The sequence below is a fragment of the Pseudomonas bharatica CSV86 genome (assembly GCF_000319305.2).
GTDB lineage: Bacteria > Pseudomonadota > Gammaproteobacteria > Pseudomonadales > Pseudomonadaceae > Aquipseudomonas > Aquipseudomonas bharatica.
Genome location: NZ_AMWJ02000004.1, coordinates 459204 through 512500, shown reverse-complemented (window position 1 = coordinate 512500; position 53297 = coordinate 459204). Strand labels below are relative to the sequence as shown.

Genomic DNA, 53297 nt, shown 5'->3' with positions numbered 1-53297 from the left:
CATCTTCTTCACACCATCGAGACCTTCCAGTAGCGGCATGGTCACGATGTTCTGAGCTTCCTGGCCATAGCTGCGCTGCAGCTCGCGCCCCATCAGCAGGTTGAACTTCTGGTCAGTACCACCCAGCTCGACGTCCGCCTTCAACGCCACGGAGTCGTAACCCTGCACCAGCGGATAAAGGAATTCATGGATAGCGATCGGCTGGTTGCTGCTATAGCGCTTGTCGAAGTCGTCGCGCTCGAGCATGCGCGCAACGGTGTACTGCGAAGCCAGTCGAATAAAGTCGGCTGGAGTCAGCTTGTCCATCCAGGTGGAGTTGAACGCCACTTCGGTCTTGGCCGGGTCGAGAATCTTGAAGACCTGCTGCTTGTAGGTCTCGGCGTTGTCCAGTACCTGCTCGCGGGTCAGCGGCGGACGGGTCGCGCTCTTGCCGCTGGGATCGCCGATCATGCCGGTGAAGTCCCCGATCAGGAAGATGACCTGGTGCCCCAGATCCTGGAACTGGCGCAGCTTGTTGATCAGGACCGTGTGTCCCAGGTGCAGGTCAGGTGCGGTCGGATCGAAACCCGCCTTGATGCGCAGCGGCTGACCGCGCTTGAGTTTCTCGACAAGTTCGGCCTCTACCAGGACCTCTTCCGCACCACGCTTGATCAGCGCTAGCTGCTCTTCAACCGACTTCATACACAGACCCGCAGGCTCAGATTCAAAGGGCCCCAACCATACAAGATCAGCCATCAAATACAAGATCCGCCGACTGATGTGACCCGCTGGCGGGTTGATGACGTCTGCGCGCTTGCTTTGAAGGGGATTTGGTTATATTTTATACAGTTATTTCATCTTCATCATGTCATTCATCTTTTCCTTTTCATCTTTTTCAAAGTTATTCATCACATGACCAACGAACCGACTAAAGCGCCTCCGCTTTATCCGAAGAGCCACCTGTTGGCCGCCAGCGGCATCGCCGCCCTGCTCAGCCTGGCCTTGCTGGTATTTCCTTCCAGCGAAGTAGAAGCCAAGCGCACCACTCTCAACCTCGAGCTGGAAGCCCCGACCGAACAGCTCAAGGCCCAACCGGAACAGCCACTGGCCGGCGAAGAAACCAGTGCTTCGCCTTTCGCCCAGATCGACAACGCCGAAGCGCAATCCGAAGGCACCGCCACCACCGAACCTGCCGAGAAAGCAGCCGAAGTCGCTGAAGCCGAGCCTGCCAAGCAGCCCGGTCATCGCGAAGTGGTGGTTGCCAAGGGTGACACCCTCTCCACGCTCTTCGCCAAGCTCGGCCTGCCTGCCAGCGCGGTGCATGAAGTACTGGCCAGTAACAAGCAGGCCAAACAGTTCAGCCAGTTGAAGAACGGCCAGGTACTGCAGATCGAACTGGACAAGGACGGCCAGCTGGCCAGCCTGCACAGCAAGGTGAGCGACCTGGAAACCATCCGCCTGGCCAAAAGCGCCAGCGGCTACGTCTTCAACCGTGAAGTCACCAAGCCAGTCACCCGCTCCGCCTATGTCCACGGCGTGATCAAGAGCTCGCTCTCGGCCTCGGCCCAGCGCGCCGGCCTGTCGCATAACCTGACCATGGATATGGCCAACATCTTCGGTTACGACATCGACTTCGCCCAGGACATCCGCCAAGGCGACGAATTCGACGTGATCTACGAGCAGAAGATGATCGACGGCAAGGTCGTCGGCACCGGGAACATCCTTTCCGCACGCTTCACCAACCGCGGCAAGACATACAGTGCGGTGCGCTACACCAACAAGGCCGGCAGCACCAGCTACTACACCGCTGACGGCAATAGCATGCGCAAGGCCTTTATCCGTACACCGGTGGACTTCGCCCGTATCAGTTCGCGCTTCTCCGCAGGCCGCAAGCACCCGATCCTGAACAAGATCCGCGCCCACAAGGGCGTTGACTACGCTGCTCCACGCGGTACGCCGATCAAGGCCGCCGGTGACGGCAAGGTGCTCCTCGCCGGTCGTCGCGGTGGCTACGGCAACACCGTGATCATCCAGCACGGCAGCACCTACCAGACGCTCTACGGCCACATGCAGGGCTTCGCCAAAGGCGTGAAGACCGGCAGCACCGTCAAGCAGGGCCAGGTCATTGGTTATATCGGCACCACCGGGCTGTCCACCGGCCCGCACCTGCACTACGAGTTCCAGGTCAACGGGGTTCACGTCGATCCGCTGGGCCAGAAGCTGCCGATGGCCGATCCGATTGCGAAATCCGAACGCCAACGCTTCATGCAGGTCAGCCAGCCTTTGGTGGCCCGCATGGACCAGGAAAAGGCCAGCATGCTCGCCTTGAACAAGCGCTGATCCATGGCCCTTTATCTGGGAGTGATGTCCGGTACCAGTCTCGACGGACTGGACATCGCCTTGATCGAAAACGAGCCGCGGGTCTCTCTACTCGCTTCCCACTACATTCCGATGCCCGAAACGCTACGCTTGGCCATGCTCGGCCTGTGCGCCAGCGGTCCGGACGAGATTGCCCGCGCCGCCCTGGCAGAAGCCGAATGGGTTCGGCTGGCAGCACAGGGTATCCGGCACTTGCTCGATGCCGAAGGCCTTAGCCCCGAAGATATCCGCGCCATTGGCAGCCACGGCCAGACCATCCGCCACGAACCCGCCCGAGGCTTTACCGTGCAGATCGGCAATCCTGCCCTGCTTGTGGAGTTGACCGGTATCTGCGTGGTCGGCGACTTCCGGCGCCGCGATGTCGCTGCCGGCGGCCAGGGTGCACCGCTGGTCCCGCCTTTCATGATGCGTTGTTCAACGCCCAGGGCGAGCGTATTGCAGTGCTCAATGTCGGCGGCTTCAGCAATCTCAGCCTGATCGAGCAGGACAAGCCGGTTACCGGCTTCGATTGTGGCCCTGGCAATGTTCTGCTGGATGCATGGATCAACGAAAAGCGCGGCCTAGCCTACGACGCCAACGGCGCCTGGGCAGCCAGTGGCAAGATTCTTCCTGGGCTGCTCGCAAGCCTGCTGGGAGATCCTTTCTTCGCCGGCACCGGCCCCAAGAGTACCGGCCGCGAATTGTTCAACCTTCCATGGCTGCACCATCACCTGAGCACCCAGCCAGCCTGCGCCGATGAAGATGTCCAGGCGACCTTGCTGGAGCTCACCGCGCTGAGCATCGTTGACTCGCTGAGGAAGGCCCAGCAAGACACCCAGGCCCTGCTGGTCTGTGGTGGCGGTGCGCACAACGGCGCGCTGATGGCACGGCTGGCCGGCCTGCTTCCTGCTGCCCGGGTCGGCAGCACCGCCGAATTCGGTGTCGATCCGGACTGGGTCGAAGCCATGGCCTTCGCCTGGCTGGCTCATTGCTGCCTGGAAGGCATTGCCGCGAACCGCCCCAGCGTCACCGGCGCTCGCGGCTCGCGAGTACTTGGGGCCATCTACCCGGCATGACGCTCAATAAAGCAAAACGCCGCGCATAAGCGCGGCGTTTTGCTTGAAGACCAGGCGACTCAGATCGAGAACGAAGAACCGCAACCGCAAGTGGTCGTGGCATTCGGGTTCTTGATGACGAAACGCGAGCCTTCCAGGCCTTCCTGGTAGTCCACTTCGGCGCCCGCCAGGTACTGGAAGCTCATTGGATCGACCACCAGGGCAACGCCCTCGCGCTCGACAATGGTGTCGTCTTCCGCGATGTCTTCATCGAAGGTAAAGCCGTACTGGAAGCCGGAGCAGCCACCGCCTGTCACGAAAACCCGCAACTTCAGACGATCATTGCCCTCTTCGTCAACCAGGGTCTTCACCTTGTGCGCGGCGTTGTGCGTGAACTGCAGGGCCGAAGGGGTGAAGGATTCGACGCTCATGCTGAATATCTCCCGGCGCTATACCGCCATCGTGCGTGATGGCGCGCATTATCCGCTTCCCCGAGAAAATCGGTCAACTATATAAGCGGTATCAGGCTACAAGCGGAAAGCATAAGTCCCGCCGGTAGCCTGACAAGCCGTTGCTTACGGCAGCAAGCCTGCGTGGGACAGGCCAAGGCGCTCATCGAGGCCAAAGAGGATGTTGAGGTTCTGCACCGCCTGGCCGGAAGCGCCTTTCACCAGGTTGTCGATAACGGAGAGCACGACCACCAGGTCGCCACCCTGTGGACGATGAACAGCGATACGGCAGACGTTGGCGCCACGTACGCTACGGGTTTCCGGATGGCTGCCAGCCGGCATCACGTCCACGAACGGTTCGTTGGCGTAACGCTTCTCGAACAGCGCCTGCAGGTCAACCGAGGTATCGGCGACCGTTGCGTAAAGTGTCGAGTGAATGCCACGGATCATTGGGGTCAGGTGTGGCACGAAGGTCAGGCCGACCTCACCACCTGCGGCACGACGCAGGCCCTGGCGAATTTCCGGCAGGTGGCGGTGACCTTTCACCGCATAGGCCTTCATGCTCTCGCCCGCCTCACAGAACAGCGAACCGACGCTGGCACCACGCCCGGCGCCGCTGACACCGGACTTGCAGTCGGCGATAAGGCGCGAGGCGTCGGCGATTCCAGCTTCGAGCAGCGGCAGGAAGCCCAGCTGGGTGGCGGTCGGGTAGCAACCCGGCACGGCAATCAGGCGCGCCTGGCGGATCTGCTCGCGGTTGACTTCGGGCAAGCCGTAGACAGCATCCTTCAGCAGCTCGGGAGCGCCGTGCGGCTGGCCGTACCATTTGGCCCACTCATCGGCGTCCTGCAGACGGAAGTCGGCGGACAGGTCGATCACCTTGGTGCCAGCCGCCAGCAACTCACCGGCCAGGGCATGGGCGACGCCGTGCGGAGTGGCGAAGAACACCACGTCGCAGGCGGCCAGGGCCTTGGTGTCCGGAACGCTGAACGCGAGGTTATCGTAGTGGCCTCGCAGGTTCGGGTACATGTCGGCCACCGCCAGGCCCGCTTCCGAGCGCGAGGTGATGACTGCGACTTCAGCCTGAGGATGCTGTGCCAGCAGACGCAGCAACTCGACACCGGTGTAACCCGTGCCGCCGACGATACCGACCTTGACCATTAACTGCCCCCTATCAACGAACCGACTGGAAAACCAGTGATGATAGGTGCCCGTGGTGGCCGCCACAACCGTTGAGATGACGGGCGCAGCGCCTAGCTACTACTATCTGACGACCGTGAACCGCCAAGGACTGAAAAACATGCTGTACCTCTGGATCAAAGCCCTGCATATCGTTGCCATCGTCTGCTGGTTTGCCGGCCTCTTCTACCTGCCACGCCTGTTCGTCTACCACGCCGCAAGCGAGGACCAGGTCAGCCGCGACCGCTTCGTGGTGATGGAGCGCAAGCTTTATCGCTTCATCATGGGCCCGGCGATGATCGCCGCCTTCGTCTTCGGCATCTGGATGCTCTACCTGACCCCGGGCTGGCTGAGCCAGGGCTGGCTGCACGCCAAGCTGACGCTGGTGATCCTGCTCACCGGCTACCATCACATGTGCGGCGCCAACGTGAAGCGCTTCGCCCGCGGCGAAAACCACCGCAGTCACGTCTACTTCCGCTGGTTTAACGAAATACCGGTACTGTTCCTGCTGTTGATCGTAATTCTGGTGGTGGTCAAACCGTTCTGATTCCGACATTCAAACGCGAGAATCCTCATGTCATTGCCCGAACTGCTCGAACGACGCCTGCGCCTGCCGGTAGTGGCAGCACCGATGTTCCTGATATCGAACCCACAACTGGTCCTGGCCTGTTGCGGCAATGGCGTGATGGGCAGTTTCCCCGCGCTGAATCAGCGCGACACCGCGGGCTTCCGGGGCTGGCTGGAGGAGATCGAAACAGGGCTGGCCGACCTGGCCAACCCCGCCCCCTATGCGGTGAACCTGATCGTCCACCAGAGCAATCCGCGCTTGCAGGCCGACCTGGCCGCCTGCATCGAACACAAGGTGCCGGTGGTGATCACCAGCCTGGGCGCTGTGAAGGAAGTGGTGGACGCCGTGCATGGCTACGGCGGCCTGGTGTTCCACGATGTGACGACCCGGCGGCATGCCGAAAAGGCCGCCGAGGCCGGCGTCGACGGCCTGATCGCAGTAGCTGCGGGCGCTGGCGGGCATGCCGGCACCTGGAGTCCGTTCGCCCTGGTCAGCGAAATCCGCCAGTTCTTCCACAAGACCCTCCTCCTCGCTGGCTGCCTCAATAGCGGCCACGAGATCCTCGCCGCCCAATTGCTCGGCGCTGACCTCGCCTATCTGGGCACCCATTTCATCGCCAGCCTGGAAAGCCAGGCCTCGCCGGAGTACAAAGCGATGCTGCTGGAGGCCAGGGCCGCCGATATCGTGCATACCCCGGTAGTGTCCGGCGTTCCCGCCAGCTTCATGCGCCAGAGCCTGGAAAAGGCCGGCTATGACCTGACCAAGCTGGCCAAAGGCGGCGACATCCAGCTCAAGCCCATCCATGAAGAAGCCAAGGCCTGGAAAACCGTATGGTCCGCCGGCCAGGGCGTGGGGGCCATCGACCGGGAATTGCCGGTGAATCAGTTGATCGCCCGCCTCGACGAGGAATATCGCCAGGCGCTGAAAAAAGCCGGTCAACTGGGCAGCCACTGGCCACGCTAACAAGTAGACTAGGCGCCCTTTTCGAACGCCCCCGCCATTGGAGAGCCGCATGACCCGTTACGCCATGATCACCGGTGCCTCCAGCGGTCTGGGCCTGGCACTGGCCGAAGCATTGGCGCGGCGGGGGCGCAACCTGATCCTGGTAGCACGCCAGCGCGAGCGGCTAGAGCCGGTCGCCATCGAACTCACCCAGCGCTTTGGTGTGGAAGTATTGTTCCGCGCCTGTGACCTTGGCGAACCGCTGCGGTTGTCGGGTTTCCTGCTGGAGCTGGAGGAAGGCGAGCGGCAGATCGATTTGCTGGTGAACTGTGCCGGCATCCGCTCCTACGGGCACTTCCTCGCCCAGGAGTGGGGCGACGAGCAGGACCTGATCGAGGTCAACATCCTCGCTCTCACACGCCTTTGCCATGCCTTGGGCAACGCCATGGCCGTACAGGGGGTGGACAGATCCTCAATGTAGCTTCACTCGCCGCTTTCGCACCGGGCCCGTGGATGAGCAGCTATGCCGCGAGCAAGGCCTATGTCCTGCATTTCTCCGAAGGCCTGCGCGAAGAACTCAAGCAGACCGGGATCAAGGTCTCGGTGCTGTGCCCCGGCCCGGTGCGTTCGGCCAACCGGCGTATCCCGCGCCTGGAAAAAGGTAACCGCTGCCTGAGTCCGGAAGAAGTCGCGCTCTATACCGTGCGCGCACTGGACCGCAACAAGGCGATCATCATCCCCGGCCGCCGCAACCGCTGGCTGGCGCGGGCGCCACGCCTGCTGACCCGCTGGATCAGTCGCAAGCTGGCGGGTGTCATCAACCGCGCCTACTGCCCACGCTGAATCGAATCGCCACTGGGCGGCGGCGTGCCGGCTGAGTACACTCAGGCCCGACCACCACCATGGAGCAAGCGTTGTGGAGACAATTTTCACCAAGATCATCAACCGGGAAATCCCGGCGAAGATCATCTACGAAGACGACCAGGTCCTGGCGTTCCACGATATCGCCCCGCAGGCGCCGGTACACTTCCTGGTCATCCCGAAAAAGCCGATCCGCACCCTCAACGACCTCACCGAGGAAGATAAGGGCCTGGCCGGACATATCCTCTTCACCGCCCAGCGCTTGGCCAAGGAGCTGGGTTGCGAGGACGGCTTCCGCGTCGTGATGAACTGCAACGAACTGGGCGGCCAGACGGTCTACCACATTCACATGCACGTGCTCGGCCAGCGTCAGATGCACTGGCCTCCGGGCTGATCCAGCGCAAGCCCTGTCACGGGGTTTGAGTTAGACTGTCGGGCACATTCTTGCGGAGGTGCCCGATGGCTACCGAACGTCAATACTCGCCGCTCGACCGCTTGTTGCTGCAGGCCGATACGGCCATGCGTACCTTGCTGCCCTTCAGCGGCCAACCTTCCCGTCCATCTCCTGCCATTATCCAGCCCGAAGCCGAGCTGGACGACAAGCAGGCCCGCCATGTCGCCGGCCTGATGCGCATCAACCACACCGGCGAGGTCTGCGCCCAGGCGCTCTATCAAGGTCAGGCCCTGACCGCCAAGCTGCCGGAAGTGCGCAAAGCGATGGAGCAGGCTGCCGACGAAGAAATCGACCACCTGGTCTGGTGCGAGCAACGCATCCGCCAACTGGGCAGCTCGCCAAGCATTCTCAATCCGCTGTTCTACGGGATGTCGTTCGGCATCGGCGCGGTTGCCGGCCTGATCAGTGACAAGGTCAGCCTGGGCTTCGTCGCCGCCACCGAGCATCAGGTCTGCAAGCATCTCGACGAACACCTGGAGCAGATTCCGCCGGAAGACGAGAAATCCCGGGCGATCCTCGAGCAGATGCGCATCGACGAAGAACACCACGCCGACGCGGCCCTGGATGCCGGAGGGTTCCGTTTCCCGGCGCCGGTCAAGTTCGGCATGAGCCTGATGGCCAAGGTCATGACCAAAAGCACCTACCGAATCTGACCCGCCATGACCGGGCGCTTCGATGCCAGGGACCTGGCCCGCGCAGTTGAAGCGGGCCTGTTGAGCGCCGAGCAGGAACAGGCGCTCCTGCGCTTCCTGCGCGAACAACCGGCGCAGCACCCCAGTTTCCAGCTCGCCCACGTCGCCTTCTATCTGGGCGCCCTGCTGATCATGGGCGCCATGGGCTGGCTGCTGAGCGAAGCCTGGATGCGCATCGGCGACACCGCGCTGCTGGTGGTTGCCCTCGCCTACATCACCCTGCTGACCTTCGCCGGCCTGGCCATGCAGCGCCGCGGCCAACTGATTCCCGGCGGTGTACTTGCCGCAGTGGCGGTGAGCATCGTGCCACTGGCGGTGTTCGCCCTCGAACGCCTGACCGGGCTCTGGCCGCTGGACGACAGCCAGGGCGACTATCACAACTATTACCGCTACGTGCAGGGCGGCTGGTTGTTGATGGAAGTAGCGACGGTCTGCGCCGGCCTGCTGATGCTGCGCCTGATCCCCTTCCCGTTCATCGTCATGCCGATCGCCGTGGCGCTGTGGTTCATGTCGATGGACCTGAGCGAGTGGTTCCACGGCGACACCTTCACTTGGGAGCAACGCCAGGAGGTTTCGTTGTGGTTCGGGCTGGGCCTGCTGCTGGTGGTCCTGCTGATCGACGGCCGCACCCGCGAGGACTACGCGTTTTGGGGTTATCTGGCCGGATTGCTGGCGTTCTGGGGCGGGCTGACCTCGATGAACAGTGACAGCGAACTGGGCAAGGCCCTGTACTGCCTGATCAACGTCGGCCTGATGCTGGTGGCGGTGTTGCTGCGCCGACCGATGTTCATGGTCTTCGGCGCGCTGGGTGTGGCGGCCTATCTCGGCTATCTGTCATACGAGGTGTTCGCCGAGTCGTTGCTGTTCCCGGTGGTCCTGAGCCTGATCGGCCTGGCGGTGATCGGCCTCGGCCTGCTCTACCAGAAACACCGTGAGCGCCTCAGCGACCGACTGTGCGCCGCACTGCCGGCCAGCCTGATGGACTGGCTGCCGGCACTGCGGCGCTGAGGGATCAGCCGAGTTCGACGATCTCGTAGTCGTGGCTGATCTCTACACCGGCACGGCCCAGCATGATCGATGCCGAGCAGTACTTCTCTGCCGACAGCTCGACGGCCCGCTTGACCTGGGCTTCCTTCAGGCCACGGCCCTTGACCACGAAATGCAGGTGGATCTTGGTGAACACCTTGGGATCCTCGCTGGCCCGCTCGGCTTCAAGGAAGGCTTCGCAGCTTTCGACAGCCTGGCGGGACTTGCGCAGGATACTGACCACATCGAAATTGCTGCAGCCGCCCAGGCCCAGCAAGAGCATTTCCATCGGACGAACACCCAGGTTGCGCCCACCCGCCTCGGGTGGGCCGTCCATCACGACAACATGGCCACTGCCCGACTCACCCAGGAACATTGCCTCGCCGGCCCACTGGATACGCGCCTTCATAACCGGTTTCCTCTCGCTTGGAAAAATGGCTGCCAGCTTAGTCCCTACAGGCGAAAGCGAAAAGGCTTAAGCACTTGAGTAAATATGCCGATAACATCTTGTCGTCTGATAAACTGACGCCAATTTGATGGCGTTTTGCACCCATCCCAGAACAACAAATACTCACGGACCGCGTATTTCGGGGCTTAACCATGGTTGCCGCAACACTTCCAGCCAAGATCAAGAATGTCGACAAGTTGCTTGCGCACTGCCAGCGCCGCCGCTTCCCGGCCAAAAGCAATATTCTCAGCGCCGGCGATACCGCTGAAACCTTGTCGTTCATCGTCAAGGGTTCGGTCACCATCCTGATCGAAGGCGATGATGGTCGGGAAATGATCATCGCCTACCTAAACAGCGGCGATTTCTTCGGCGAACTCGGGCTTTTCGAACCCACGGGCAAGGAACAGCAGCGCAGCGCCTGGGTAAGGGCGAAAAGCGAATGCGAAGTTGCAGAAATCAGCTACGAGAAATTCCGCGAGCTGGCTCGCCAGGACCAGGACATTCTCTACGCCCTCGGCAGCCAAATGGCTCAGCGCCTGCGCAATACCACGCGCAAGGTCGGTGACCTGGCCTTCTTCGACGTCACCGGCCGCGTGGCCCGTTGCCTGCTGGAGCTGTGCAAGCAGCCGGATGCGATGACCCACCCGGACGGCATGCAGATCAAGATCACCCGTCAGGAGATCGGTCGTATTGTCGGCTGCTCGCGTGAGATGGTCGGTCGCGTTCTGAAGGACCTCGAAGAACGCAACCTGGTGCATGTGAAAGGCAAGACCATGGTCGTCTTCGGCACCCGTTAATCCTTGGCAATGGCTTCGAGGGTCCGGGCATAGGCCTGGGCCAGGCACTCCAGCAACGGTGCCTCGGGCATGACTTCATGCAAGGCGATATGGCTGTCGGCTAGGCAACGCTGCTCCAGCTCGCAACACTCATTGAAGCGGTTGACCGCCGCGACCATCGATTCGCGCTCGTTATCCAGCAAAAGCGCGCCATGCACCAGCACCACCGGGCGTTTACCTCCCAGGCCCTGGCGCCAGCGCTGGGCCGTGCCAACCAGCTTGCGACCATTCAGATTGACGTTATAGCGCCCATCGCAGAAGGCGCCTTCGATCTCCCCGACGGAAGCCACGCCTCCCCACTCCCGCAGGACCTCGCACAACGGCAGGCACAAGCGCTCGTAGGCGGTCTCGATCCGGTTTAGGTCGCCTTCACTGCGTGGTGCGACGTACACCAAGGCGATATTGATCACGGCCGAGGACTGGGGAACCGGCTCGCCACCGGTTTCGCGCAGCAGCACCGGCCAGCCTCCGATCGCCAGTTCGCCACAGGCGGCCTCGAAGCCGTCCAGCCGACTCATCCGGCGCGGCATCACCAGTGCCCGGTCGGTAGGGCGCCAGAACAGCAGGCCATGGTCCTGATCGCCCTTGCAGACAGCCGCCAGCAGATCCTGCTCGGCCTGCAGGCCGGCTGCGACGGTTACGGCTACGGGTTGTTCACTCATGTGGTTCTTTCCTTTAACCCTTGGCTGTTGCTGATGACCTCATCGCTGGCAAGCCAGCCCCATATGCCCTGTGGGAGCTGGCTTGCCAGCGATGAGGCCAGGCCAGACGACATCATTGTCCGACCTGAAATAAAAAAGCCGGCAAACGCCGGCTTCGAGTCGATCAGTCGGGCACGCCCCCGGGGAAGAACAGGCGCTGCAGCTCTACTCCCGGCTCCTCGGCACGCATGAAGGCCTCGCCTACCAGGAACGAGTAGACCTCGTTGATTTCCATCAGCTCGACATCGGCCCGATTGAGGATGCCGCTCTCGGTAACCGCCAGGCGATCGCGCGGAATGCGTGGCAGCAGGTCCAGGGTGGCTTCCAGGCTGACCTCGAAGGTGTGCAGGTTGCGATTGTTGACCCCGATCAGCGGAGTGTCGAGGGTCTTCAGCGCGCGCTCCAGCTCGTCGCTGTCATGCACTTCCACCAGTACGTCGAGGCCGACGCCTTTTGCAGTGGCGGCCAGTTCGGCCATCTTCACGTCGTCCAGGGCAGAGACGATCAGCAGCACACAGTCGGCGCCCAAGGCACGGGCCTCGACGATCTGGTACGGATCGACCATGAAGTCCTTGCGGATAACCGGCAGCGACACCGCAGCACGGGCCTGCTGCAGGTAGGCGTCAGCCCCGAGGAAGTAGTCCACATCGGTCAGCACCGACAGACAGGTCGCCCCACCTTTCTCATAGCTGACGGCGATTTCCGCCGGAACGAAGTTCTCGCGGATCACACCCTTGCTCGGCGACGCCTTCTTGATCTCGGCGATGACAGCCGGCTGCTTGCGCCGGGCCTGCTCGATCAGCGCATTGGCAAAGCCGCGCGGCGCATCGGCGGCCGCGGCCAGGCGCTCCAGCTCGGCGAGACTGACCCGGGCGCTGCGCTCAGCGACCTCCTCGACCTTGCGGGCGAGGATCTTTTCCAGAACCGTCGGCACACTCATCCTTCATTCTCCTGCTTGAATACCGCGGTAAAGGCACCCAGCTCTTCCATCTTTTCCCGAGCGAGGCCGGTGTGCAGTGCATCGTGGGCCAGTTCGACGCCTTGTTTGAGGCTTATTGCCAGATCCGCAGCATAGAGCGCCGCGCCAGCATTGAGGACGATCATCTCGGCGGCCTTCTGGCCGTTCTCGGTCTTGCGTCGGCCAATGGCATCGCGAATCAGCGCCAGGGACTCTTCCGGACCGCTGACCGCCAGGCCGTGCAGGCTCTGGCTCTTCATGCCAAGGTCTTCCGGCTCGACCCAATACTCGGTGATTTCGCCGTTCTTCAGTTCAGCGACGAAGGTCGGCGCGGCGAGGCTGAACTCGTCCAGGCCGTCCTTCGAGTGCACCACCAGCACATGCTTGCTGCCCAGGCGCTGCAGCACTTCGGCCAGCGGGCGGCAGAGTGCCTGGGTAAACACACCGACAACCTGGTGCTTCACACCAGCCGGATTCGTAAGCGGGCCGAGCATGTTGAACAGGGTCCGCAGACCCAGGTCGCGGCGCGGGCCGGCGGCGTGCTTCATGGCGCTGTGGTGGGTCTGGGCGAACATGAAGCCGATACCGACGCTGTCGATGCAGCGGGCAACCTGGACTGGGGTCAGGTTCAGGTAGATACCTGCGGCCTCCAGCAGATCGGCGCTACCGCTTTTGCCGGAGACCGCGCGGTTACCGTGCTTGGCCACCGTGCAACCGGCCGCGGCAACGACGAACGCCGAGCCGGTAGATACGTTGAAGATATTGGCGCCGTCACCGCCGGTACCGACGATATCGACCACACCGTCGAGGGTATCCAGTTCGACCTTGTCCGCCAGCTCACGCATGACCGAAACCGCGCCGACGATCTCGTCGATGCTCTCGCTCTTCATGCGCATACCCATCAGGAAAGCGCCGATCTGCGCCTCCGTGCACTGGCCGGTCATGATCTGGCGCATCACATCGCGCATTTCCTCGGTGGACAGGTCGAGTTGGCTGACGATACGGCCCAGGGCTGTCTTGATATCCATGCGCAATCCTTAACGGCGGCCGCCGGTCTGCTTGAGGAAATTGGCGAACAGCGCGTGGCCCTGCTCGGTGAGGATCGACTCGGGGTGGAACTGTACGCCTTCGATGTTCAGGGTCTTGTGACGCAGGCCCATGATTTCATCGATGGAGCCGTCTTCGAAGGCAGTCCAGGCGGTCATTTCCAGGCAGTCCGGCAAGGTTTCGCGCTTGACCACCAGCGAGTGGTAGCGCGTTACGGTCAACGGATTGTTGAGACCGGCGAACACGCCCTTGTTTTCGTGGACCACCGGGCTGGTCTTGCCGTGCATCACCTGGCGCGCGCGCACCACGTCCCCGCCGAAGGCCTGGCCGATGGACTGGTGCCCCAGGCACACACCCAGGATCGGCAGCTTGCCGGCGAAGTGATGAATGGCGGCGATGGACACACCGGCCTCGGTCGGTGTGCACGGACCGGGAGAAACGACGATGCGCTCGGGCTGCAGGGCCTCGATCTGTTCGATGGTCAGGTCGTCGTTGCGAATGACCTTGACCTCTGCACCCAGCTCGCCGAAGTACTGGACGACGTTGTAGGTGAAGGAGTCGTAGTTGTCGATCATCAGCAGCATTTTAAGCTTAACCTCTTGTTTTTACTGCCTTTCTATAAATTCACTCCGCCTTGATACCCGCATATGTACCCGCTTTTTCTGTTACTGGACAGGGTCGGGGTCAGGCCATCAGCCAAGGGAAACAGGAGCGAACAAGGACGAACCGGCTATGCCGGCAGGAGAAAGTCAGCCGCGCCAGCGCCAACGAGCGAGGGCTTTGATGACGCGCATCAGGAGGGCACTACTGGTGTTCACGGAGATATCTCGCGTTGCTATCCGGGCACAGTAGCCGACCGCGCAGTTCGATGCAATAACACTGTACCGATCACCACTTGTGGAGGCCACTCTGCTTCACAGTAAAGTTCAGCTTGCCCTCACCCCACCTTCTTACCCAGCCACCAAGAACCAATCTCGACAAATAAGTCACAAATCGTCCAATTGGTCACAAAAAGAACAGACACCCAAACGCTTCGGACTATTGCTCATCCCATATCTCCTTTAAGGCGTCAGCCAGCCTTCCGGATATTCCTCAGAAATCGATTCAAAAAAAATTCAGACCTTTATTACTCATGTGAGCACGGGCAGATAGTGCCCGCACTCCCTTGACGTCAAGTTACCCAGGAGTCTGAACAAATGACTATTTGCTGTCCTTCTTGCGGTTCTCTGCGCATTGTCGCGCGTAATCATGCTCGCAAACTCGGCGGAGTAGTTGGTGCTGTTGGTGGAACAGCCAGCGGCGCCGCTGGCGCTTTGTCGGGCGCTCAAAGCGGCGCAGCCCTGGGAGCAATCGCAGGGCCGATTGGAATTACCTTGGGCGGCCTTGCTGGAGCGATCCTGGGAGGCCTGGCGGGCGGCACCGCCGGCAGCCTGGCTGGGGCGCGAATGGGCGAAGAAATAGACTCTCGCGTGCTCGACAACTTCGAGTGCCAGCACTGTGGCCTGGCCTTCTCCCAAAACGATTACTGATCCAACACACCCCAGCTGCACCGCCTAACCCCTCCCCTATCGAATATTTGAACGGCATAAAGCCTGGCCCATAGCGGGCCAGGCTTTATGCCGTCTGTCGCTTGTACCGACAAGGAGTTTCCAATGGCACATCTCATCGAAACCATGGCTTACGCTGGCGCCACCCCGTGGCACGGCCTGGGCAACCAACTCACGCAGAAGCAGCCCATTGAAGTCTGGCAACACGAAGCCGGGATGGACTGGCAGATCCTGGAAAGCCCTGTGCACTTCAAGTCGGATGCCATCGGCCACCTGGGCGCGATCCACTCATTCCAGGAACAGAAAGTGCTCTATCGTTCGGACACCAAGGCACCGCTGTCAGTGGTCTCGCAGCGTTATCACACCGTCCAGCCTCGTGAGGTGCTGGAGTTCTACCGCGATCTGACCGAGGTTTCCGGTTACGAGCTGGAAACTGCTGGCGTGCTCAAGGGCGGGCGCAAGTTCTGGGCGCTGGCGCGTACCGGACAGGGCGCTGCACTCAAGGGCAATGATCAGGTAAATGGCTATTTGCTGCTGGCCACGTCCTGTGACGGAACTCTGGCCACCACGGCAACGCCCACCACCATCCGCGTAGTCTGCAACAACACGTTGACCATCGCCCTGGACGGCACCAGCCGTGCGATCAAGGTGCCGCACAGCACACGCTTCGATGGCGATCTGGTGAAGAAGCAGCTTGGTATCGCCGTCTCGCAATGGGACGACTTCATGTACCGCATGCGCCACCTGGCTGAACGCAAGGTGCAGTGGCATGAGGCACTGGGCTTCTTTATGAACGTGATGTGCGACACCAGCCCGACCGGAGCCTTGCCGGAACAGCTGCCCAACGAGCGCGCTCTGCGCAAAGTGCAGGAACTGTACGAAGGCCGTGGTCGCGGCAGCCAACTGGACTCGGCACGCGGCACCGCCTGGGGCCTGCTCAATGCCGTGACCGAGTACGTCGATCACGAACGCCGGGCGCGCAGCACTGAGTATCGATTGGACTCTGCCTGGTTCGGCCAGGGCGCGCAGATCAAGCAACGCGCCTTGGACGCAGCGCTGCAGCTCGCCGCTTAAGCTGATGCGGCATAAACACAACCCCTGATCGCCACAAGGGTGATCAGGGGTTGTTCAGCTGCTCTGCATTAAATGATCGCCCTTAATCAGGCGTTCACCCAATCCTCGACGCGCAAACCTGGGACTCGCTCGAACTCACGAAGATTATTCGTGACCAGAATCAGTCCCTGGGCACGTGCGTGTCCTGCAATCATCTGATCATACGGGCCAATAGGCTTGCCGATACGAGCCAACTCAGCTCGCAATTGCCCGGAATGAGCCGCTGCCTGAGCGTCGTAAGGCAGTACTTCCAGGCGCGCAGCAAAACCTTCAACGTCCGCCAGATTACGCTCGGGATTAGCGGACTTCTCGGCGCCGTAAATAAGCTCCATCAGGGTGACAGTGCTGATGCTCAGCTGCCCTGAATGGCGCTTGAAGGCTTCCCGCACCTGCTCAGGACGATTCTTGATCGTGAAAATGCAGATGTTGGTATCAAGCATGTACTTCAGCATCAGAACGCATCCCGCTCTTGATCTGCAGGCTGCTCGCGATCCGCCATGTAGTCAGCGGTCACACCTTCGCCATCGAACCAGACGTCCCAGGCCTCACCTGCCGGCGTGATGATTCGGGCTCGACCAACTACCACTACATCCACCCGCTTCACATCCTCAGGCAGCGCAACCGCCTTGGGCAAACGCACCGCCTGACTGCGGTTGCTCTGAAAAACTGCACCTTGCTCCATGGAAACCTCCTGGGGATATACCTTGCGTATAGCCCATTGTGCCAATCAAGCGGGATATGTCAACGGCATATCCCAAACTAGCCATCCACCTACCACCATAAACGCCCGGTCAGCCTTGTGCTGGCTGGGCGTTTTTATGCCTGCAGGAGAAACATGATGAAAGCCACTTCATTGAATCGCAGCCCCAGCAAACCCCGCCCTGCCCTACGTCTGATCAGCACCAAGGAATTGCCCCGCGAGGACTGGCTGCAGATCCGCAAGCAAGGCATTGGCAGCTCGGATGCTGCCGCAGCAGTAGGACTGAATCCCTATAAATCGCAGTTGGAGCTGTGGCTGGAGAAAACCGGACGGGATGCCAGCATGCCCAAGGCTGATCCGCACGATGAGGAAAGCCCGATGTACTGGGGTAACGTCCTGGAGCCCATCGTGGCCTGGCACTACAGCAAGCGCACTAAGAACAAAGTACGGCGCATCAATGCTGTACTGCAGCACCCGAATCCGGAGCAGCCTTGGATGCTGGCCAACATCGACCGCGAGGTGATCGGGGCTGACGACGTGCAGATCCTCGAATGCAAGACAGCCGGCATAAACGGGGCACGCCTCTGGAAAGAGGGCGTGCCTGAGTATGTGCAGTTGCAGGTGATGCACCAGCTCGCCGTCACCGGCAAGCAGGCGGCGGATGTAGCGGTACTGCTGGGTGGTCAGACACTGGAGATCCACCGCATCGAACGGGATGAGCAGATGATCGCTCGCTTGGTCGAGCTGGAGCGCAAGTTCTGGCACTACGTTGAAACCGACACACCGCCACCGGCTGATGGCACGGCTTCCGCTGAATCGGCCCTGCGCTGCCTCTATCCGGATGACAACGGTCAGGTCGTCGACTTTAGTGGCCATGCCGGGCTGGCCGCAGCCTTCATTGAACTGAAGGCCGTTCGCCAGTCGATTGCCGACAAGGAAAAGCGTGAGGCCGAGCTCAAGCAGATGCTGCAGCAGGCCATGGGCGATGCCAGTCGGGCAGAGTTTTCCAGCGGCTATGTCAGCTGGCGCAAGGCCAAGGACAGCATCGGCCTCGATGTCGCTCAACTGCTCAAAGACAAGCCCTACCTGCAGGCCAAGTACCCGCTGCTGAAACCGGGTGCACGGCGCTTCTTGGTCGGCTGAAACCCAACTTCTCCAACCCTTCCCTCCCCCTTGGCCAGTCCATGCAGGTCGCGCTGCGTGGCTGGCCTTTTTTTTCACTTCCAGGAGACTCACCATGCTCAAAGGTCTGGCTATCACTCCGCCGGTGCTCGGGCGGATTTCAATCGGCAAGGTCATCGAGAAGAACGGTAAACGGCTGCCGGAAAAGGATGACCAGTTCACCATCACTTCCCAGGTGCAAGGCAAGGACGGCTGGCTGCTGCACCCGCTCAACGACGAGCTGCGCCACGGTAAGGACGACAAGCTGCGCAGCATTCCGGTACGGCTGCTGTTCAACGAGCCCGAGCTGAATTTCCGGGCGGACTACACGCTGTTCGACCGACAGTCCGGACGCCCAATCTGCGTGGGCAATGGTGAAACCTGCAAGCGGGTCACTCAGGACGGCATGCAGTCGCTGCCCTGCCCTTCGCCGGATGCCTGTCCACTGGCCAAGGGCGGTGCCTGCAAGCCCTATGGGCGACTGAACGTGGTCATTGGCGATGAAGATCCGCTGGGCAGTTTTGTGTTCCGCACCACGGGTTTCAACAGCATCCGCACCCTGGCTGCTCGCCTGCATTACTTCCAGGCCATCTCGGGTAACCGCCTGGCCTGTCTGCCGCTGGAACTGCGCCTGCGTGGCAAGTCGACTCGGCAGAGCCACGGCACGCCGATCTTCTACGCCGATCTGACGGTGCGCGGAGGCATGGATATGGCCGAGGCGCTGGTGACGGCTACTGAACTCGATTCACGGCGACAGGCTACTGGCTTCAATCAGGCGGCTTTGGATGAGGCAGCACGGCGTGGCTTCGGCAACGGAGCCTTTGAGGACAGCGAGGAGGATGTCAGCGCCATCGTGGAAGAGTTCTACACCGAGGGTGAAGCACCGGCTGCAGCAACTACCTCTCCACCCAATCCCACCAAACCCAGCCTGGCTGAAAAGCTTGAGGCACAAGCTGCGCGTCAAAACTCGCCAACTGATCAAGACCAAGGAGGCCGTCATGCGCCTGCACAAGCTGAAAGCCAGTGACACGACCGGCACCTATCTGGTCGAGTCACCGGTTACGGAAACCGACATCATGCTGATGGCACGGCAGTTGGCGAATCTGCGGCTGCGCCGGGGGCGAGCACTGACCTCACCAAAGGAAGTGTTCAGCCACCTGCAGGCACTGCTGGCCGGATACGAGCATGAGGTGTTCGCCCTGCTCATGCTCGATAGCCAACACCGAGTGATTGCGTTTGAGGAAGTGTTTCGCGGCACCCTGGACGGAGCCAGTGTCTACCCCAGGGAGATCGTGAAAATCGCACTGGAGCACAACGCCGCCGCAATGATCCTGGTGCACAACCACCCCTCAGGTGATCCCGAGCCCAGCCAGGCCGACCGTATCTTGACCAGCAAGCTGAAGGACGCACTGAGCCTGGTCGGAGTCAGAACGCTCGACCACATCGTGGTAGGGCATGAAGGTTGTACATCATTGGCAGAACAGGGCTGTCTGTAAGGAGACACGATGAAGCTACTACTACGCACCTTCGCAGCTGTATTTGTCTTTGCCGGCATCCTAGCTGGCTGTCTGGCAATGTTGCTGCTGGTGATTATGATGGTGCGCTTTCCACCACTGCTGATAGCGGTGGTACTGGCGTGCTGGATCTTCTGTCGACTGCAGGCAGCACCATCAAGCAAGTGACTGACGTCAGTGGAAACGGATGTCCCGCTCCGCTGAGGGTGGGACATCCTTTATTTTTTGTGTCTGCTGATAAGGCCCGAAGCGCGCTTGCTAATCAGCCTAATCCCAGAGGGACTCAGCTATCCGCGTCCCTGATCCTAAACTCAGGGTTCACCTGGACGACTACATCCGACGGCGCACTGACAAGCGCAACGTCATCCACGCAGTCATCGGCGTCACCGGTACTGAAGAATACGTGCCAAGTGAATTCCCCGTAAGCGTCCGCTCTCTACCGTCTTGACCCTCAGACTTTAATCCGCTTCAGACGCTGATTGATGTCGTCGCGGTCAAATGCCGTGGGATCGAAGGTATCGCCGTACCAGTCGAGCATGTCCAAGTATTCGGGATGTTCGGGGTCGGCAAGCGCGTCCAGAAAATCCGCGTAACCCGGTGCACCGCCGACATCCTCCGGCGGGCTGGCATTGGCGCCGTCGATGCAATACAGCACATGCGGGCACGCAATGGCCGGCAACAGCCGCTCGATCTTGATCCGGTGCTCCCAGTTGTCGCCAAAGTCATAGACGTAACGAAACGCCTTCGACCCATACAGCACCTTTGTCAGCGTCTTGCGCTGTTCCGAAACGACCGGAGGGCCCCAGTCGGGATCGGGAATACCGTAGCTTTCGCCAGCGATTTCAAACTCATGAAGATGGGTGTCACTCCAGCCCATCACCGCCTGAATAACCTGGTGCAGTTTGCTCAGGGTGATGCGCTCGGGCACGGCGACCCGGCGCCAGATGGCGGGTTTTATCCACGTCAGTTCGATGTGCAGTTGCAGGAGACGGTCGTTCGCCGGCTTGGGCAAACGGGTGACGTTGGGCATGGGTCAAGCGGCCTCATGTTCTAGGGTAGGCAGAGCAATATTCCAGGGCAGCAAGTCGTCGAGCTGATTGATTGGGTAGTCGGCGATGCGCTCCAGCACGTGCGTCAAATAAGCCTGTGGGTTCAATGCGTTGAGCTTGGCTGAACCGACCAGGCTGTAGATCGCCGCCGCTCTTTCTCCGCCTGCGTCGGAACCGGCGAACAGAAAATTCTTGCGACCCAGGGCGACTGCACGCAGGGCCCGTTCGGCGGCATTGTTGTCGATTTCAATGCGGCCATCCGCGCAGTAGCGCGTCAGCGCCTGCCAACGTGCGAGGGCATAGTGGATCGCACCGCTCAATGCCGATTTGGGCGGCAATTGCGTCAGCGTGTGATTAAGCCAGATGTGCATGTGCGCCAGCAGCGGGCTGGCTCGCCGCTGCCACACTGCGCGTCGTTGATCGGGCGGCTGTCCGCGAATTTCCGCCTCGATGGCGTATAGCGCGCCAATCCGTTGCAGGGCCTCAGCCGCAATCGGCGAGGCCAGTGCCTTGTGCAGGTCGAAAAACTTGCGTCGAGCATGTGCCCAGCATGCCGCCTCGTGAATCGTGCCCGAGGCATAGAGTTGCGCGAAACCGGCATAGCCATCGGCTTGCAACGTCCCGGCGAAGCCCCGGAGATGGGCTCGGGGGTGCTCGCCTTTGCGATCCGGCGAGTAGGCAAACCAGACCGCCGGCGGCGTGCTACTACCTGCGGGGCGCTCGTCGCGCACATACGTCCACAAGCGTCCGGTCTTGGTTTTACCCTGGCCGGGGGCGAGCACGGCGATCGGCGTGTCGTCGGCGTGGACTTTGTTGGCGGCCATGATGTGCTGTCGCAACCGGCTGACCAATGGCTGCAAGAGCCGGCTCGCTTCGCCGATCCAGTCGGCCATGGTCGAGCGCTCTAGGGACACGCCCTCACGCGCATAGATTTCGGACTGCCGATACAGCGGCAGATGATCCACGTATTTGGACACCAGCACATGGGCCAACAATCCCGGCCCGGCAAGACCCGGGAAATCGGTCGGCTCGGGGCCGGCACCTGCACGATCCCGTCACAGCAGCGGCAGGCCAACTTGGGCCGCACGTGGCGAATCACCTTGAAGCGCGCCGGCACGTACTCCAGAACTTCGGCCACGTCATCGCCCAGATGACGAAGTTCGCCGCCACAGCCTGGGCACTGCGCATCGGGTCGATGGACGTGGATTTCACGGGGCAAATGCTCGGGCAATGGCTTGCGGCGTACGGGTGTACGTGGGCGCGATTGGGCTGGTGGTGGCGAGGCCAATGCGGCCTGGCTGACCTGCAACTCTTCGAGCGTCAGTTGCAGTTGGTCGAGCATGCCATCGAGTTGCTCGGAACGCCGACCGAACTGCATGCGCCGCAGCTTGGCGATCATCAGTTTCAGGTGCTCGATTTCCCCGCGCTGGGCGGTAACCAAGGCTTTCAAGGCCTGGATGTCGTCAGGAAGGAAGTCGGTCGCGCAAGTCATGGCGCGATGTTACTGGTGTTCTCAAGCGTTGAACATCAGACTGCTCGTACCGGTGCGGTGCGCAGCGGTCGGCGCCAATCGATGCCCTCCAACAGCATCGCGAGTTGTGCCGTCGTCAAGGAGACGCTGCCGCTGGTGGCTTGCGGCCAGACGAAGCGCCCCTGTTCAAGCCGCTTGCAGAACAGGCACAAGCCATCGCCATCCCACCACAGCAATTTGATCCGGTCACCGCGCCGTCCCCGAAACACGAAGATCTGGCCGGAGAACGGATCCGCCTCAAGTTGGGTTTGCACCAGGGCCGCCAGGCCATCGAACCCCCGCCGCATGTCGGTGGCTCCAGCCACGATCCAGATGCGAGTCCCGATGGGCGGGGCAATCATCGCAACACCTGCTGCAAGACCAGTTGCAAGGTTTGCGGGTCGGGCACGCCCTCAATGCGCAAGGTGACCCGACCGCACTCCACAACCAGTCCGCCCGGACTCGACGGCAGTGGCATTGCCTCTTCCGCTGAGGGCGTCGGCGCCTTGCTCAGGTTGACCGGCAACAAAGTAACCTGGTGGGCAACTGGCCCCAGCTGCCCCTCCCGATAGTGACGGCGCCATTTGAAGACGAGGTTGGCGTTGACCTCATGCTCTCGGGCGATCAACGCGACGGATGCGCCGGGCAATAGCGTGGCCTCGACGACACGACGCTTGAACTCCACCGAAAAGTTGGGGCGGCGACTGCCGCGAGGAATAGAGGGGGCGTATCCACAATGGTGTCCACTAAAAAATGGTGGGCACCATTGTGGCTATTCGAGGCTAGGGCAGGCAGTGGGTGCAGGGCGGACGCTTACAATTCCCCTTGGGCTGTAGTCGCAGCGAAAGTAGCTCGACGCACTTCGTCAGCACCTTTTTGCACAGGCGCTGACACCTGCGTCGTATCCTCAACGACCTGCTGAATCTCTCCGGGGCTGATCGTGCTGGTCTTCCCAGCATGCTCAATCTCAGCCCCACGGTAGCACTCGATATAGAATCCCATGTAAAGCACTCCTTCAGTTGAAGAAGTGACTCTACCAAATCTGCCCCAAGGACCGATCAATTAGCAGCCGATGAGATTGAGTCTCCCTGCGTTGCATCCAGCGGGCTTGCAGGGAACGAATGTTCACGAAAAATGCTCGGTTCAGCCGGCACTTCGCAACGATGCCGACTTTGGATCGTAAATCACTCCAGCGATCGAGCCGTCGCGAATACGCTCCACAGCCTCGTTGATAACGTGCAGCGGTACCAGAAACCACTCCCTGGGTTTGACCGGATTACCGAAGCGATCAGGGATCGTCAGCTCAATCTGGGCAGGGCTGAACAGGCGGTGGAACAGGTTTTCCATCCGCGTGCGATTGATGTTGTGCAGCTTGTAGGTGGCGACCACCTCAACATCTGCCAGCAGGTAGGTGGCGTCCTTGTCAGCCCCGGCGATACGTGTTTCCACCTTGCCGCCAGTGACGCCGATCTTGTGGATCAGCTCGCGATGTTCGGCTACGAAGGGATGCGTTGAGTGGCTGCGCAGCACGTAAATGGTGCCACTCTCGATGTCGTCGGGCTCCAGTGTTTCGCCAAACAACGGGCCGGCATCCGCATCGGTAATACGACGGCCGGCATCGTCCTTGTAGAGCGCACGCTGCAAGGATCTTCGCAGTAGATTGCTCTCGGTGCCGTTGGAGTAGATCACCCTCAGCCGGGCATCGCTTTCACCATTCGGTGCCTTAATGGTCTCACCGACCTCAGCTACATAAACCGTCTGCCCACCGAGAATGAAGAACTGGCCTTCCTCAATGCTCGCATCCCGGATGAAGGTGCGGGTAACTCGAACGCCCGACTGCAGCTCGCGCTGCACTTGCTCAAACAGCGGCTGGAACCGCTCAAAGTCCTCGCAACGCTCGCGTTGTGCAATCTCCTCGGCCTCACGTTTTTCGGCATTGCTGCGAACATGACGTAGGTTCTGAATATCCGCCCCCTCGTCGTCGCCGGCCAGTTCCGCCAACAGTTCGTCGTCCGTCATGGTGTAGTCGCCTTGTGGCTCCCGCACCTCAAACGCATTCAGTAGGCCCTGATGGTCGAGAGGCATGAGCAGGGTGCGGCATTCTTCCTGATCGCGCAGGCGATCCAGGCGCACGGCATACAGGCGCTCGAAGATGTCTTTATCATCGCCGTGGCGCGGCGCATGGCCGTGCTCCTCAACAAAACGCTGAATGTCTTCGAAGCCGGCAATGATGCGCTCCTCGCGAGGAGTGCGGCCGGTCTTCTTGCCTGAAGCGGCGAAATCGGAAAGCTCCGCTTCCAGCTCATCCAGATCAAATTCGTTAGCCATAACGGCCCTCTTTCTTGAAACGCATAAAGGCGGCAGCGCCTTCCGCCATGCTCCGCTCCCATGGGTCTTGAGCAGTCAGGGAAGGTACCCGGCCATGATCTTTCTTGAATTTTACAGCCCGCACAGCAAGGTCTTTGGCCTCTTCAGGCGTCAGGCGAGTGCGTTTGGCACCAATCACTGCCGCAACCTGCTTGAGACTTTCCTCGCTCATGGTCTTTGCGAGAATGGCGTAGGCCTCGCTGAACGGGTTGATCCGGTCGATCAGGTCGATATCCAGCTCACGCACATCCATCGCGAACTTGCGCACGCCATCAATCAGGGCAGTGCTCGGGGCGCTATTTGCTCCAGTGACGGTCCCTTGCAGATCATCACCCAGCACCAGTTGCTTGGCTTGCTGAGCCAAGTTCAGTGCAGCAATGGCGTGCTGGCGAACGGCCTCGTGATCCTCGGCATCCAGTTCGGGGTACTTGTCGCGGATGATCTTACCCAGGCGCAGCTGGGTCAGTTCTTCGGGAACCAGCTCCTCATCGAACAGGCCGCGCTCGATGTTGGTCTTGTCCTGAACGAAGCTGGCAATCACCTCGTTCAGGTCTTCCTGGCAAATACGGCTGGCCTCAGGGCTCTTGGGTTCGGCCAGACCTTTGATCTCGATCTGCAGCTGCCCGGTTTCATGGTTGAAACCCACGTTGCACTTGTCAGGCTGATAACCCGCATCACCGTAGTCAAAGCCCTCCTGCGGCCCAGAGGTGGGAGTCTTCGGCTTGAACTCGAAACGCGGGGCCAAAACCTGCTCCATCAGTAGGCTGGCGGCAATCGCCTTGAGCGTATCGTTCACCGCCTCGGTCACCACCTTCTCGCTGGCATCCGGCTCAGCGATCAGGTTGGTAAAACGTGCCCGCGCCTTGCCGGGTGCATCGCGTGTCGCCCTCCCGATAATCTGCACAATCTCGGTCAGGCTGGAACGGTAGCCGACTGTGAGGGCGTGCTCGCACCAGATCCAGTCGAAGCCCTCTTTGGCCATGCCCAGCGCGATGATGATATCGACATGATCGCGGTTGTTCTTCTGAGTCGGGTCTTTCAAGGCAGCCGAAACTTTATCGCGCTTGGCCGGGTCGTCATCCACCAGGTCAGCAATACGCAGTACACGCCCATCGGCGGTCTTCACCAGCTGGAAGCCCGTCACCGGGTCGGTGCCCTGCCACTCGCCCAACTCTTCGATGATGTGCTCCACCTCGCGAATCTTGTCCTTGGTGCTCTCGCGGGAGTTCACGTTGGGGATGTGGAGGATAGTCTTTTCGTTCGGGTCGAGGACTTTGAGGATGTCGTCGGAGTAAGCACCTGAGTAGAAGTAGTAACCAATATCCAACTTCTTCAGGTGCTCATAGCCGTTGAGCTGCTCGTAGTAGGTGTAGGTCACGGTGTCGAAGCGAGCTTCGTCAGCGGGTGACAGCACAGCCTCGGCATCGCCACGGAAGTAGGAGCCAGTCATCGCCACGATGTGCACCTTGTCGCGGGCGATCAGTTGGCCCAGGTACGTACCCAGCCTGTTCTCCGGGTTGGCGGAAACGTGGTGAAACTCGTCCACGGCGATCAAACGGTCATCGAACGCGACCACCCCGAATTTTTCCACCGCAAAACGGAAAGTGGCATGGGTACAAACCAGCACCTGGTCGCTGCTTTCCAGAAACGTTCCCACTGCATTGACCTTACCGCCCTCGTCGGTGCCGGGGGCATCGCACAGGTTCCAACGCGGCTCCACATGCCAGTCGGCCCAGAAACCGTGGCGGCTCAGCGGCTCATCGTGAAAGCTCGAACCAATGGATTTTTCCGGCACCACGATGATGGCCTGCTTGATGCGCTGGTGCGCCAGCTTGTCCAGAGCAATGAACATCAAGGCCCGGCTTTTACCGGACGCAGGTGGCGACTTGATCAGCAGGTACTGCTCACCACGTCGCTCGAAGACGCGCTCCTGCATAGGACGCATGCCAAGCTCGTTGGCTTTGGTAGAGCGTCCGTTCTGGGCATAGGAGACGGAAACGGAAGGAACGGTTTGGGTCATGGCTACGCTTCCATTCAGGGCTTCATGCCCGCGTGTTCAATAGGGATAAGGTCATACATCACTTGGCCTTCCGCGGCTTCTGGTTAGCCGTCATTTCGGTATACAGCTCGAACAGTTTTTCCAGACGCTCGGTATCATTCTTGAAGCGGCGACCGATATAGATGCGCTCCAACACTTCGTCGTTGCGCTCATGGGCTGCACGCAGATTGTCCGGCATGGTCTCTGGGTCGTAGAGATCAGCAATGGTGGCTGGAAAATGAGCTTCGCGGGCCAGAAGGATGTCTTCGGCGCTGCGAGTGAGGTCAGCCTTGTTTTTCTCGGTTAGAGTCGGAACAGGAAAAGTATTCCAAGCCAGCGTGTTCGTGAAACGATAATCCGTCCTCATTCTTGAGCAAACAGTTGCCACCCAGACTAACGCCATGCGCGAAGCAATAATAGACAACACCCAAATGCTATTTGAAACCATTCCAAAAGAAGAATTTGATATTGCAGTCCCCTCTTTAAGCAGCCCAACTGGCAGGTACTCTCTATTCTCCGAGCTGGTTACTGGCACACAAATTATCGGACTAGTTGGCAGTGGCTTTCTTTCATCAAATCTATGTGCCCAGGCCGCAGCCGCCACAGTGGATTTTTTGCTACTACTACGCCTAAACTCGGCGACCCTCTCAATACGTTCTGCAATTGAGCGAACAGCTTTTGCTTCAGATTCTTCGGCGTCATCAATCCAAAGGCAGAATCTAGACAGGCCACGAATTAACTCCATTGAGCCCACAAAAGGACGAACAAAGCGATCTCGCTGCTCTGGCGTGAGCTGCAATGCTTCTAGCTCCTGAGGCTCTAGTAGTAGATTGCCGCCATCTGTAGGAGAGTTTCCTCGGTCGAAATCCGGAAGGCCACATATTTGTGTTCTTCGAGCTTCAATTATGGTGACATCACCTGGCACCAGATATGGATTTATATTATCTACTCTACGGGCTACGGACGCCCCCTCACCTGTGTCGCTGTAGAGATATTTTGTTCTTTTTAGGCCTAAGCGACCTATCCCAACGATTACCACTGTCACGCCAGCATTATTATTCGCCAGATTATTCCACTTGAATGAAGTGTGCGCGAAATTTATCTCCGACCCCGAGCCAAATATGAGCGGCCACAGGATTGCAACTTGCTGCCCTTGGCATATTGAATTTGTTGCCACAAACGCTGAACAGCATTCGGTTGCCTTTGCATACTCTGCCGCTTTCATAAACCAGCCCGCAACATAGTCAAGCGGCTTCCAGTCCTTAGTCCTCATCTCAAAAACAAGTGCTAAATCTTTTTTATGCTCTATTTCTTGTCGCTTGCTGCCAAGATACGGAGGGTTCCCGCAAATGTAGGTCTCTCCCCCCTCGTTCTCGAAGTCGATCTCAGGTTGATCAAGAGGTGTTTGGAATAGGTCATCACCGACTAACTTCACACCAGTTCCAGTCGGCGGACAAACGCCAAGCCAGTCGAGACGGAGTGCATTTCCACAGGTAATCCAGTTCTGGTTGCTCAGTGGCAGAAACTCCAGAAGAGCCTCCTTCTGACCACGATAGAGCACATCGCACTGATACTCGGCAATGATCAGAGCCAAGCGTGCGATTTCGGCAGAAAAGTCCCTCAGCTCGATACCGCGAAAATTTGTCAGAGGAATATCGCTTTTGCGTCCAGGCTCCCCACGGCGCTCATTGAGGGTGTTTTCAATCTCACGCAGTTGCTTGTAGGCAATGACCAAGAAGTTGCCCGAGCCGCAGGCAGGATCGAAAACACGAATGCGTGCCAGGCGCTTGCGTAGATTGAGCAACATGCGAGGGTTATCGCCTGCCTCCTCCAGCTTGGCACGCAGTTCATCGAGAAACAGCGGGTTTAGCACCTTGAGGATATTGGGCACGCTGGTGTAGTGCATGCCCAAGGCGCCGCGCTCTTCGTCGTCGGCCACGGCCTGGATCATGGAGCCGAAGATATCTGGATTGATCTGCTTCCAATCCAGCGCGCCAATATGCAGCAGATAACTGCGGGCGATCTTGGAAAAGCGCGGCACGTCTGGCTCACCAGAGAACAGGCCACCGTTAACGTAGGGAAAAGCATCCGCCCAGCGCGGCAGATTGGCCGAAGCGCGCTGCGCAATCGGTGTGTTCATGGCGCGGAAGATCTCGCCCATAACCTCATGCAGATTGCTGGAATCGCGGTCACTCATCTGCGTGAGGGTATTCGTGAACAGGCCGGTGCCGTTGAAAATGTCGGTGTCTTCAGCGAAGAAGCAGAAGATCAGCCGCGCCATGAAATGGTTCATCTCATGGCGACGCTCAGCGGTGCCCCAAGCAGGGTTGTCCTTGAGCAGCTCCACATAAAGCCGGTTCAGCCGACTGGTCGCACGGATGTCAAAGGAGTTCTCGCGGATCTGCTTGACCGTGGAAATGCCTGCCAGCGGCAGGAAAAATCCGAAGTGGTCAGGGAACTGCGGGTAGTCGCAGGCTACCGTCTCGCCGCTTTCCAGCTCCGCGGCTTCCAGCGTCTCGCCATCGGTAGCGAGCACGTACTTAGCCTTGGCACGGGCCGTGGCAGGGCTGGCCTTGAGCGCCGCCAGGGTTTCGGTGACCTTGCCCGGCTCACACACCGCCAGATGGATATTGCTGGTTTGCAGCACACCGCCCAGATCAGACTTATTGGTTGCGCCCGAACGCAGGCGCTTGAGGGTGGTTTCCTTATTACCGAAAGCCTGCAGGAAGGCATAAGGGAACTCGACCCGGTCAAACGGCTGACTGGCCAGGTCGGTGATGGCTTGTTCGATTTCTACGGCGTTCATATAGGGCTGTTCCGATCACTGCTGCCAAGGCGGCAAAGGGGCCTCTAGGCCCACCATCCATGCAAAGTGCATGGATGATAAAGGAACGAGCATTGGCATGTGAAAAAGATCCAAGCCGGCGCCCCTAAGGAAACTCCGAACAAGTTGCTCATCAGTCGGAAATGGGCGGCTTAGGGATGCCGAAAAGCCCGCTTTTCAGTCGCTGATTATTGGATAACCAAGGCAAAGTTTCACGTGGCCCGCCAAGTCGGCCACCGTCATGCCATCGGCACCCGGCGCCCCCTTGTTGCTGACTACGCGTTGATACGCACGCCTGAGGTTGGCCGGTGCAAGCACCCGCTCCATCAGCGTGCCCGACTCCGCGCTCGTCCACGCCACTGACGCCATCGATACCTTTGCACTGTCAGGCATCATCCTCGGCTTCTGGCCGGGACTCAGGATGATAGTTTCCGCTGTGGGAAATTTCTGCATTACGGCTACCAACGAGACAGTGACGCCTACTGGCGGCATAACCTGTTCGGCCCTTGGTAGCGTGGTTAACCGCCACTTACTACGGCCTCGGCTGACTTCTGCACGCCCATCCCGTCGCCTCTCGACGCTCGGTAGCACAAAGGCAGGTGTGCAGATCTCCCAGGGTAATTCGCGTGACCTTCCTGCTTATGCCTGTCGGATTTACGTCACAGCGTTCCGTGCAAGTATTGGGCTTCGACGATTTGGGCCGCCTTACCCCGCTGTGCCGCCTCTATCCGCTTCCTGTTCGTCAGGCCAGCATTTTGCCTCGGGCTTCCTTCAGATTCGCAGTCACCCGCGACACCCTTGCCTCTGGCTAACACTTCCCTTGCCGGGTGTGTAGAGGACTTCCACCTCCAAGTCACCCGCCTGGTCACCACAACCAAGCGGGTTGCGCTGACGCGCAACGCGCCATGCCTGGCGCACCCAATGAAGCGCATTGAGGCCTGACTCAATGCGCCCAAACTAGACATGCAAGGCAGCGGCTATCAGAGCCTGCTTGCACCGAAACCATGCTGGCCATTCCCATAGACCTTAGTAGCGACCTTACAGAGGTAGCTGGCTCTGTAGAAAAAGTCAGCCTGGCTCTGTGGATCGTTACGAAGCAGGCAATAGGTTGGGTTGGCAGGTATCTCTACCAGCCCCCTAACGCCTTCCACTGGTAGCCCCAAAGCACTTGCCCAAGCCTGAGTAAGTCGGTTGAACATGTTGTCTCTCCCTGGCTCGAATTTGCCCAGAGAATTGAAGGCTTCGAAGTTCAGCAAAATAGCCATGTGATAGTGGGGCCTGCCATACAGCCCTACTTCCCGTGCCCATACAAATCGTACATTGCTGCCATGCGCATACCTGTTCTCTTGGCGTGCCATATACCGATTATGACGGATCTTCGCCTTGAGGGACTCGACAAAGCGCTCTACTACGTGATTCGAATAGACTTCCGGCAGATCTATTCCAGCAGGAAACCTCAAATCAACCCTAAAAGCAAAGACCCTCGAATATTGCTGAAGCGCATTTTCAATCGTGTTATGCAGCCTTTCCAGATACTGCTGAACAAACGGACCCTTATCACCCTGAATAGGCAGACCACAGTAGTCTGCCCCATGATGAATCTTCAGATTGTGATTTGCATGATGACGCTGCATTGCTAGATACCTCGCTGTTGATTACATAACCTTCTAACAGCGAGTAATTTTTAACAGACACCAATACACAAATTATCAACAAGCACTGTAAGTGCTTGCCATACACACAGTCACACCAGAACAAGACAAGTTAAAGCATACTACCAATACCGAGAACCGAAACACCAAAATACAGAACAAACAACACACACGTCATGGCATACACCGCAATAAGCCACAAAAATCTCACTCCGGGAAAATATCACCATGACCGGGCACGCCCGGTCATGGTGATAGCCAAATACCCTTAAACCAGCCTTGCCTTCACGCCATAGCGACTTCTTGCAAGTCTCGTTCTGACACTCTTTCCAGAATCCACTCAGCTACCTCACTCTCCAGCCAACCCACACTCCTCCCGCCCAAGGGAATTGGCTTCGGAAACCAGCTTTCAGAAACATACTTGTAAATAGTGGAGCGCCCGAGACCGGTCATCTCCATTACCTGCTGCAATCGAATTACTTTCATGATGAGCTCCTAATTTGACTCATCAGATCTGGCTTCCCCGTATTTATTTACATGCCGCCAGGTATCGACCCGGATAACAGACACCCCATTTCACAACCCCTGAACCGCCCCAACATTCCTCCGCCCTCGTCTTTCTCCGCCGCACCCAGAAACAAAAGCTCCAGCAGACTGCGCCCGTCTAACGACTGACTGGACAAGCTCGCTGCGCAGCCTGCCGTCACGCGCTGCCTGGAGTCAGTCTCTTAGCCCCCGACAATCTGATGCTTTTTTCGGTGCGAAAAGCCATTCAGGGCTAGATCCCCCCTGTAGATCCTGATGTACACTGAGATGAAGCTTTAAAAATACACTAGAGAACAAGTAGAAAACCTCATGAAGACGGCATGAATCCCTCACAAAAACCACTATTTTTCTACTAGAGATTATCCTTTCAGAAAGAACCATCCCATGACCAATGCAATCAATGACAGGCTTCAGAAGACGCTCAACGGACTCAATGTCGATAGCAGACTAGGCAACTGGCTATGGCACTTTCTAAAAGGACAAGCCCCACATGCCAACCTGGGTGAACTCGGCAGCCCCGGCATGCGAGACCGCATAGCAGACCTCATCCAAAACACCCCAACAGGCGCAGAATTTGTTGAGGCACAAAGCGCCATGTCCCTGCTGCCCGAGAAAGATCTAGAGTGGATAACAAATAACAAGAGACAGAACTTATTCGTAGCCAGAAAATTAATTGAGAAAAACGGGAACTATCCAATAATTGGAACAACCACCCTGTCAGGCAGACCACTAACCATTACAACAATTGACATATGGACAGTTGAAATAAGCAAAAAACTATGGCTGGTAAATCAGATAAAGTTTGAATGGGAGCAACATTCAAGCTCAGATCACATATTCAAATGGCTAGATGGCGCCGACGCCACACAAAAACTAGAAACAGCCTGGGAAATAACAAAAAGCAAGCACCCCATGCTGACATTCCAGCAAAGCATTCCAAAGGAAAAAGATGACTTTATAACTCTACTCGACTCTCAATTCATTTCCAAACACGAAAAAATATTGCTAATGGACTCCATCAAAAAACGGTGGAGCCAAAACAAATACAGAGCCAAATTAACAGGCAAGAAGCAGTACAACTTCATCCTATCCGACAAAGCAATTAATCGCCTTGATAAGTTAGCCGACAAACACGACTTAAAAAGAACCGAAGTGCTGGAGATACTGCTCCAGATGGAAGAAGAAAAAGGAACTTACATTCAAGAAAAGAAAAGCATCACAAAAGGAATAACTTAGCCCATCTCAACTCAATCGAACCAAGCAGGTGATCAGCCATAAGAAAATAAAGGGTATACGGATTTAATGGTTGATGGGGCACCTTCACCCCATCAATCTGATACCACCCTCAGATGGTTGATAGATCGACTCCGTAGTTGAGTTCCTCTGCGAAGTCCGGCAGTCCGTAACCGATGGTTTTCTTGTAGAAAGGAGAGACCTTCGCAGTCGGTGCCTTCTTCTTGTGCTTCGTGGTGTAGAGCATTCGTGCCCGCATCACCTCGAAGGAGTAACCGCGCCCTTCACGGTTCTTGTCCTTGGCCAGTCGGTTGATGGACTCCGTGTAAGCGTTGGTGACGGGCATGTCCGTCTCGAAGTAGGTCATGGTCTCTTCGCGCCAGTTTCCCACTGCCCTGACCAGATCGCTCCAGACTTCCTTTTGGCCCTTCGGGATGGTGGCTATCCACTCGTCCAGGGCGGCTTCTGCCTGGAGCCGTGTGGTGGCGTCCCAGATGCCGTAGAAGCGCTCCTTGTGCTCGTAGGCGGCCAGCAGTTGCGGGAACGCGCCTGTCCAGGTCTCCATGATGAGGCGCTCCCGGTCTGAGACTTCGTGAGCGCGTTTCAGCAGGATTTTCCGGTCTCCCTTGAGAGTCCGGCTCTGGGACGGTTTCAGCTCCTTTCTGAGGCCCTTGCGCACTCTCTCTAGGGCATCGTTGGCCATGCGCACCACATGGAACTTATCGACCACGATACGGGCCTGGGGCAGCACAGCCTTGACCGCTGCCCGGTAGGGGTTCCACATGTCCATGCTGACGATCTCGACCTTCTGCCGGTCTTTCAGCTTCATCAGGTAGTTGGTCACCACGTCCTGGCGGCGGGTGGCCAGCAGGTCGAGCAGGGTTCGCTCCTCAATGTTGGTCAGAATGCAGCGGTAGCGCTTGTTCAGGTATAGCTCGTCAATGCCCAGGATGCGGGGCGTCTCGAAGCGGTGCCAGCGCCCCAGGAACTCGGCGCGGGCGTTGAAGATGTCGCGCACCGTCTTCTCGTCCAGGCCGGTCTGTGCCGCCACAAAGGTGTAGGGGTGGTTGAAGGATTCCTTCTCCACGTACTCATGCAGCCGCAGTGTCATACGGAATCCGTCCACCATCTCCGGTAGCTGGGGCCTGAATGTTGTCTTGCAGGCCCGGCAGGTGTATCGGCGGCGGACCACCCAGAGAGTGACCCGCTTGCCGTGGATGGGCAGATCACGATAGGGAACGTCACGCTTGCCGAACCGTACGAACTCACCCTGCACGCCGCATTCCTCGCAGGCGATGGGATCGGGCACGTCCACCTGGAAGTGCATTTCGTCGTCGGTTGATTTGCAGCCCAGTACTTGGTATTGCGGCAGGTGAAGGATGTTGTCGGGAAGTTCGGTCATGGTGTTGTATAGGCGTAGGTGTCAGTCAGATCCATCCGACTCGGCATTGGTGTTTGCTTTTTTACCCAACAAGCTGCTGGAAACGAAAAGTAAGGCACCGAGGACAATTGCAATATCAGCCAGGTTGAAGGCCGGCCAATGCCAGTCTCGCCAATAGAAATCAAAGGAATCCACAACATAGCCGCGAAAGACCCGGTCAATCAGGTTGCCCATGGCGCCACCGAGGATAAGACTGTAAGCGATGGCTTCTCCTTTATGACGATTTTCAAGGATCAGCTTGATCAGAAAAATCGAGACCACTACCGCGATTCCGATAAAAAAGTAGCGCTGCCAGCCTCCACCATTCGCAAAAAGACTGAATGCGGCACCGGTGTTCCATAGGTGCACCCAGTTAAAGAACGGGGTCACCGAAACATACTCGCCATAGGCCATTGATTGCTGCACCAGCCACTTTACAGCCTGATCAGACGCTGCCAGCAGGCCCGATATGGACAATAGGGCATACGGCGAGAGCTTTTTGCCAATAATGAGCATTATTTAACCCTTCAACGCCAAAATGCGTCTGGCACCGTTAAGTACAATGCCCCCCGCGATGGTGCCGATAATCAGATCCGGATAATTGGAACCGGTCCACGCGACCAGGGCGCCGGCGGTGATGACCCCCAGGTTGATCACCACGTCGTTGGCCGAGAATATCCAGCTTGCCTTCATGTGCGCCCCGCCTTCCCGATGTTTGGATATGAGCAGCAGACAACTGGTATTGGCAATCAATGCGACGAATGCGATAGCCATCATCACCAGCGATTCAGGCTCACTACCGAATACAAAGCGTCTCACCACCTCTACGAGCACGCCCACAGCCAAGATCAGTTGCAGTACACCAGCAAGATGCGCGGCACGTACCTGCATTTTCACGCTATGTCCAACCGCATAAAGGGCAAGCCCGTACACCGCCGCATCGGCAAAATTGTCCAGGGATTCTCCAATCAGGCCGGTGGACCGGGCGATCAGACCGGCAGTCATTTCCACCACGAACAGAAGTGCATTGATGCCGAGCAACCAGCGCAGGGTCCCGGATTCTTGCTTAGCAGAAGCTGCCGAAAACTCGGCGGCCTTGATGGTCTCCGGATTTGCAGCGACGGTTTCCTGAAGCGAGGCGCCTAGCCCCAAGGTCTTCAGTTTCGAGGTGACGGGCTCGACCTCGCCGTCATGCACGACCTTCAGCCGGCGGTTCGACAAGTCGAAGGACAGCGCCCGAATCTCCTCAAAGCCGTTCAGGGCTAGGCGAATCATTCGTTCTTCTGATGGACAGTCCATCTTCGGCACGGCATAAACACTGACCCATCTCCCTGGCGCCTCGGAGGAGGCCTGTATATCGGTATCCGCTGCGGACGTTGCATCACCGCCACAGGCGCCACCACAGGATTTGCTCATGATACGACTCCACTTGAACAATGTTGTGGTACCATTTAAAACTATAAAGCTACTATAAGGTCAATAGAGTAAAGAATCCGTTGGGGAGGAGGCTGATGCGCATTGGTCAGTTGGCGCAGTTGGTAGGGGTCGAAACACAGACGATCCGCTTCTATGAACAGCAGGGCTTGTTGCCGCCGCCTGATCGGCAGGACAACGGTTACCGTGTCTATACCGAGAAGCATGGTGAGGGGCTGGCCTTCATCCGTCGCTGCAGAATCCTGGGCCTGTCACTGGCTGAGATTCACGAACTACAGAGCTATGAGGACGACCCTCATCAGCCTTGTACCGCCGTCAACGCCTTGCTCGATGATCACATCTCTCATGTGCGGTCGCAGATAACCGCTCTGCAAGCGCTTGAGAAACAACTCGTTTCACTGAGAGCGAGTTGCAACGATGACCGGGAAGTTGAGGCGTGTGGGGTTCTTGCTGGAATTAGCGAAGGAAACATGCACCAGCAGTAGGTGAAGCATCAACCAGATAATCCGATGAGATGCCGGTCTGTCTCACTCTCATGCAAAGGTAAGATCAACCATTTAATCCGCTTACCCAAAATAAAAACCCAATTAGATCGCATCCAGAAATCAGAAATCAAGGAAGAGTCTTGGCAATATTTGCGTCAATATCATCAGCCCAAGCCTGCATCATCTGGCGCCGCTCTTCCAGATATTCCGCTTGGTTGTAGCTTGCGCGCACTTTGTTTCTCTCGGCATGCGCCAACTGACGCTCGATAACATCTGAGCGGTAGCCCATTTCGTTCAGCATTGTCGAAGCTGTTGCGCGAAATCCATGAGCCGAAAAACCGATACTGTCTTTACCATTGAACCCCATGCGCTCAAGCGCTCGATTCAATGTCGTTGCTGTCATACATTCGTTCGGTTTTCGATAGTTTGGAAAAAGGGGTATCCGGAATTTCTGGTTGATAAAATGCCAAAGATGTAAAGAAGAAAATCTTTCTCAGCGGATTATCTGATTGATCCTCTTCAGCCTACTCTACTGCCAATTTTCTGTTTCCACCTTCGCCTGAGTCTTCATAGCGATGCTGACTAGGGAGGACAGCGAGAGCTGGGCAAGCGTCAAAGCGGTTCTGGTTCATGCGCAATCCGGACACCTGCACAACATTCCTCTTGTAAGAAACCGATCAAATTCTCTAGGTGCCCATACTCGGGTATACAGACAATCGTGCGGCTATGTTTCTCCTGCCGGATCAGCCCTACCTTGGCCATGCGCGCAAGGTGATGTGATAGCGTCGAAGCAGGAATACCCAGCCCCTTCTGGATATCTCCGACCGAAGCCCCATCATGGCCAGCTTTGACCAGAAAGCGGAACACGGACAGTCGGTGACTATTCCCTAGCTCAGCTAAGCTGGCTGCAACCTTTTCGTGATCCATAGCACGCCCCAATAATTCGATGTTTCTAGAATTATAGTTGACAGGTCGGATAAACGCAAGTAGGCTGCGTACATCATTTCGACAATACTAGAAATATAGGAGTAATATTGAATGTCATCTCAACTCCAAGACGCTCTAGGCATGTTCGCCTTTCTCGCTATCGAGCTATCGGTTTTATTCATTGGCATTAGCTTGCTGGTCGGAGTTCTTCAACGTCACATCCCACCATCCAAGGTGGAAGCGTTACTGACTTCCAGTGGGAAGCGAGGCTATTTTCTTGCTGCTGGTTTAGGAGCTATAACGCCCTTCTGTAGTTGCTCGACTATCCCCATGTTGAAAGGGTTGATTCGGGCACGGGCCGGTTTTGGGCCGATGATGGTGTTTCTTTTCTCATCTCCGTTGCTGAATCCTATCGTCGTCGGCCTGCTGGTTGCCACGTTTGGATGGACACTTACTGCTATCTATGTGCTCGCCGCTTTGGTGGTCGCGGTAGGTGCCGGATGGCTGCTTCACACGCTTGGCTTCGAGCGTTATGTGCGCCGGACGGCGACACAAGAGAGCAGTGGATGTAGTTCATCAGCAAGCCCGTGCAGTGCTACATCGACCGCATCGAGTTGCGGCACCAACAGCTGCGACACCACTCCGAAGACGGCTTCTTGCGGGGCTGATAGGAAGACAACAGTCTCTACGTCTAGCGAATGCTGTGACAGTCAACCCACTGTCACGGTTAAGAAAGAAGGGAAGTACAGTGGTGTGTGGCGGGAAGCTTGGTCGGACTTTATCGATGTGTTGCCTTACCTGCTCATCGGTATTGCGATTGGCAGCGTGATCTATGGTTTCATGCCCACTGACTTATTGGAGCAGTATGCAGGCCCAGATAATCCCTTTGCCATTCCAGTTGCCGCTGTCATCGGCGTGCCGTTGTATATTCGCGCTGAAGCCGTCATACCTCTGGCAGCGGCTCTGATGGCCAAAGGCGTGGGTGCCGGGACGGTGCTAGCGTTGATCATCGGCAGTGCCGGAGCCAGCCTGACTGAGCTCATTCTGTTGCGCTCTTTGTTCACGCTGAAGCTTTTAGCGGCGTTTTTAGCAGTCATTTTTGCTATGGCGATGATTGCCGGTTACGCCACCTACCTGTTTTTCTGATCAAGGCGGGAGATGATTAATTCGTTAAGCCTTCCTGGGTACCAGTTGGTGGATTCTGATGAGCAGAATGAAGACATACATTTTCGGCTTGAAGCACCTACACCAGTAGCCTGCGAGGGGTGCGGCGTGCAGGGTGAGTTCGTGCGGTTCGGCAAGCGTGACGTTCCCTATCGTGATCTGCCCATCCACGGCAAGCGGGTCACTCTCTGGGTGGTCCGCCGCCGATACACCTGCCGGGCCTGCAAGACAACATTCAGGCCCCAGCTACCGGAGATGGTGGACGGATTCCGTATGACACTGCGGCTGCATGAGTACGTGGAGAAGGAATCCTTCAACCACCCCTACACCTTTGTGGCGGCACAGACCGGCCTGGACGAGAAGACGGTGCGCGACATCTTCAACGCCCGCGCCGAGTTCCTGGGGCGCTGGCACCGCTTCGAGACGCCCCGCATCCTGGGCATTGACGAGCTATACCTGAACAAGCGCTACCGCTGCATTCTGACCAACATTGAGGAGCGAACCCTGCTCGACCTGCTGGCCACCCGCCGCCAGGACGTGGTGACCAACTACCTGATGAAGCTGAAAGACCGGCAGAAGGTCGAGATCGTCAGCATGGACATGTGGAACCCCTACCGGGCAGCGGTCAAGGCTGTGCTGCCCCAGGCCCGTATCGTGGTCGATAAGTTCCATGTGGTGCGCATGGCCAACGATGCCCTAGAGAGAGTGCGCAAGGGCCTCAGAAAGGAGCTGAAACCGTCCCAGAGCCGGACTCTCAAGGGAGACCGGAAAATCCTGCTGAAACGCGCTCACGAAGTCTCAGACCGGGAGCGCCTCATCATGGAGACCTGGACAGGCGCGTTCCCGCAACTGCTGGCCGCCTACGAGCACAAGGAGCGCTTCTACGGCATCTGGGACGCCACCACACGGCTCCAGGCAGAAGCCGCCCTGGACGAGTGGATAGCCACCATCCCGAAGGGCCAAAAGGAAGTCTGGAGCGATCTGGTCAGGGCAGTGGGAAACTGGCGCGAAGAGACCATGACCTACTTCGAGACGGACATGCCCGTCACCAACGCTTACACGGAGTCCATCAACCGACTGGCCAAGGACAAGAACCGTGAAGGGCGCGGTTACTCCTTCGAGGTGATGCGGGCACGAATGCTCTACACCACGAAGCACAAGAAGAAGGCACCGACTGCGAAGGTCTCTCCTTTCTACAAGAAAACCATCGGTTACGGACTGCCGGACTTCGCAGAGGAACTCAACTACGGAGTCGATCTATCAACCATCTGATAATGGTATCAGGTTGGTGGGGTAAAGGTGCCCCATCAACCATTAAATCCGTATACCCGGAAAAAGCAGCCGACGACCACCAGTATGGGCATGCAGTTCACGCAACAGATCCACGGCCTGCCTGGATAACGGAACGATGTGCGGCTCTCGCATCTTCATGCGCTCTGCAGGAATACGCCACTCTGCCCGATCCAGATCGAATTCACTCCACTCCGCCTTGCGGAGCTCTACGGTGCGAACAAATGTGAACAGCATCAGACGCAGTGCGATCACCGTAGTCCTGTAGCCGCCGTATTGTTCCAATGCTCTGAAGAACTCAACTACCTGCTCACGACTGAGCGGCTTGTGATGCTGCACCCTGGGCCGGTGGATAGCGCCTTTCAGGGCTGCCGCCGGATCGGCGTCGGCGCGCAATGTCGCGACGGCGTACCGAAAGATTGCCGACGACCACTGCCTTACGAGCAGAGCCACCGTTGCAGCGCCTCGGGCTTCAATCCGACCGAGAATGTCCAACAGATGCGCGGCAGATACATTGCGTATCGGCAGCCTCCCCACGAAGGGGAAGACGTCGGCCGCCATGGACCTCTCAACCTGCCGCAAGTAGTACGGAGTCCAACTGGGAGCTTTCTTCTTGATCCACTCGCGGGCAACTGCCTCGAATGTGTTCGCATTGGCAGCGCTGCTAGCCAGTCGCTCAGCCTGCCGGTTATGCGATGGATGGATGCCTTGACGAATCAGAGGCTTGGCCTTTTCCCGCGCATCACGCGCATCCGCCAAGCCGATCTGCGGATAAGCACCGATAGCAAAAACGTTTTCCTTACCGCCTATGCGATAGCGCAAACGCCATAGCTTGGTACCGGTCGGCCGAACCTCCAAGTACAGCCCACCACCATCGGTGAGCTTGAGGGGTTTATCGCCAGCCTTAGTGTTGCGGATTTTGGCATCGGTTAGAGGCATGGTGCGGGTATCCGTACATTGATACCCGCAACGATACCCGTATTATCCATAGATGCCAACGGACGCCATGGACACCAACGAACGTGAAAGCCTTTAAAATAGAGGGACTGGGAGGGAGGCGTAGACGCCAACGGACACCAAAAGAAGCCGATGCCGCTTATCGATCATCAGTAACATCTGGGCTCAACCTCTTGAATACTGACTTTGAAAGGTCGCCTTCCCGACTGCCGACATGCAGTGCCACCCGCCCCAGTCATTTCCAACTGTTGCGAAGCTGTGTGGAATCATTTCAGAAAGGCAAAACGTAACGGGCCGGAAAACCGGCAGGAGATAAAGTCAGGCGCGCCAACGCCAGCGGGCGTGGGCCTTGATAACGCGCATCAAGAGTTTGCTGACGATCAACACGGGGTAGGTCTCGTTCATACGTTGCCGCACAGTAGCTTACGGAAACAATGCGCGCAATATCGAGGGGGCACGAAGCCAGGGATTTGCTACCGTGTTCGGGCGCAATGCCCAAAAACAACGACAAAAGGACTCTTGCGATGAGAAAACGCCGTTATCTGCGTCAATCCGCCGCGTGCTTGCTCGCCTTGGCCTGTGCCAATGCCATGGCCACTCCCTCACCCTACTCGACGATGATCGTCTTCGGCGACAGCCTCGCCGACGCCGGCCAGTTCCCCGACCCCGATGGTGCGCCCGGCACCAGCCAGCGCTACACCAACCGCAACCCGGACGGCACTTTCGCCCCGGTGTCGTCGATGCTTCTCGGCGGCTACCTGGGCATCGCCCCGGGCGACCTGAATGCCTCCACTTCACCGGTCAACGCCGCCCTGGGCATCCCGGATGGCAACAACTGGGCGACCGGCGGCTATCGAACCGACCAGATCTTCGAATCCATCACCGGCGAATCCCTGGTGGTCATTCCCCCGGGCAACCCTGGCGAAGGCACGGTGCTGCGCCAGCGCCCGGGCTACCTGGCCGGCGGACGCCTGGCCGATCCCAATGCGCTGTATTACCTCACCGGCGGCGGCAACGACTTCCTCCAGGGGTTGGTGACTTCGCCTGCCGCCGCCGCAACATCGGCCACCCAACTGGCGGCAAGCGCGCAGGCGCTGCAACAGGCGGGGGCGCGCTACATCATGGTCTGGCTGCTGCCCGACCTCGGCTTGACGCCGGCGCTGAACGGCACACCGCTGCAAGGCGCCAGTTCGCAGCTCAGTGCCTTGTTCAACCAGGCCCTGGTCAGCCAGTTGGCACGGATCGATGCCCAGATCATTCCGCTGAACATCCCTCTGCTGTTCCAGGAAGCCATCGCCTCGCCAAGCCTGTTCGGCCTCGCCAGCGACCAGAACCTGCTGCAAACCTGCTACAGCGGCAACGGCTGCACGCAGAATCCGGTATATGGCGCCAACGGCAGCAACCAGGACGCCAGCAAGCTGCTGTTCAACGACTCGGTGCACCCGACCATCGCCGGCCAGCGGATGATCGCCGACTACGGCTATTCGATCCTGTCCGCCCCTTGGGAACTGACGCTGCTGCCGGAAATGGCCCACGGCACCTTGCGCGCGCATCAGGATGAGCTGCGCAACCAATGGCAAGCCGACTGGCAGGCGGTCGGACAATGGCAGGCGATCGTCGCTGCCGGCGGGCAAAAGCTGGATATCGACAGCCAGCGCAGCTCGGCCAGCGCCGACGGCCACGGCTACAACCTCACTGTCGGCGGCAGCTACCGTCTCGACCAGGACTGGCGCATCGGTATCGCCGGCGGCGTCTATAGGCAGAAGCTGGAAGCGGGAGCACGGGACTCCGACTATCGCCTGAACAGCTACCTCGCCACCGTCTTCGCCCAGTTCAACCACGACCGCTGGTGGGCCGATGCCGCGCTGACCGGCGGGCGCCTGGACTACGACGACCTGCAACGCACCTTCGCCCTCGGGCCCAATGACCGCAGCGAGAAAGGCGATACCGATGGCAATGTACTCGCCGTCTCCGCCCGCCTCGGCTTCGATCTGGCGGCGCCGGGCAGCGACTGGAGCCTGTCGCCATTCGTCAGCGCCGATTACGCGCGAATCGAGGTGGATGGCTATAGCGAGAAAGGCATGCGGGCCACGGCGCTGACCTTCGATGACCAGAAACGTGATTCACGGCGGCTGGGTGCCGGGCTGCAGGGCAAGTACCGGGTGGCGCCGGCGACCCTGCTGTTCGGCGAAGTTGCCCACGAGCATGAGTTCGAGGATGACACGCAGGACCTGACCACGCACCTGAACAGCCTGCCGGCGAATGACTTCACCCTGACCGGGTATACGCCGCAAAGCAATCTGAACCGGGTGAGCCTGGGCCTGAGCCAGACGGTGGCGCCGGGAGTGGCGCTGCGCGGAAGCTACAACTGGCGCAAGAGTGACGAGTTGACCCAGCAAGGGGTCAATCTGGCCTTGAGTCTGGAGTTCTAAGCGCAAGAGGCCATGTTGTTACTGATGGCCTCATCGCTGGCAAGCCAGCTCCCACAGGTACACTGTGGGAGCTGGCTTGCCAGCGATGAGGGCCAACACTTATGTCTGAGGAGGCTGCTCAGCCAGCGCCACCGCGCGGAACATCGCCCGGCGCTTGTTGATGGTTTCTTCCCACTCCAGCGCCGGCACCGAGTCGGCGACGATGCCGCCACCGGCCTGCACATGCAGCTCGCCGTCCTTGATCACTGCCGTGCGAATGGCAATGGCCGTATCCATGTTGCCGTTCCAGGCGAAGTAGCCGACCGCACCACCATAGACACCACGCTTGACCGGCTCCAGTTCGTCGATGATTTCCATCGCACGGATCTTCGGCGCACCCGACAAGGTACCCGCCGGCAGGATCGCGCGCAGGGCGTCCATGGCAGTCAGGCCGCTCTTCAACTGCCCGGTGACGTTGGAAACGATGTGCATCACGTTGGAGTAACGCTCGATCACCATTTTCTCGGTCAGCTTCACCGAGCCGACTTCCGACACGCGTCCGGTATCGTTACGTCCCAGGTCGATCAGCATCAAGTGCTCGGCGATCTCCTTATCGTCCGAGAGCAGGTCTTCTTCCAGCGCCCGGTCGGCCTCCTCGGTAGCGCCGCGCGGGCGGGTACCGGCGATCGGCCGCACGGTGACCAGGTTGTCCTCGACCCGCACCAGCACTTCCGGCGAACTGCCCACCACGTGGAAATCGCCGAAATTGAAGAAGTACATGTACGGCGTGGGGTTGAAACAGCGCAGCGCGCGGTACAGGTCGATCGGCGCCGCCTTGAAGTCGATGGACATGCGTTGCGACGGCACCACCTGCATGCAGTCACCGGCGAGGATGTACTCCTTGATGGTGTCTACCGCGCGTTCGTAGTCCGCCTGGGTGAAGCTGGAGCGGAACGCCGGCTCGGCGGCCTGCGGGCCGCTGAAGTCGAGGCCGCGGCGCGGAGTGATCGGCTGGCGCAGTTGCTCCAGCAAATCCTGCAGACGGGCCTGCCCCTGCTCGTAGGCGTTGTCCTGCGCCGGGTCAGCGAGGACGATGGCGTGCATCTTGCCGGCCAGGTTGTCGAAGACCACCACTGCATCGGACACCATCAGCAGGATATCCGGCACGCCCAGCGGGTCCGGGTTCGGGCATTTGCCCAGACGCTTCTCGACATAACGCACACAGTCGTAGCCGAAGTAGCCGACCAGGCCACCGTTGAAGCGCGGCAGACCGGCAATGGTCGGAACCTTGTAACGCTCCTTGAAGGTTTCGACGAAGGCCAGCGGGTCTTCCACATCGTGGCGCTCGGTCTCGACACCGTCGACGGTGATGCGCACCTGGTGATCATGCACCCGCAGTACGGTTCGGCTTGGCAGGCCGATGATCGAGTAGCGCCCCCACTTCTCACCGCCCTGAACCGACTCCAGCAGGTAGGAGTTGGGCTGGTCGGCCAGTTTCAGGTAGATCGACAGCGGCGTGTCGAAGTCGGCCAGCGTTTCACAGGCCAGGGGGATGCGGTTGTAGCCTTCAGCGGCCAGGCGCAGGAATTCTTCGCGGGTCATGATTGCCTCGTGGCAGTAGGGCAGAAAAAGACAAATGGCAAACGGGCCGGGTCGGAGCCGGCTGGAAAGAAGTCAGGCGCGCCAACGCCAACGGGCCAGGGCCTTGATGACTTTCATCCAGAGTTTGCCAGGTGCTACCACGATGGAATCTCTACCGGGGGGAAGGTTGAAGGGCTCAACGTTAGCTCAGTGGCTGCACCGAAGCAACCGGGAGCAAGGCGCGCAGATCGTCGATCACCAGCGCCGGCGATTCCTCGCTGATCGGCCGGCCGTGATTGTAGCCGTAGGTCAGGCCCACGCACTTGACCCCGGCCGCCTTCGCCGCCTGCACATCGCTGCGTGAATCGCCGATGAACAGCGCCTCGTCCGCCGTTACACCGGCCAGTTGCATGACATGCAGCAAGGCGGCAGGGTCCGGTTTCTTCTGTGGCAGGGTGTCGCCCCGATGATCCAGCGGAAATACGGGCCGATCTGCATCTGGTCCAGCAGCGGACCGACGAAGCGCTCGGGCTTGTTGGTGATCAGGGCCATTTCCACGCCCTGCGCCTGCAGCCAGCACAAGGTGTCGCGCACGCCCGGATAGATCACCGTACGGTCATGGCTCTCGCCATAGGCACGGAGGAAAATCTCCAGGCCGTGCTCGGCTTCCTGGTCGTTGACCGCCGAATGCTCGATGCCACCGGCCAGGGCCCGGCGCACCAGCACCGGCGCGCCGTTGCCGACCCATTGGCGCACGGCTGCGACACCGGCAGGCGCGCGGCCCATTTCGAGCAGCATGCGATCCACCGCCGCCGCCAGGTCCGGGACCGAGTCGATCAGGGTCCCGTCCAGGTCGAACATCACCAGGCGTGGCAGGCGTTGCGCAAACAGCTGCTCGAAGCCGCTCATGGGCGGGCCAGCGCCAGTTCGGCGCGCATCTGGTCGATGACCGCCTTGTAGTCGGGGGCATTGAAGATCGCCGAGCCGGCGACGAAGGTGTCGGCGCCAGCGGCAGCGATTTCGCGGATGTTCTTCACGTTCACGCCACCATCGATTTCCAGGCGGATATCCCGGCCGCTGGCATCGATCAGGGCGCGGGCCTCGCGCAGCTTGTCGAGGGTACCGGGGATGAATTTCTGCCCGCCGAAGCCCGGGTTTACGCTCATCAGCAGGACCATGTCGACCTTGTCCATCACGTACTTCAGCGCGTCCAGCCCGGTGGCCGGGTTGAACACCAGGCCGGCCTTGCAGCCACCGTCGCGGATCAGTTGCAGGGAGCGGTCGATGTGCTGCGAGGCTTCCGGGTGGAAGGTGATGTAGGTGGCGCCGGCCTCGATGAAGTCGCCAATGATGCGGTCGACCGGGCTGACCATCAGGTGCACGTCGATCGGCGCGGTCACACCGTACTTGCGCAGGGCCGAGCAGACCATCGGGCCGATGGTCAGGTTGGGCACGTAATGGTTGTCCATCACGTCGAAGTGGACGATATCGGCGCCGGCGGCAAGCACGGCATCCACGTCCGGGCCCAGGCGGGCGAAGTCGGCGGACAGGATCGAGGGGGCAATAGCGAAGGGCTGCATGGCGCACCTTTGGGCAAATTCACGGTGGCGCGCATTGTACATCAGGGAAAAGCAGATGATGGATGAATGGAGATCTCCTGAGCACTGCAAAACCCTGTGGGAGCTGGCTTGCCAGCGATTGGGCCGGCAATGACAAAGATGTTGTCAGGTCGGGCCAAATCGCTGGCAAGCCAGCTCCCACAGGGGCCAGTCAAGCTCAAGAAGGCTGCTGGGTCCGCAACTTCTCGCTGCGCCCGCGCAGCCATTCCAGGGTCAGCAACAGCACTACCGAGAAGGCGATCAGCAGGGTGGCCGCCGCCGCGATGGTCGGGCTCAGGTTCTCGCGAATCCCGCTGAACATCTGCCGGGGCAGGGTCGCTTGCTCTGGGCCGGCGAGGAACAGCGTTACCACTACCTCGTCGAACGAGGTCGCAAAGGCGAACAACGCCCCCGAGATCACCCCAGGCGCGATCAGCGGCAGGGTCACCCGACGGAAGGTGGTGATCGGCGAGGCGCCCAGGCTGGCTGCGGCGCGGACCAGGTTGTGGTTGAAGCCTTGCAGGGTCGCCGACACGGTAATGATGACGAACGGCACACCCAGCACCGCATGCACCAGGATCAGCGACAGGAAGCTATTGCCCAGGCCCAGCGGGGCGAAGAACAGGTAACTGGCCACGCCGATGATCACCACCGGCACCACCATCGGCGAGATCACCAGGGCCATGATCAGCGACTTGCCGGGGAAGTCCCCGCGGGTCAGGCCGATCGAAGCCAGGGTGCCGAAGACCATCGCCAGCACCGTGGCCGCCGGGGCGACGATGATGCTGTTCTTCAGGGCCCGCATCCATTCATCGGACGCGAAGAAGTTGTGGTACCACTGCAACGAGAAGCCTTGCAGCGGGTAGACCAGGAAGCTGCCGGAGTTGAACGACAACGGAATGATCACCAGCACCGGCAACACCAGGAACAGTAGGATCAGCCCGCAAAGAATGCGCAAGCTGTAGAACCAGACCCGCTCGACGGGCGACATGTACGGACTCAGCATGACGACGCTCCTCAGCTTAGACGCAGGCGGCTGGAGCCGACCAGCCAGCTATAGATCAGGTACAGCAGCACGGTGGCCAGCAGCAGCAGGCCGCCCAGCGCGGTCGCCATGCCCCAGTTGATGCTGGTGTTGGTGTAGAAGGCCACGAAGTAGCTGACCATCTGGTCGTTCGGGCTGCCGAGCAGCGCCGGGGTGATGTAGTAACCGATGGCCATGATGAACACCAGCAGGCACCCGGCGCCCACGCCGGCGTAGGTCTGCGGGAAGTACACGCGCCAGAAGCTGGTGAAGGGATGGCAACCCAGAGAGATGGCCGCGCGCATGTAGGTAGGCGAGATGCCCTTCATTACGCTGTAGATCGGCAGGATCATGAACGGCAGCAGGATGTGGACCATCGAGATATATACGCCGGTACGGTTGAATACCAGTTCCAGCGGCTTGTCGATGATGCCGATGGCCATCAAGGCGCTATTGATCAGGCCGCCGGATTGCAGGAGCACGATCCACGCCGCCACCCGCACCAGGATCGAGGTCCAGAACGGCAGGAGCACGAGGATCATCAGCAGGTTGCTCTGCCGGGTCGGCAGGTTGGCCAGCAGGTACGCCAACGGATAGGCCAGCACCAGGCAGATGGCGGTGATGACGAAGCCCATCCACAGGGTCCGGGTGAAGATATCCAGGTAGATGGATTGATCCGGGGTGGCCGGGGCCAGTTCACCGAGATCATCGATGCGGTGGTCGAGGGCCGCCAGCAGATAGAACGGCGTCACGCTGCTGGTATTGCGGCGGATCGCCTGCCAGTACGCGGGGTCGCCCCAGCGTTCGTCGAGTTCCTGCAACGCTTCCTTATAGGAAGCCGGCTCGGTCTTGAACGGCAGGGCCCGGGCAGTTTTTGCCAGCAGGCTGCGGTAGCCGGCCAGTTCCATGTTGAGACGCTTGGACAGGTCGCCCAGGGTCTGGTTCTTGCGCGACTCGGCGAGGTCTTCGCTCAGCGCTTTATAGACGGGCTCGCCCGGCAGGCTCTTGCCATCCCACTCGGCCACGGCGGCCACGGTGCGCGGCAGGCCGCCGACCACCTCGGGGTTGCCGACGCTCTTGTACAGCAGCGCGGCGATCGGCACGAGAAACACCAGCAGCAGGAACAGCGCCAGCGGCGCGATCAACGCCTGCGCCTTGAAGCGGTTGACCCGCTCGGCACGCGCCAGACGCTGCTTGAGGGTAGGACCTGCGCCTTCTTTGAGGGGCACTGCGATGGCCATAGCGAACTCCGGAAATCTTGGAAAACGGGGAGCGCCGGCTCGGCACCGGCGCTCCATCGGGGCGACTTACTTGGCCGCCCAGGCGTTGAAGCGTTGTTCCAGCTGTTCGCTGTTGTCAGCCCAGAAAGCCACGTCGATCTGCACCTGGTTGGCGATGTTTTCCGGGGTGGTCGGCATGTCTTTCTTGATCTCGTCGGACAGCAGTGCGACCGCCTTGGAGTTGGCCGGACCGTAGGCAATGTTTTCCGAGTAGATCTTCTGCTGCTCAGGCTGTACCGAGTAGGCGATGAACTTCTTCGCTTCCTCGGCGTTCTTGGCGCCCTTCGGAATGGCCCAAGCGTCGAAGTCGTAGATACCGCCGTTCCACACCACCTTCAGGTTGCTCTCCTTCTGCACCGCAGCAATCCGGCCGTTGTAGGCCGAGCTCATGACCACGTCGCCGGAAGCGAGGTACTGCGGCGGCTGGGCGCCGGCTTCCCACCACTGGATGTTCGGCTTCAGCTCGTCGAGCTTCTTGAAGGCGCGATCCTGGCCGTCCTTGGTGGCGAGCACCTTGTAGACGTCCTTCGGCGCAACGCCGTCGGCCATCAGGGCGAATTCCAAGGTGTACTTGGCGCCCTTGCGCAGGCCACGCTTGCCAGGGAAGTTCTTGGTGTCCCAGAAATCCTTCCAGCTGGTCGGTGCGGTCTTCAGCTTGTCGGCGTTGTAGGCCATGACCGTGGACCATACGAAGAAACCGACGCCGCATGGCTGAATAGCGCCTGGCACGTAGTCGGACTCGTTGCCGAACAATGCAGGATCCAGCTCCTCGAACATGCCCTCGTCACAGCCGCGAGCCAGCTCCGGCGACTCGACCTCTACCAGGTTCCAGGACACGCTCTTGGTGTCGACCATGGCCTTGACCTTGGCCATTTCCCCGTTGTACTCGCCCGCGACGATCTTGCCCTTGCCGGCCTTTTCCCAAGGCTCGTAGAACGCCTTGACCTGCGCCGCCTTGTTGGCGCCGCCGAAGGAAATCACGGTCAGATCGCTTGCCGCCATTGCGTGGGTCGCAGTGCACAGACCCAATGCCAGGGCGGTCAACTTCAAGTGTTTGAGCATTCTTGTTCTCTCCACAGTGCAGGGTGTTGGTTAGCAAACCTCAGTGGGCTTCCAGGATAGGATCGAGGGCACGTGCATGCTCGACCTCCCAGCCCAGCGGTACCACGTCGCCCACGGCCAGGGCCGGGTCGAGTTCGGCGATCGGCTGCTTCACGAAGAAGTCGGCCTTGCCGCAGACCTCCAGACGAACCCGCACGTGGTCGCCCAGATAGATGAACTCGGCCACGCGGCCGGAGAAGCGGTTCACGCAGCTTTCGCTGTGGCCGTTCAGGCGCACCCGCTCCGGACGCACCGACAAGGTCACCGGCTCGCCTGGCTGGCCGACGTTGACCGCCAGTGCCTCGACCTTCTCGCCACGGGCCAGGGCCACCAGGCAGCGCTCGCCGTCGCTGCTGAGCAGGCGGCCGTTGATGCGGTTGTTCTCGCCGATGAAGTTGGCGACGAAGGTGTTCTTCGGCTCTTCGTAGAGGGTGCGCGGATCGGCGATCTGCTGGATCTCGCCCTGATGGAACACCGCCACGCGGTCGGACATGGTCAGCGCCTCGCCCTGGTCGTGGGTCACGTAGACCACGGTCACGCCCAGGCGCTGGTGCAGGTGCTTGATCTCCATCTGCATGTGTTCGCGCAGCTGCTTGTCGAGGGCGCCGAGGGGTTCGTCCATCAGTACCAGCTGCGGTTCGAACACCAGCGCCCGGGCCAGGGCCACGCGCTGTTGCTGGCCACCGGACAGCTGGCCGGGGTAGCGCTGGGCGAAGGCATCGAGCTGGACCATGTTCAGTACGCGCTTGACCCGCTCGCTGATGTCGGTCTTGCTCAGGTTGCGCACGCTAAGGGGAAGGCCAGGTTCTCGGCCACGGTCATGTGCGGGAACAGCGCGTAGTTCTGGAACACCATGCCGATGTCGCGCTTGTGCGGCGGCACGTTGTTGATCGAGCGACCGGCCAGCTTGATCTCGCCGGCAGTCGGCGTCTCGAAGCCGGCCAGCATCATCAGGCTGGTGGTCTTGCCCGAGCCGGAGGGGCCAAGCAGGGTAAGAAACTCGCCCTTGCGGATGTCCAGGTTGAGGTCCTTGACGATCAGCGATTCGCCGTCATAGCTCTTCTGCACACCACGGAAGCTGACCAGGATCTCGCCGGACGCAGCGTTCGAACTGACCTCACTCATACCTGCACCTTTTTGTTGGATGACTGCTGTGATCCAAGCGTAAGGAAAGGCCCGGGCGGCGCAAATCGGGGGTGCTGAGAGATTGATATCAGCCGGGTGGAAGGGTGCTTGTAGGGATCGCCCTACAACGATGGCGGGTTTAGGTATGTCTTGAGCTCCCACAGTATCCACGGCGCTGCCGAACCCTGTGGGAGCTGGCTTGCCAGCGATGAGGCCCGCACAAACGACATCACTCTTTCAGACGTCGCTTTCAGAACACTCAGAGCAGCTTGTGCTCCATCGCGTACTTCACCAACTCCGCCAGCGAGGTGACATTCAGCTTCTGCATCAGGCGCGCCTTGTGCGTGCTGATGGTCTTGTTGCTCAGCGCCAGTTGCTGGGCGATATCGTTGACATTGGCCCCCTGGGCCAGGCGCTCGAACACCGAGAACTCGCGCTCCGACAGCAGCGAGTGCAGCGGCCGGGTATCGGTCAGGCCGACTTCGAAGACCATGCGGTCGGCCAGGTCCGGATCGATATAGCGCCCGCCTCCGGCCACCCGCCGGATCGCGGTCAGCAACAGGGCCGGATCACTGTCCTTGGTGGCATAGCCCGCAGCGCCCACCTTCAACGCCCGGGCGGCCATCTGCGCTTCGTCGTGCATGGACAGCACCAGGATCGCTGGTGGTGCATTCAGGGCACGGATCCGCGGAATCGCCTCCAGGCCGTTGACTCCCGGCATCGAAATGTCCAGCAGGACCACTTCGCACGGGGTATGCCGCAGCGCGTCCAGCAACTGTTCGCCATTGCCCGCCTCGCCCACCACCTGCATGTCTTTGGCCAGGCCGATCAACTGCTTGATGCCCTCGCGCACGATGGTGTGGTCTTCGGCCACCAATACTCGAATCACTGCCCCGCTCCTGTTTCATCCAAAGGAATACGCACGCTCAGGCTGGTGCCCTCGCCAGGTTCACTGTGCAGATGCATCTCGCCACCTAGCATCAGCACCCTTTCCCGCATGCCGACCAGCCCGAAGGAGCTTGGCCGACTCTCATCCGTCATGAATCCCACACCATCGTCGCTAACACTAAGACACAGCATAGGTCCTTCCCGGGTCAGGCTGATCTCCACGGTATGCGCCCGGGCATGGCGCATGACATTGGTCAGCACCTCCTGCAGCACCCGGAACAGCCCGGTAGCCTTGGCATCGCTCAAGGGGGGCAGGTTTTCCGGCACCTGGACCAGGCAGGGAATCTGCGTCCGCGCCTCGAAGCGCCGGGCCTGCCATTCGATGGCCGAGGCGATGCCGGCATCCAGGATCGGCGGGCGCAACGCCGTCGCCACATCGCGAACCAACTGGAAAAGCTGGGCGATCAAGCGCTTCATGCTGCCCAAACGCTCCGTAAGACCCGGATCAAGGTCGGCGTAGGCCAGTTCGCACATGGACGTTTCCAGCTTCAGCACGGTCAACATCTGGCCCAGCTCGTCATGCACTTCCCGGGCGATCCGCGCCTTTTCCTCCTCACGCACACTTTCCAGGTGCGCGGCCAGCTCGCGCAGATGCTCGCGAGAGCTCTCCAGCTCCAGCTCGACCTGCTTGCTCTGGGTGATATCCCAGACGATGCCGTCCCAGACCACCCGGCCATTGCTCAGGGTTCGGGCACTGGCCTTGATATCGGCCCAACGCTGCTCACCTTGACGGGTGAGTATGCGGCCCTGCCAGGACCAGTCGCTGTCAGTAGCCAGGGCCTGATCCTGAACCCGGTGATAGTCCGCACGGTCATCGGCATGCACCAGGTTGCGCAGGCCCATCTTCGGATCCTGGATCTCCGCCGGGGCGTAGCCGACCAGGGTTTCACTGCCTTCGCTGATGTAGGGAAACTCCAGCTCGTCGATCCCCGGGTCGCGCTCCAGGCGGAACACCAACCCGGGCACGTTGGCGGCGATCCCCTTGAGCCGCGCCTCGCTCTCGCGCTGGGCAGCCAGGGCGCGCCGGCGCTCGCTGACGTCCGTCAGGTACACCACAAGGTATTCGGCATCACGAAAACGCAGGAAGCTCAAGGACACGTCCACCGGCAGGAACGAGCCATCGGCCCGCAGCCATTGGGTTTCGAAGCGCTGCGCCGACTCGTCGCTGGCCCGCGCGCGCTTCCACAGGTCGAGCCAGCGGTCCATGTGCAGTTGCGGTTCGAAGTCGATCAGCGGTCGCTCCACTACCTTGCCCGGCTCGTAGCCAAGCATGACCTCGGCAGCGCGGTTGGCATAGCGCACATGGCTGTCCCAGTGCACCCAGAGAATGCCGACGGTGCTCTGGTCCAGGGAGAACTGGCTAAGGCGCAGCGCCTCTTCACGCCCCAGGCGCTCGGCGAGGTCCTCCCGCGCTGCCAGCAGGTTGTGTTCCAGGAAACTCTGCTGGCGGCGCTGCCAGACGATGATCGCCACGCTGCTGAAGAACAGCGCAGCGAACAGCAGCGCAAGGTTCTGCCAGAAACCGGGGGACTCGCTGAGGCGCGGATACCGGGGTTGCAGCCAGCGGCTGTGCAGCTCTTCCAGGTCCCTCGCGGGAATTGCCTGCAGACCACGTTCAAGCACATCCGCGAGCAACGGCCAGTCCCGCCGTGAGGCGACCCGCAGCAGTTGCGGGAAACCGATATCGCCCACCACCGCCAGTTCGCTGAACTCGCTCTCGCGGGACAGCCGGCTCAGTTGCGCTT

At 59.6% G+C, this 53297-nt stretch carries 48 protein-coding genes and 6 pseudogenes (2 of these 54 cut by a window edge); 19 read left to right on the top strand and 35 right to left on the bottom strand.

The window, feature by feature from the left end; all coding sequences use genetic code 11:
• Positions 1 to 681, bottom strand: the 5' portion of a protein-coding gene (tyrS, locus tag CSV86_RS28845) for a tyrosine--tRNA ligase (protein WP_009408536.1). The gene continues 519 nt to the left of window position 1, outside the view; only the first 681 of its 1200 coding nucleotides appear in the window; it begins with the start codon at positions 679 to 681; its stop codon lies beyond the left edge, outside the window.
• Positions 682 to 891: 210 nt separating this feature from the next.
• Between tyrS and CSV86_RS28840 the strand changes: the two genes are divergently transcribed.
• Positions 892 to 2319 carry a peptidoglycan DD-metalloendopeptidase family protein gene (locus CSV86_RS28840; protein WP_009408534.1) on the top strand — a complete coding sequence of 476 codons (1428 nt, stop codon included), beginning with the start codon at positions 892 to 894 and terminating at the stop codon, positions 2317 to 2319.
• A gap of 3 nt (positions 2320 to 2322) precedes the next feature.
• A pseudogene (locus CSV86_RS28835) lies at positions 2323 to 3413 on the top strand (anhydro-N-acetylmuramic acid kinase).
• 59 nt (positions 3414 to 3472) lie between these two features.
• Here CSV86_RS28835 and erpA read toward each other — a convergent pair.
• Together erpA and argC are read right to left on the bottom strand one after the other, a co-directional pair.
• On the bottom strand, positions 3473 to 3823 hold the full coding sequence (gene erpA, locus CSV86_RS28830; RefSeq protein ID WP_009408529.1) for an iron-sulfur cluster insertion protein ErpA: 351 nt from the start codon (positions 3821 to 3823) through the stop codon (positions 3473 to 3475).
• 144 nt (positions 3824 to 3967) lie between these two features.
• On the bottom strand, positions 3968 to 5002 hold the full coding sequence (gene argC, locus CSV86_RS28825) for an N-acetyl-gamma-glutamyl-phosphate reductase (RefSeq protein ID WP_009408527.1): 1035 nt from the start codon (positions 5000 to 5002) through the stop codon (positions 3968 to 3970).
• A gap of 142 nt (positions 5003 to 5144) precedes the next feature.
• Between argC and hemJ the strand changes: the two genes are divergently transcribed.
• The 6 genes and pseudogenes from hemJ (at position 5145) to CSV86_RS28795 (ending at position 9545) form a co-directional block, all read left to right on the top strand.
• Entirely contained in the window at positions 5145 to 5567 is a 423-nt protein-coding gene (gene hemJ / locus CSV86_RS28820) for a protoporphyrinogen oxidase HemJ (RefSeq protein WP_170395230.1), read from the top strand.
• 27 nt (positions 5568 to 5594) lie between these two features.
• The gene (locus CSV86_RS28815) at positions 5595 to 6551 is read left to right on the top strand and encodes an NAD(P)H-dependent flavin oxidoreductase (protein ID WP_009408523.1); all 957 of its coding nucleotides are present in this window, start codon (positions 5595 to 5597) and stop codon (positions 6549 to 6551) included.
• A gap of 49 nt (positions 6552 to 6600) precedes the next feature.
• Positions 6601 to 7373 (top strand): annotated as a pseudogene (locus CSV86_RS28810) (SDR family NAD(P)-dependent oxidoreductase).
• Positions 7374 to 7446: 73 nt separating this feature from the next.
• Positions 7447 to 7785, top strand: coding sequence for a histidine triad nucleotide-binding protein (locus CSV86_RS28805; RefSeq protein WP_009408519.1), 339 nt, complete (start codon positions 7447 to 7449; stop codon positions 7783 to 7785).
• Positions 7786 to 7850: 65 nt separating this feature from the next.
• Complete coding sequence (gene coq7 / locus CSV86_RS28800; protein ID WP_009408517.1) at positions 7851 to 8498, top strand: 2-polyprenyl-3-methyl-6-methoxy-1,4-benzoquinone monooxygenase; 648 nt, start codon at positions 7851 to 7853, stop codon at positions 8496 to 8498.
• Between the two features lie 6 nt (positions 8499 to 8504).
• The gene (locus tag CSV86_RS28795) at positions 8505 to 9545 is read left to right on the top strand and encodes a DUF2157 domain-containing protein (RefSeq protein ID WP_009408515.1); all 1041 of its coding nucleotides are present in this window, start codon (positions 8505 to 8507) and stop codon (positions 9543 to 9545) included.
• A 4-nt stretch (positions 9546 to 9549) separates the two neighbouring features.
• Here the strand turns inward: CSV86_RS28795 and CSV86_RS28790 are convergent, their stop codons facing one another.
• The gene (locus CSV86_RS28790; protein WP_009408513.1) at positions 9550 to 9972 is read right to left on the bottom strand and encodes an OsmC family protein; all 423 of its coding nucleotides are present in this window, start codon (positions 9970 to 9972) and stop codon (positions 9550 to 9552) included.
• A gap of 191 nt (positions 9973 to 10163) precedes the next feature.
• Between CSV86_RS28790 and crp the strand changes: the two genes are divergently transcribed.
• Entirely contained in the window at positions 10164 to 10808 is a 645-nt protein-coding gene (gene crp, locus CSV86_RS28785) for a cAMP-activated global transcriptional regulator CRP (protein WP_009408511.1), read from the top strand.
• On the opposite strand, the gene CSV86_RS28780 is transcribed toward crp, so the two are convergent.
• The 4 genes from CSV86_RS28780 to CSV86_RS28765 all read right to left on the bottom strand — a co-directional run bounded on the left by CSV86_RS28780 (position 10805) and on the right by CSV86_RS28765 (position 14137).
• On the bottom strand, positions 10805 to 11509 hold the full coding sequence (locus CSV86_RS28780; protein WP_009408509.1) for a lipoate--protein ligase family protein: 705 nt from the start codon (positions 11507 to 11509) through the stop codon (positions 10805 to 10807). The two genes, crp and CSV86_RS28780, sit on opposite strands and share 4 nt — an antisense overlap.
• A 163-nt stretch (positions 11510 to 11672) precedes the next feature.
• Positions 11673 to 12488: an indole-3-glycerol phosphate synthase TrpC gene (gene trpC, locus CSV86_RS28775; RefSeq protein ID WP_009408507.1), complete on the bottom strand. Its 816-nt coding sequence runs from the start codon at positions 12486 to 12488 to the stop codon at positions 11673 to 11675.
• Entirely contained in the window at positions 12485 to 13534 is a 1050-nt protein-coding gene (gene trpD, locus CSV86_RS28770; RefSeq protein ID WP_009408504.1) for an anthranilate phosphoribosyltransferase, read from the bottom strand. Before trpD ends, trpC begins: the two co-directional genes overlap by 4 nt.
• Before the next feature lie 9 nt (positions 13535 to 13543).
• Positions 13544 to 14137 (bottom strand): aminodeoxychorismate/anthranilate synthase component II, encoded by a 594-nt coding sequence (locus CSV86_RS28765; RefSeq protein WP_009408503.1) that lies wholly within the window; start codon positions 14135 to 14137, stop codon positions 13544 to 13546.
• A gap of 1068 nt (positions 14138 to 15205) precedes the next feature.
• Between CSV86_RS28765 and CSV86_RS28760 the strand changes: the two genes are divergently transcribed.
• The gene (locus tag CSV86_RS28760) at positions 15206 to 16174 is read left to right on the top strand and encodes a TIGR03299 family phage/plasmid-derived protein (protein ID WP_009408501.1); all 969 of its coding nucleotides are present in this window, start codon (positions 15206 to 15208) and stop codon (positions 16172 to 16174) included.
• Between the two features lie 86 nt (positions 16175 to 16260).
• Here the strand turns inward: CSV86_RS28760 and vapC are convergent, their stop codons facing one another.
• Together vapC and vapB are read right to left on the bottom strand one after the other, a co-directional pair.
• Positions 16261 to 16665 carry a type II toxin-antitoxin system tRNA(fMet)-specific endonuclease VapC gene (gene vapC / locus CSV86_RS28755; protein WP_009408500.1) on the bottom strand — a complete coding sequence of 135 codons (405 nt, stop codon included), beginning with the start codon at positions 16663 to 16665 and terminating at the stop codon, positions 16261 to 16263.
• Entirely contained in the window at positions 16665 to 16895 is a 231-nt protein-coding gene (gene vapB, locus CSV86_RS28750; RefSeq protein WP_003285520.1) for a type II toxin-antitoxin system VapB family antitoxin, read from the bottom strand. Before vapB ends, vapC begins: the two co-directional genes overlap by 1 nt.
• 156 nt (positions 16896 to 17051) lie before the next feature.
• On the opposite strand from vapB, the gene CSV86_RS28745 reads away from it, so the two are divergent.
• The 4 genes from CSV86_RS28745 (at position 17052) to CSV86_RS28730 (ending at position 19756) form a co-directional block, all read left to right on the top strand.
• On the top strand, positions 17052 to 18056 hold the full coding sequence (locus tag CSV86_RS28745) for a YqaJ viral recombinase family nuclease (RefSeq protein ID WP_009408494.1): 1005 nt from the start codon (positions 17052 to 17054) through the stop codon (positions 18054 to 18056).
• Between the two features lie 94 nt (positions 18057 to 18150).
• Entirely contained in the window at positions 18151 to 19101 is a 951-nt protein-coding gene (locus CSV86_RS28740; protein WP_009408492.1) for a recombination directionality factor, read from the top strand.
• Positions 19073 to 19570, top strand: a complete 498-nt coding sequence (radC, locus tag CSV86_RS28735; protein WP_009408491.1) for a RadC family protein — start codon at positions 19073 to 19075, stop codon at positions 19568 to 19570. The genes CSV86_RS28740 and radC overlap by 29 nt, the downstream gene beginning before the upstream one ends.
• Positions 19571 to 19579: 9 nt before the next feature.
• Positions 19580 to 19756, top strand: coding sequence for a hypothetical protein (locus CSV86_RS28730; RefSeq protein WP_009408489.1), 177 nt, complete (start codon positions 19580 to 19582; stop codon positions 19754 to 19756).
• A 283-nt stretch (positions 19757 to 20039) separates the two neighbouring features.
• On the opposite strand, the gene CSV86_RS28725 is transcribed toward CSV86_RS28730, so the two are convergent.
• The 10 genes and pseudogenes from CSV86_RS28725 to CSV86_RS28680 form a co-directional block, all read right to left on the bottom strand.
• A complete protein-coding gene (locus CSV86_RS28725) occupies positions 20040 to 20618 on the bottom strand; it encodes a plasmid pRiA4b ORF-3 family protein (RefSeq protein WP_003291613.1) in 579 nt (192 codons plus the stop codon).
• Between the two features lie 3 nt (positions 20619 to 20621).
• Positions 20622 to 22129 (bottom strand): annotated as a pseudogene (gene tnpC, locus CSV86_RS28720) (IS66 family transposase).
• A gap of 35 nt (positions 22130 to 22164) precedes the next feature.
• Positions 22165 to 22509, bottom strand: a complete 345-nt coding sequence (gene tnpB, locus CSV86_RS28715) for an IS66 family insertion sequence element accessory protein TnpB (RefSeq protein ID WP_003291615.1) — start codon at positions 22507 to 22509, stop codon at positions 22165 to 22167.
• Complete coding sequence (gene tnpA / locus CSV86_RS32825; RefSeq protein WP_031325929.1) at positions 22506 to 22865, bottom strand: IS66-like element accessory protein TnpA; 360 nt, start codon at positions 22863 to 22865, stop codon at positions 22506 to 22508. Before tnpA ends, tnpB begins: the two co-directional genes overlap by 4 nt.
• Positions 22866 to 23290: 425 nt before the next feature.
• Positions 23291 to 24475: a GIY-YIG nuclease family protein gene (locus tag CSV86_RS28705; RefSeq protein ID WP_009408480.1), complete on the bottom strand. Its 1185-nt coding sequence runs from the start codon at positions 24473 to 24475 to the stop codon at positions 23291 to 23293.
• Positions 24468 to 26534 (bottom strand): DEAD/DEAH box helicase, encoded by a 2067-nt coding sequence (locus CSV86_RS28700; RefSeq protein ID WP_009408478.1) that lies wholly within the window; start codon positions 26532 to 26534, stop codon positions 24468 to 24470. The genes CSV86_RS28705 and CSV86_RS28700 overlap by 8 nt, the downstream gene beginning before the upstream one ends.
• 58 nt (positions 26535 to 26592) lie before the next feature.
• The gene (locus CSV86_RS28695) at positions 26593 to 29358 is read right to left on the bottom strand and encodes a class I SAM-dependent DNA methyltransferase (protein WP_009408476.1); all 2766 of its coding nucleotides are present in this window, start codon (positions 29356 to 29358) and stop codon (positions 26593 to 26595) included.
• 228 nt (positions 29359 to 29586) lie between these two features.
• Positions 29587 to 29868 (bottom strand): annotated as a pseudogene (locus CSV86_RS28690) (group II intron reverse transcriptase/maturase); the annotation flags it as partial.
• 488 nt (positions 29869 to 30356) lie between these two features.
• Positions 30357 to 31010 carry an inovirus Gp2 family protein gene (locus CSV86_RS28685; protein ID WP_023663491.1) on the bottom strand — a complete coding sequence of 218 codons (654 nt, stop codon included), beginning with the start codon at positions 31008 to 31010 and terminating at the stop codon, positions 30357 to 30359.
• A 303-nt stretch (positions 31011 to 31313) separates the two neighbouring features.
• Positions 31314 to 31514, bottom strand: coding sequence for a helix-turn-helix transcriptional regulator (locus CSV86_RS28680; protein WP_009408457.1), 201 nt, complete (start codon positions 31512 to 31514; stop codon positions 31314 to 31316).
• A 444-nt stretch (positions 31515 to 31958) separates the two neighbouring features.
• Here CSV86_RS28680 and CSV86_RS28675 point away from each other — a divergent pair, with 444 nt between their 5' ends.
• Positions 31959 to 32810 (top strand): hypothetical protein, encoded by an 852-nt coding sequence (locus CSV86_RS28675; RefSeq protein ID WP_009408455.1) that lies wholly within the window; start codon positions 31959 to 31961, stop codon positions 32808 to 32810.
• A 109-nt stretch (positions 32811 to 32919) separates the two neighbouring features.
• On the opposite strand, the gene CSV86_RS28670 is transcribed toward CSV86_RS28675, so the two are convergent.
• From CSV86_RS28670 to CSV86_RS28660, 3 genes are read right to left on the bottom strand one after another with little or no spacing between them, the layout of a single operon-like run.
• On the bottom strand, positions 32920 to 34209 hold the full coding sequence (locus CSV86_RS28670) for an ISL3-like element ISPpu12 family transposase (RefSeq protein ID WP_004574636.1): 1290 nt from the start codon (positions 34207 to 34209) through the stop codon (positions 32920 to 32922).
• A 21-nt stretch (positions 34210 to 34230) separates the two neighbouring features.
• Positions 34231 to 34743 carry a signal peptidase II gene (lspA, locus tag CSV86_RS28665; RefSeq protein ID WP_003821921.1) on the bottom strand — a complete coding sequence of 171 codons (513 nt, stop codon included), beginning with the start codon at positions 34741 to 34743 and terminating at the stop codon, positions 34231 to 34233.
• Positions 34744 to 34746: 3 nt separating this feature from the next.
• On the bottom strand, positions 34747 to 35643 hold the full coding sequence (locus CSV86_RS28660; RefSeq protein ID WP_004364974.1) for a cation efflux transmembrane domain-containing protein: 897 nt from the start codon (positions 35641 to 35643) through the stop codon (positions 34747 to 34749).
• A 95-nt stretch (positions 35644 to 35738) separates the two neighbouring features.
• Here CSV86_RS28660 and cadR point away from each other — a divergent pair, with 95 nt between their 5' ends.
• On the top strand, positions 35739 to 36146 hold the full coding sequence (cadR, locus tag CSV86_RS28655; protein ID WP_009403731.1) for a Cd(II)/Pb(II)-responsive transcriptional regulator: 408 nt from the start codon (positions 35739 to 35741) through the stop codon (positions 36144 to 36146).
• 127 nt (positions 36147 to 36273) lie between these two features.
• On the opposite strand, the gene CSV86_RS28650 is transcribed toward cadR, so the two are convergent.
• On the bottom strand, positions 36274 to 36588 hold the full coding sequence (locus CSV86_RS28650) for a tyrosine-type recombinase/integrase (RefSeq protein WP_311985892.1): 315 nt from the start codon (positions 36586 to 36588) through the stop codon (positions 36274 to 36276).
• A gap of 170 nt (positions 36589 to 36758) precedes the next feature.
• The gene (locus CSV86_RS28645) at positions 36759 to 37073 is read right to left on the bottom strand and encodes an ArsR/SmtB family transcription factor (RefSeq protein WP_000349485.1); all 315 of its coding nucleotides are present in this window, start codon (positions 37071 to 37073) and stop codon (positions 36759 to 36761) included.
• 141 nt (positions 37074 to 37214) lie between these two features.
• Between CSV86_RS28645 and CSV86_RS28640 the strand changes: the two genes are divergently transcribed.
• Both CSV86_RS28640 and CSV86_RS28635 read left to right on the top strand, forming a co-directional pair.
• Positions 37215 to 38219, top strand: a complete 1005-nt coding sequence (locus CSV86_RS28640; protein ID WP_040363373.1) for a permease — start codon at positions 37215 to 37217, stop codon at positions 38217 to 38219.
• 12 nt (positions 38220 to 38231) lie between these two features.
• Positions 38232 to 39509 (top strand): ISL3 family transposase, encoded by a 1278-nt coding sequence (locus CSV86_RS28635; protein WP_000610830.1) that lies wholly within the window; start codon positions 38232 to 38234, stop codon positions 39507 to 39509.
• 42 nt (positions 39510 to 39551) lie between these two features.
• On the opposite strand, the gene CSV86_RS28630 is transcribed toward CSV86_RS28635, so the two are convergent.
• Complete coding sequence (locus CSV86_RS28630) at positions 39552 to 40466, bottom strand: tyrosine-type recombinase/integrase (RefSeq protein WP_240160625.1); 915 nt, start codon at positions 40464 to 40466, stop codon at positions 39552 to 39554.
• A 542-nt stretch (positions 40467 to 41008) separates the two neighbouring features.
• Between CSV86_RS28630 and estP the strand changes: the two genes are divergently transcribed.
• The gene (gene estP / locus CSV86_RS28625; RefSeq protein ID WP_037061645.1) at positions 41009 to 42916 is read left to right on the top strand and encodes an esterase EstP; all 1908 of its coding nucleotides are present in this window, start codon (positions 41009 to 41011) and stop codon (positions 42914 to 42916) included.
• A gap of 99 nt (positions 42917 to 43015) precedes the next feature.
• Here the strand turns inward: estP and trpE are convergent, their stop codons facing one another.
• The 9 genes and pseudogenes from trpE to CSV86_RS28580 all read right to left on the bottom strand — a co-directional run.
• Complete coding sequence (gene trpE / locus CSV86_RS28620) at positions 43016 to 44497, bottom strand: anthranilate synthase component I (protein ID WP_009404270.1); 1482 nt, start codon at positions 44495 to 44497, stop codon at positions 43016 to 43018.
• Between the two features lie 72 nt (positions 44498 to 44569).
• A pseudogene (locus CSV86_RS28615) lies at positions 44570 to 45385 on the bottom strand (phosphoglycolate phosphatase).
• Positions 45382 to 46056: a ribulose-phosphate 3-epimerase gene (gene rpe / locus CSV86_RS28610; RefSeq protein WP_009404268.1), complete on the bottom strand. Its 675-nt coding sequence runs from the start codon at positions 46054 to 46056 to the stop codon at positions 45382 to 45384. Before rpe ends, CSV86_RS28615 begins: the two are co-directional and overlap by 4 nt.
• A gap of 196 nt (positions 46057 to 46252) precedes the next feature.
• Positions 46253 to 47080, bottom strand: coding sequence for an ABC transporter permease (locus tag CSV86_RS28605; protein ID WP_009404267.1), 828 nt, complete (start codon positions 47078 to 47080; stop codon positions 46253 to 46255).
• Positions 47081 to 47091: 11 nt separating this feature from the next.
• Positions 47092 to 48339: an ABC transporter permease gene (locus tag CSV86_RS28600; protein ID WP_009404266.1), complete on the bottom strand. Its 1248-nt coding sequence runs from the start codon at positions 48337 to 48339 to the stop codon at positions 47092 to 47094.
• 66 nt (positions 48340 to 48405) lie between these two features.
• Entirely contained in the window at positions 48406 to 49440 is a 1035-nt protein-coding gene (locus tag CSV86_RS28595) for an ABC transporter substrate-binding protein (RefSeq protein ID WP_009404265.1), read from the bottom strand.
• 40 nt (positions 49441 to 49480) lie between these two features.
• Positions 49481 to 50604 (bottom strand): annotated as a pseudogene (locus tag CSV86_RS28590) (ABC transporter ATP-binding protein).
• A gap of 259 nt (positions 50605 to 50863) precedes the next feature.
• The gene (locus CSV86_RS28585) at positions 50864 to 51493 is read right to left on the bottom strand and encodes a response regulator (protein WP_009404263.1); all 630 of its coding nucleotides are present in this window, start codon (positions 51491 to 51493) and stop codon (positions 50864 to 50866) included.
• Positions 51490 to 53297: the 3' portion of a PAS domain-containing sensor histidine kinase gene (locus CSV86_RS28580; protein WP_009404262.1), read on the bottom strand. It continues 595 nt past the right edge of the window; only the last 1808 of its 2403 coding nucleotides appear in the window; its start codon lies off the right edge, out of view; the stop codon is at positions 51490 to 51492. Before CSV86_RS28580 ends, CSV86_RS28585 begins: the two co-directional genes overlap by 4 nt.

What these genes read in the sequence shown, in the direction of transcription:
- CSV86_RS28840 (WP_009408534.1), top strand. Translation starts at nt 892, where the DNA reads ATGACCAACGAACCGACTAAAGCGCCTCCGCTTTATCCGAAGAGCCAC.
- erpA (WP_009408529.1), bottom strand. Translation starts at nt 3,823, where the DNA reads ATGAGCGTCGAATCCTTCACCCCTTCGGCCCTGCAGTTCACGCACAAC.
- argC (WP_009408527.1), bottom strand. Translation starts at nt 5,002, where the DNA reads ATGGTCAAGGTCGGTATCGTCGGCGGCACGGGTTACACCGGTGTCGAG.
- CSV86_RS28815 (WP_009408523.1), top strand. Translation starts at nt 5,595, where the DNA reads ATGTCATTGCCCGAACTGCTCGAACGACGCCTGCGCCTGCCGGTAGTG.
- coq7 (WP_009408517.1), top strand. Translation starts at nt 7,851, where the DNA reads ATGGCTACCGAACGTCAATACTCGCCGCTCGACCGCTTGTTGCTGCAG.
- CSV86_RS28795 (WP_009408515.1), top strand. Translation starts at nt 8,505, where the DNA reads ATGACCGGGCGCTTCGATGCCAGGGACCTGGCCCGCGCAGTTGAAGCG.
- CSV86_RS28790 (WP_009408513.1), bottom strand. Translation starts at nt 9,972, where the DNA reads ATGAAGGCGCGTATCCAGTGGGCCGGCGAGGCAATGTTCCTGGGTGAG.
- crp (WP_009408511.1), top strand. Translation starts at nt 10,164, where the DNA reads ATGGTTGCCGCAACACTTCCAGCCAAGATCAAGAATGTCGACAAGTTG.
- CSV86_RS28780 (WP_009408509.1), bottom strand. Translation starts at nt 11,509, where the DNA reads ATGAGTGAACAACCCGTAGCCGTAACCGTCGCAGCCGGCCTGCAGGCC.
- trpC (WP_009408507.1), bottom strand. Translation starts at nt 12,488, where the DNA reads ATGAGTGTGCCGACGGTTCTGGAAAAGATCCTCGCCCGCAAGGTCGAG.
- trpD (WP_009408504.1), bottom strand. Translation starts at nt 13,534, where the DNA reads ATGGATATCAAGACAGCCCTGGGCCGTATCGTCAGCCAACTCGACCTG.
- CSV86_RS28765 (WP_009408503.1), bottom strand. Translation starts at nt 14,137, where the DNA reads ATGCTGCTGATGATCGACAACTACGACTCCTTCACCTACAACGTCGTC.
- CSV86_RS28760 (WP_009408501.1), top strand. Translation starts at nt 15,206, where the DNA reads ATGGCACATCTCATCGAAACCATGGCTTACGCTGGCGCCACCCCGTGG.
- vapC (WP_009408500.1), bottom strand. Translation starts at nt 16,665, where the DNA reads ATGCTGAAGTACATGCTTGATACCAACATCTGCATTTTCACGATCAAG.
- vapB (WP_003285520.1), bottom strand. Translation starts at nt 16,895, where the DNA reads ATGGAGCAAGGTGCAGTTTTTCAGAGCAACCGCAGTCAGGCGGTGCGT.
- CSV86_RS28745 (WP_009408494.1), top strand. Translation starts at nt 17,052, where the DNA reads ATGAAAGCCACTTCATTGAATCGCAGCCCCAGCAAACCCCGCCCTGCC.
- CSV86_RS28740 (WP_009408492.1), top strand. Translation starts at nt 18,151, where the DNA reads ATGCTCAAAGGTCTGGCTATCACTCCGCCGGTGCTCGGGCGGATTTCA.
- radC (WP_009408491.1), top strand. Translation starts at nt 19,073, where the DNA reads ATGCGCCTGCACAAGCTGAAAGCCAGTGACACGACCGGCACCTATCTG.
- CSV86_RS28730 (WP_009408489.1), top strand. Translation starts at nt 19,580, where the DNA reads ATGAAGCTACTACTACGCACCTTCGCAGCTGTATTTGTCTTTGCCGGC.
- CSV86_RS28725 (WP_003291613.1), bottom strand. Translation starts at nt 20,618, where the DNA reads ATGCCCAACGTCACCCGTTTGCCCAAGCCGGCGAACGACCGTCTCCTG.
- tnpB (WP_003291615.1), bottom strand. Translation starts at nt 22,509, where the DNA reads ATGATTGCCCCGCCCATCGGGACTCGCATCTGGATCGTGGCTGGAGCC.
- CSV86_RS28705 (WP_009408480.1), bottom strand. Translation starts at nt 24,475, where the DNA reads ATGGCTAACGAATTTGATCTGGATGAGCTGGAAGCGGAGCTTTCCGAT.
- CSV86_RS28700 (WP_009408478.1), bottom strand. Translation starts at nt 26,534, where the DNA reads ATGACCCAAACCGTTCCTTCCGTTTCCGTCTCCTATGCCCAGAACGGA.
- CSV86_RS28695 (WP_009408476.1), bottom strand. Translation starts at nt 29,358, where the DNA reads ATGAACGCCGTAGAAATCGAACAAGCCATCACCGACCTGGCCAGTCAG.
- CSV86_RS28685 (WP_023663491.1), bottom strand. Translation starts at nt 31,010, where the DNA reads ATGCAGCGTCATCATGCAAATCACAATCTGAAGATTCATCATGGGGCA.
- CSV86_RS28680 (WP_009408457.1), bottom strand. Translation starts at nt 31,514, where the DNA reads ATGAAAGTAATTCGATTGCAGCAGGTAATGGAGATGACCGGTCTCGGG.
- CSV86_RS28675 (WP_009408455.1), top strand. Translation starts at nt 31,959, where the DNA reads ATGACCAATGCAATCAATGACAGGCTTCAGAAGACGCTCAACGGACTC.
- CSV86_RS28670 (WP_004574636.1), bottom strand. Translation starts at nt 34,209, where the DNA reads ATGACCGAACTTCCCGACAACATCCTTCACCTGCCGCAATACCAAGTA.
- lspA (WP_003821921.1), bottom strand. Translation starts at nt 34,743, where the DNA reads ATGCTCATTATTGGCAAAAAGCTCTCGCCGTATGCCCTATTGTCCATA.
- CSV86_RS28660 (WP_004364974.1), bottom strand. Translation starts at nt 35,643, where the DNA reads ATGAGCAAATCCTGTGGTGGCGCCTGTGGCGGTGATGCAACGTCCGCA.
- cadR (WP_009403731.1), top strand. Translation starts at nt 35,739, where the DNA reads ATGCGCATTGGTCAGTTGGCGCAGTTGGTAGGGGTCGAAACACAGACG.
- CSV86_RS28645 (WP_000349485.1), bottom strand. Translation starts at nt 37,073, where the DNA reads ATGGATCACGAAAAGGTTGCAGCCAGCTTAGCTGAGCTAGGGAATAGT.
- CSV86_RS28640 (WP_040363373.1), top strand. Translation starts at nt 37,215, where the DNA reads ATGTTCGCCTTTCTCGCTATCGAGCTATCGGTTTTATTCATTGGCATT.
- CSV86_RS28635 (WP_000610830.1), top strand. Translation starts at nt 38,232, where the DNA reads ATGATTAATTCGTTAAGCCTTCCTGGGTACCAGTTGGTGGATTCTGAT.
- CSV86_RS28630 (WP_240160625.1), bottom strand. Translation starts at nt 40,466, where the DNA reads ATGCCTCTAACCGATGCCAAAATCCGCAACACTAAGGCTGGCGATAAA.
- estP (WP_037061645.1), top strand. Translation starts at nt 41,009, where the DNA reads ATGAGAAAACGCCGTTATCTGCGTCAATCCGCCGCGTGCTTGCTCGCC.
- trpE (WP_009404270.1), bottom strand. Translation starts at nt 44,497, where the DNA reads ATGACCCGCGAAGAATTCCTGCGCCTGGCCGCTGAAGGCTACAACCGC.
- rpe (WP_009404268.1), bottom strand. Translation starts at nt 46,056, where the DNA reads ATGCAGCCCTTCGCTATTGCCCCCTCGATCCTGTCCGCCGACTTCGCC.
- CSV86_RS28605 (WP_009404267.1), bottom strand. Translation starts at nt 47,080, where the DNA reads ATGCTGAGTCCGTACATGTCGCCCGTCGAGCGGGTCTGGTTCTACAGC.
- CSV86_RS28600 (WP_009404266.1), bottom strand. Translation starts at nt 48,339, where the DNA reads ATGGCCATCGCAGTGCCCCTCAAAGAAGGCGCAGGTCCTACCCTCAAG.
- CSV86_RS28595 (WP_009404265.1), bottom strand. Translation starts at nt 49,440, where the DNA reads ATGCTCAAACACTTGAAGTTGACCGCCCTGGCATTGGGTCTGTGCACT.